Origin of the sequence: Cypionkella sp. (genome assembly GCF_034376685.1) — a bacterium.
Lineage (GTDB): Bacteria > Pseudomonadota > Alphaproteobacteria > Rhodobacterales > Rhodobacteraceae > Cypionkella.
On sequence record NZ_JAXMJJ010000097.1, the window covers coordinates 55011 to 109700 of the forward strand.

The following is a 54690-nucleotide window of genomic DNA, read 5'->3' on the forward strand; positions in this document are numbered from 1 at the left end:
CCCGCAACCTCGCAGGCGTCACCAACGCCGGTTCAGAAGAATTCGACGTTGAGGCTGGCGCGAAACGCTTCACCCCCGTCGTCTACCACCTGAAAGAGTGGATCCAAGGCAACCACGTCGTCGCCCGCAAAACCACCGACGACAAAGGCGGCACCATGCGCCTGGGCGCCTACACCGCCGCCCTCACCCCCGGCAGCCACGTCGCCCAAATCTACGGCACCACCACCATCGAAGAACGCCACCGCCACCGCTACGAGGTCGATGCCAAATACATCACCGAGCTAGAAAAATGCGGCCTGATCTTCTCCGGCATGAGCCCCGACGGCCGCCTGCCCGAGATCGTCGAGGTCAAAGACCACCCGTGGTTCATCGGCGTGCAATTCCACCCGGAATTGAAAAGCAAACCCTTCGCCCCGCATCCGTTGTTTGCCGATTTCGTGCGGGCGGCGAAAGAGGTGGAGCGGTTGGTGTGAGAATTAATCCAACCGCCCCGACAACTCATTACGGTGTATATAAAGATGGCCCACCTGCAGCGCCAAGAACGTAGCAGGAATCTTTTGAGATTTTCATTTTCTTGTTTCTATCTTGAGGCAGCTTTGCCGCTTCTGTGGCAGCATTTAATGAATCACCCGTGCAATATGGAATCGAAACCTTTTGATATCCACGATCACGCATGCAAATTTCTAGGTTTTGACCACGAAGACCTGAATTTGTGTCGACTGAATAAAGGCCAACGTAAGGTGCCCAGCTGACTTGGGTATTTGTTGGCACGGCTTGTGTTGCAACTGTCGCGCATCCAACAGAATCTCGTTCATAGCGATCAAAAGTGACACCCTGCTTAACGTAAAAATCGTTTGGCACACAGCCCGATAGCGCAAGAGGCAACGAAGCAAGCATCGTAAACATTAATCTGACATTCATCAACTGGTCCTCATTTCAAGTTTCACCTTTACGTGAGTAGCAGTCTTTCCCTTATAAACAATGTAAATTTATCATCTCACTATGGAGCCGATATATTTTAAATTCCCTCACCCTTCCCCCAACACCCGCTGCACAATCCCCGGCTCCTTGGCGATCAGCGCCAGCAGCACCCGCGCCGGGCCGTCCGGCTTGCGACGCCCCTGTTCCCAATTCAACAACGTCGCTTTCTTCACTCCAATCGAGCGGGCAAACTCCGCCTGTGACAACCCCGTCCGCGCCCGGATTGTCGCCACGGTTGGCGTCCCATCCGCCTCAAAGCTGTGAACTATGCAGCCAGCCGTATCGCCTTTTGCAAAAGCCAGCGCTTGATTCATCCCGATCACGATGCTGTCAAAAAACTCGCTCATCTACCCACCCCCTCACACCATCTCCACTCGTAACCTCTTCCCCACCGCCTTCGCATACTTCCGCAAGGTCTCCACCGAGGGCGACACCCGCCCGCCCTCCAGCCGCGCAATCGCCGACTGGGTGGTGCCCATCCGCTCCGCCAAAGCCTCTTGCGTCAGCCCCGCCTCGGCACGGGCCGAGATCATCGCCTCAATCACCGAATACTCTGCATCGGCTTCGGCATAGGCGGCGGCGAAGGCCGGGTCTTTCATGTTTTTCGCCAGCATCTCGGCCAGCGGAACAGTCTTGCTCATCGCGCCATCTCCTTCATCGCGAAATCTCCTTCATCCGCGCCCGCGCCAAGTTCAAAGCCCGCAGCGGAGTCTTTTCTGATTTCTTCTCAAACACATGCAGCAACACAACCCGCCGCCCTACCACCGCCACATAAAGCCCGCGCGCAACGCCCTCGGCGGCTTTGGCGCGCAATTCCCACAGCTTGCCGCCCAGATGCTTCACATGCGGTTCATGCATCTGCTCCAGCCCATAGCTTTCGATCATCGCCATCAGCCGATACATCCGCGCCCGCAGCCCCACGGGCAGCGCGTCAATCTCTACGTGAGCCGCCGCCAGCGCCTCCACCGACCATTGCATTTCCGCTATATACCCTTTCCGCTATATCCAATCAAGCCCTCCTCCGAACTCTCCCGCATCATCCTTAACCAACCGCTAACGCCGATCTTGCCCGAAGCCTGCGCCGCGCCTATCCTGCCGCAAACAACCCCGGTGCGCGCATGTTCCGCCTTGCCCTTGCCACTGTCATGATTGCAGCCCCGCCTATGGCCGATCCGCTCAGCGGCAAAAGCTATATCGTCGAGCTGTCGTCGACCCAGTCCAGCTCGGGCTATGGCGAGTATCTGTTGCCGCCGCTGCTGAAAGCGCTGCAAGGCTCTGGTCTGAAAGCCAAAAGTGGCCCCGGAGCTGATCTGGTGATCAATATAAAACCAGACTCAGACGTCGGCCGTTGGGTCGGTGCGGGCGAAAACCGGGTCTGGCTTTATACGATTTCCGCCACCGTCGGCATCTCGCCGGAAAGCTACATGATTCCGTTTGACGGAACCCCGGTGTTTGGCATCACCGCCAGCCTGCAAACCCCGAACCCCGACCGGCAGGATGAGATGGACTGTCTGATCACCCTCGCCGCCCGCACCGCGCTGAAGAACTACCGCCCCACCGGGGTGTTCAAGACCGATGGCAGCGCCTGTGCGCGGAAATAGCCTGAAACCTTAACAAACCCTTAAATCCACCACCCTATCCCCTTGAAATTCCACAGCTAAAAAAGGTCCCGAATTGGGACCCTGCGCAAATCCCCTTCCCCCGCCGAAATTCCCGCCCTATAAACCCGCATGCTCAGCTATCAACACCTGTTCCATGCCGGAAACCTCGCCGATGTCCAGAAGCACGCGCTGCTGGCCGTCATGCTCGATTACCTCATCCAAAAAGACAAACCGCTGACCTATATCGAGACCCACGCCGGTCGCGGTCTCTATGATCTGGGGTCGGATGCGGCGCTGAAAACCGGCGAGGCCGCCGCAGGCATCGCCATCGCCGAGGCATGGTTCCCCCCCCTGCACCCCTACCGCAACCGCCTGAACGAGGTCCGCGCCAGCTACGGCCCGATGGCCTACCCCGGCTCCCCCTTGATCGCCGCCCTATCTTTACGCGACCAAGACACCATCCATCTGGCCGAGCTTCACCCGCAAGAACACCAACACCTGCGCCACGCCCTGAACCCGTGGAGCGCGCATATCTATCAAAAAGATGGCTTCGATCTCGCCCTCGCCATCACCCCGCCGACGCCGCGCCGGGGACTGATGCTGATTGATCCCAGCTATGAGGTGAAGGCCGATTACGACGCCATCCCCAAGCATATCGCCAATATCAACCGCAAATGGAACGTCGGCATCATCGCTTTGTGGTATCCCTTGCTGGTGGGTGGCCCGCACGGCCCGATGCTGAAAGCGCTGGAGGCGCAGTTCCCCGAGGCGCTGCGCTCTGAGGTCCGCTTTCCCCCCGCGCGGGAGGGGCACCGGATGGAGGGGTCGGGCATGTTCATCATAAACCCACCCTATGGCCTCTCCGAAGAAGCCGCGCGGATTGAGGCGCATTTCAAGGCGCTATAGTTTCAAGGCCCGAACGGCTGGAGTGTTCAAATGCTGGAATTTCACACCCTCGACGTGTTCACCGAAACCGCCTTCGCAGGCAACCCGCTTGCCGTGATTTTGGGCGCCGACACCCTGACCACCGCCGAAATGCAAACCATCGCACGCGAGTTCAACTTGTCCGAGACGATCTTCGTGCAAGCGCCACAAGACCACGCCCACACCGCTCGCGTCCGCATCTTCTTTCCCACCGCCGAGATCCCCTTCGCGGGCCATCCGACCGTGGGCTGCGCCATTCACCTTGCCTGCGCCAGTCACACCGGCGATTTCGAAACCTTGATCACGCTGGAGGAGGAGGCAGGTCTTGTGCCCGTCACCGTCACCCGCCACGGCCCCCACATCGAGGCCGAATTCACCGCCCCCGTGCTGCCGTTCCCGGTGAAAACCGACCTGCCCGTTGATCTGATCGCCGCCAGCCTCGGTCTCCCCCTCCCGCAGATCGGCTTTACCGACCACCGCCCCGCCACCCACCAAGGTGGGCCGCGTTTTCTGTATGTCCCGGTCGACAGCCTTGGAACCCTCGGCCAAGCCAAACCACGCGAGCCGCATTGGTCCGCACTGATGGCTCTCGCGGAAGTCGATAGCGCCTACCTCTACACCCCCGGCGAAAGCTGCGATTTCCAAGCCCGGATGTTCTCGCCCACCGCAGGCATCGCCGAAGACCCCGCCACCGGATCAGCCAGCGCGATTCTCGCGTCGCAACTTTGGCGAACCGGCGTGATCGCCTCGGGCACCACCCGTTTGACCCTGCGCCAAGGCGTCGAGATGGGCCGCCCCAGCCAGATTGGGTTGAGCATCAACGCCACCGCCGAAGGCATCACCGCCGTCCGCATCAAAGGCAGCGCCGTGCCGATCAGTTCGGGGCATATTCGCCGCCCCTAACCATTTCGTGCAATTCAGCACCAGCAACGCCACTTGGCAAGGCCGTAGCGCCCGCCTATCCTGCTGCCATGTTCGCAGAAATCCTCCGCAGCCTTCTGGCTCCCGCCCCAACCCGTATGGCCGACCCTGACGCGCGGCTTGCCCTTGCCGCCCTGTTGGTGCGCGTAGCCAAAACCGATGGCCTGTATGCCGCCGAAGAGGTGGAACGAATTGAAAAAATCCTGATGGCCCGCAATGGCCTAGATCCGTTTGAGGCCGCCGCCCTGCGCGCCAAGGCCGAGGATTTCGAAGCCCAGGCCCCCGACACCGTGCGCTTTACCCGTGCGCTGAAAGCCGCCGTGCCGCTGGAAGACCGCGCCGGGTTGATCGAAGCCCTCTGGTCGGTGGCCCTGGCGGACGGTCAGCGCGACGCAAGCGAGAACCAGCAAATGCGTCTGCTCGCCAACCTTCTGGGGCTGAGCGATATGGAATCCGCCCAAGCCCGCCAGAAGGTCGACCGCGCATGATCGCTTCGCTCGGCATGTATGACCGCGCAGAGACCGCCGCCGCCAATGATCAGCTATGGGCCAACATCCGTGACGGGCTGCGCGCCGAGGGTATCGCAGCCCCCGAAGCCCTGACCCGCGGCGATCACGCCTATTGGGACGCTTGGCAATCGCCCGATCTGGTGTTTTCGCAAACCTGCGGCTTTCCGTTTCGTGCCAAACTGCATGATCAGGTCACCTTGATCGGCACACCGGATTATGACCTGCCCGGTTGCCCGCCCGGCCATTACACCTCGGTATTTGTCGCCCGCCACGACGATCCGCGCAGTAGCTTGGCCGAATTTTCCAATGCGCCCTTCGCCTATAACGAAGACCTCAGCCAATCCGGTTGGGCCGCCCCGCAAAATCATGCGCGCGTCCACGGGCTGCATTTCCCGCCCAGCCTGCAAACCGGCGGCCATCGCCTGTCTGCCCTTGCCGTTGCAAATGGTCGTGCCGATCTTGCCGCGATTGACGCGCTGACTTGGGAATTTCTTTCCCAATACGAGCCCTTCGCTGCCAATCTGCGCGAAATCGCCCGCACCGAACCACCCACACCGGTGCTGCCCTATATCACCGCCAAGGGGGCAGACGCGGCGCTGTATTTCCGTGTCACCAAGGCCGCGATTGCGGCGCTTTCGCCCGCCGACCGTGCCACGCTGCACCTCAAAGGGTTGATCGCGATTCCGGTGGCCGATTATCTTGCAGTGCCCACACCGCCCTCACCTGAGCAGATTGCGCATAACCTTTAGGCAAATCGCCCAACCACTCACCAAAATGCGCTGCAAAACCCGTTGCAATGCAGACCATTCTGCGCCCTATTCAAGCACCTGCCCCGTTTCGAAAGCCCCCCAGTGAGCGAATCTGCCGATACACCCGTCATTGCGATCCATGATCTGCACAAAAGCTACGGCTCGCTTGAGGTGTTGAAAGGTGTCGATCTGACAGCACCGCGCGGGCATGTGGTTTCCTTGATCGGCTCGTCGGGTTCCGGCAAATCGACGCTGCTGCGCTGCTGCAACCTGTTGGAAGACAGTCAGCAGGGCGAGATCCGCTTTGAAGGCGAGCCGGTGCGTTGGAAGGGCCAGGGCCTTGGCCGCCACCCCGCCGACCGCGCGCAAGTCACCCGGATGCGCACCAATCTTTCAATGGTGTTTCAACAGTTTAACCTGTGGTCGCATATGACCATCCTGCAAAACGTCATGGAAGCCCCGGTGACGGTGATGAAGCGCGACCCGAAAGAGGTCGAGGTGAAGGCCCGCGAATACCTTGCCAAAGTCGGCATCGCAGACAAAGCCGATGCCTGGCCCGCGATGCTGTCGGGTGGCCAACAGCAACGCGCCGCCATCGCCCGTGCGCTTTGCATGGAGCCGCGCGCTTTGCTGTTTGATGAACCCACCAGCGCGCTCGACCCCGAACTGGAGCAAGAGGTGATCAAGGTGATCAAGGCGCTGGCCGATGAAGGCCGCACCATGATCCTTGTGACCCATGATATGAAACTGGCAGCTGACGTGTCCGATCACGTCATCTTCCTGCACTTGGGCAAAGTCGAAGAACAAGGCCCCCCGGCCGAGTTGTTCGGCAGCCCCAAAACCAACCGCCTGCGCGGCTTTCTTTCCGCAGGCAGCCACTAAGACCAAAAACAGCAAACCAAAAAACCAACCTGGGAGATTCCAATGAAGAAACTGCTTCTTGCCACCACGCTTCTGGCACTGACCGCAGGCTTTGCCTCGGCGCAAGTCGTGCGTTTGGCCACCGAAGGCGCTTACCCTCCCTTCAACTTCATCGACGACAAGGGCGAAGTCGCAGGTTTTGAGCGCGAGTTCGGTGATGAGGTCTGCAAGCGGGCCGCTCTGGAATGCACCTGGAGCACCAATGAATGGGACAGCATCATCCCCAACCTGCAATCGGGCAACTACGACGTGATCATCGCCGGTATGTCGATCACCGATGAGCGTTCGAAAGTGATCACCTTCTCGGACAACTACTACCCGCCAGCCGCCTCGGCTTACCTTGCCGCCGCAGCCGATGCCGATATCAAAACCGGCGTGGTTTCGGCACAGGTGGGCACCATCCAAGCCGGATATGTGGCTGAATCGGGCGCAACCCTGCTCGAATTCCCCACCCCGGATGAAACCGTCGCCGCCGTGCGCAACGGTGAAGCCGCTGCGGTGTTCGCCGACAAGGATTACCTGCGTCCGTTTGCAGACGAATCCAACGGTGCTTTGATGTTCGTCGGTGAAGACATCGCCATCGGTGGCGGCGTTGGTCTGGGTCTGCGTCAGTCGGATACCGAGCTGAAAGCCAAGCTCGACACCGCCATTCAGGCGATGAAAGCCGATGGCTCGCTGAACACGCTGATTGAGAAGCATTTCGGCGCGGAAGGCCTGAAATTCTAAGACCCAAAGGCCCCTCGGTGCAGACCGGGGGGCCGCTTTATTTCGGGCAGATCTGATGTTCGCAGCTTGCGCCACCCCCAAAGCGATTGAGGGCCTGACTTGGGCCATGTGCTACCTGACCTCGGGCAAGCACCTTGATTTCTATTGGTCTTTTGCCACCGTACTGTTGTTGCTGGCTGTCACCGCCCCGGTGGCTATGGCTTTGGGCTTTGGCGGGGCGATGGCCGCACGCAGCCAGATCACCCCGCTGCGCTGGTTCGGCAAAGCCTATACCGCGATGGTGCGCGGCGTGCCCGATATCGTCTATTTCCTGTTCTTCGTTATCGCGCTGGATCAGGGCATCGAATATCTCAACCACCTGCGCGTCTGCGAAGACACCTCGCAACCGGTGTTTCAGGGCCTTGAATTCCGGGTCTGCCCGGAAGCGAAAGTGCCCCCCGCCACCGCCTCACCCTTCGCGTTTCAAGCCTACGGCTTCAGCCTTGCGGTGATCACCTTTGCCATCGTGTTCGGCGCGTTTGTCGCCAACGTGATCTACGGCGCGATGCAAGCCGTGCCCCGCGCCCAGTTGGAAACCGCCGAGGCTTACGGCATGTCGCACGGTCAGGTCTTCCGCCGCATTCTGGTGCCACAAATGTGGACCTATGCGCTGCCGGGTCTGACCAATCTGTGGATGATCCTGATCAAGGCCACGCCCTTGCTGTTCCTGCTGTCGGTCAAGGACATCGTCTACTACGCCCGCGAGCTGGGCGGCACCAAGACCCAAGCCTATGACTACCCGCACCCCGACTGGCGGCTGTATTACTTCCTTGGCCTGTTGGTGTTCTACCTGTTGATGACCAAGGTTTCCGAAATCGTGCTGACCCGCATCTCGAACCGGCTGTCCAAAGGCCAAGCCACCGCCGCAGGCGAAGCCATGCGAAAGGCCGCGATATGAGCTGCTGGGAAACCTTCACTGACTACGCGCTGCGCTCTATCGGCATTGGCGCGAAACTGCTGCCAAGGACCGATTTCACCATCTGCCAACAGTTCACCCTGATAGGCTCGGGCCTGATCTGGAACGTCTATTTCGGCGCACTCGCCCTGCTGCTGGGCTTTTTCCTTGCCAATGCGCTGGCCTTGGCGCGCATCGCGCATAACCCCGTGATCCGCAAACCCGCCGAGTGGTTCGTGTTTGTGTTTCGCGGCTCGCCTTTGTTCATCCAGTTCTTTCTTGCCTATGAAATACTGGTGCTGTTGCCACGCACCGGGATCAACCTGTTCGGGCTGACGGTTGCAACCTCGTGGCTGACTAAGGCTTGGGCGGGCGCGCTGATCGTGCTGTTTCTGAACACCGCCGCCTATTCCGCCGAGATTTTCTACGGCGCGCTCCGCTCGATCCCGAAAGGCGATCTGGAGGCCGCCGAGGCCTACGGCATCACCGGCTGGCAGAAATTCCGTCGCATCCAGTGGCCGACCATGCTGCGCCTTGCCTGGCCGTCCTACACCAATGAGGCGATTTTCCTGTTCCAATCCACCACTCTGGTGTTCTTCTCGGGCTTTCCGGCGTTCAGCCAACAGGGCGACGCGCTGTATTATGCCAACTACTTCGCTGACAAGACCTTCAATCCGTTCATCCCCTATCCGATCGTTGCCTTCTACTTCGTGCTGCTGACTTTGGCGGTGATCTGGGTGTTTGGCCGCATCAATATGCACCTCAACCGCCACCTGCCGCAAAACATCCGCAGCAGAATTCGCTTGCGTCCTCAGCTTGTCCGATAGTAACCTACATTTGATCAAATTGCGGGACTGCTATCGTGGCAGCCGCCGGGATCACAAAAAAGGATAGGATCAAGGGCATGATCCGATCTGTCCGCTGGCCACTTTGGCAAGTGTGGGCGGCTCCATGCCTTCCTGATGTGTAATGATGAAAGACTGGCTGAGAAAGCATCCCGACGTGCGCACGATTCGTGTGGCGGCGGCGGATTTGAACGGGCAAGCCCGTGGCAAGCGGGTGCCTGCGCGCTTTGCAGATAACGTGGTGAAAAACGGCACGCGGTTTCCGTTTTCCGTGCTGAACCTCGACATCTGGGGCGAAGATATTGACGACAGCCCTCTGGTGTTCGAACAGGGCGACCAAGACGGCATCCTGAAACCCACCGAGCGCGGCTTCATGCCAATGCCGTGGTTGGAAGCCCCCACCGCCCTGCTGCCGATCTGGATGTTCCGCGAAAACGGCACCCCCTATGAGGGCGACCCGCGCCACGCGCTTGCCACCGTCGTCAACCGCTTCAAGGCCCGTGGCCTGACCCCGGTTTGCGCGATGGAGCTGGAGTTTTTCCTGATCGACGACTCTGGCAAGACCCTGCAAGCCCCGGCCTCGCCCCGCTCGGGCAAGGTGCGCAAAGCTGCCGAAACCCTTTCTATCCGGGCACTTGACGCCTTCGATACCTTCTTCACCGACCTCTACGACGCCTGTGAAGCGATGGATATCCCTGCCGATACCACCACCTCGGAGACCGGCCTCGGGCAGTTCGAGGTGAACCTGATGCATTGCGACGATGCCCTGCGCGCCGCTGATGATGCCTGGCTGTTCAAGATGCTGGTCAAGGGTCTGGCGCGGCGTCACGGCTTTGCCGCTAGCTTCATGGCGAAACCCTACCCGGAATATTCCGGCTCGGGCCTGCACACCCATTTCAGCGTGATTGATGAGAAGGGCGACAACGTGTTCGACTCGGGCGGTCCGAAAGGCACCGCGATGATGAAGAACGCCGTCGCAGGCTGCCTGAACGCGATGCACGATTCCGCGCTGATTTTCGCGCCGCACCAGAACTCTTATGAGCGTCTGGTTCCCGGCAAACACGCCCCCACCGCCATCGCCTGGGGCTATGAAAACCGCACCGCCGCGGTGCGGATTCCGGCTGGCAACCCGTCGGCCCGCCGCATCGAGCACCGCGTCGCCGGCGGCGATGTGAACCCCTATCTGATGCTCGCAGCCATCCTTGGGGCGGCACTGGACGGCATCGAGAATCAGATGGAGCCGCCAAGCCCGATCGTCGGCAACGCCTATGCCGTCGAAGGCCTGCCGCAGATTCCCACAGGTTGGGAAGCCGCGATTGACGCGCTGGAGCAATCTGAAATCGTGTCGCGCTTCATCCATCCCGAACTGATCAAGAACCTCGTCTCGACCAAACGGCAAGAGCTGCACTACATCGGCGAATTGACCAATACCGAGCGTGTCGAACTTTACCTCGACACGGTCTAGGCCGAATTCGCGCGCATTCCGTGCACGATTTCCGCGCGGAAATCGCCGCGCGCCGCGCGTTTGATCAAATCCCCGCAGTATCCCCCCTTGACCGACAGGGGGGGTGCTGCGCTACCCTCGACCCACCAATAGCGGACAGCACATGCTCATCGGAATCCTGCAAACCGGCCTTGCCCCTGACACCCTTGTGGAAAGCTCGGGCGACTATCCAGATATGTTTGCGCGGCTGCTGGCGGGCAACGGTTTCAGCTTCCGTACCTACCGCGTGGTCGAAGGCGAATTTCCGGCGAGCGTTAAGGAGTGTGAAGGCTGGCTGATCACCGGCTCGCGCCATGGTGCTTACGAAGACCACGACTGGATTCCACCCCTTGAGGATTTCATCCGCAACGCCTACGCCGCCCATGTCCCGATGGTCGGCATCTGCTTTGGCCACCAGATCATTGCGCAAGCGATGGGCGGCAAGGTGGAACGCTACGCAGGCGGTTGGGCGGTTGGTGCTACCGATTACGATTTCAACGGCCAGCACATCACGCTGAACGCTTGGCACCGCGATCAAGTCACCGAAAAGCCCGCCAATGCCAAGGTATTGGCAACAAATGATTTCTGCACCAATGCCGCCCTGATCTACGATGATCGGATGCTGACGGTGCAAGCCCATCCAGAATTTCGCCCCGAATTCATTGATGGACTGATGCAGACTCGGGGCAAAGGTCTGGTCCCCGACGAGGTCATGGCGGCAGCCGCAGAACGGCTGTCAGACCCGATCCAGGACCAGACGATGGCGGCGCAGATCGCTGCTTTCTTCAAGGCCAAAAGACCGTAAGTCCCCGCCTGCAAGACGGGGTTAACCCGAACCAACAGTGTGAAAAAATGTCCAAATGGACCGACCAGCTGCCAGAGGCAGCGCGCGAATACATCGGTGACCGCCGGGTAGACGAAGTGGAATGTGTGATCGGCGATATCGCTGGGGTGGCGCGCGGCAAAGCCATGCCTGCCGGAAAATTCGCCTATCAGGGCAATTACTTCCTGCCCAACTCGATCTTCCTGCAAACCATCACTGGCGAGTGGGCCGACAACCCGTTCGACGCCTTCACCGAGCCGGATATGATTCTGGAACCGGATTTCACCACCGCCACCGCCGCCCCCTGGACCGCCGACGTGACGCTGCAAGTCATCCATGACGCCAAGGATCAGCAGGGCAACCTCGTGCCGTTCGCGCCGCGCAATGTGCTGCGCCGGATCATGGATCTCTACGCCGCCGAAGGCTGGACGCCCGTTGTCGCCCCCGAGATGGAATTTTTCCTGACCGCCCGCAACATCGACCCGAACCAGCCGGTGATCCCGCCGATGGGCCGCTCGGGCCGCCGCGCAGCGGGCAAGCAGGCCTATAGCCTGTCGGCGATTGACGAATACGGCAAGGTGATCGACGACATCTACGACTTTGCCGAGGCGCAAGGCCTTGAAATTGATGGCATCCTGCAAGAAGGCGGCGCGGGCCAGATCGAGTTGAACCTCGCTCACGGCGACCCTATTCGCTTGGCCGACGATGTGTTCTTCTTCAAACGTCTGATCCGCGAGGCCGCCCACCGCCACGATTGTTTCGCCACGTTCATGGCGAAACCCATCGCAGGCGAGCCGGGTTCCGCCATGCACATCCACACCTCGGTGGTCGATAGCAAAACCGGCAAGAACATCTTCTCAGACAAGAAGGGCGGCGAAACCGAAGCTTTCCTGCATTTCATCGCCGGGATGCAGAACCACCTGACCGGGGCCATCGCGCTGCTGGCACCCTATGTGAACAGCTACCGCCGCTATGTGCCGGATTTTGCTGCCCCGATTAACCTTGAATGGGGCCGCGACAACCGCACCACCGGCCTGCGCATCCCGATCAGCAGCCCTGCGGGCCGCCGCGTCGAAAACCGCCTGCCGGGGATGGATTGCAACCCCTATCTCGGCATCGCCGCCACCCTCGCCTGCGGCTATCTCGGCCTGATGGAAAAGAAAGATCCGCGCCCGGAATTCTCGGGCTCCGCCTATATCGACAGCGACGATATTCCGGTGAACCTCGGCGATGCGCTGGACCTGCTGGAAGAAGACAAAGCTTTGTGCGAGGTGATGGGGCCGGAGTTTGTCGCGGTTTACGATTCAGTAAAGCGCAATGAATACAAAGAGTTCCTGCAAGTCATCAGCCCGTGGGAACGCGAACACCTGCTGTTGAACGTGTAACATGAACCTGCTGCATGCCAACGATCAGACGGGGGCCTACCCCCCGTCTTACTACGCCGCCACCCGCACGCCTTTATCTCCATTCCCGCCCTTGCAAGGCGAGACCCGCGCTGACGTCTGCATCGTCGGCGGTGGTTATACCGGCCTGTCCGCCGCCCTGCATCTGGCCGAAAAGGGCTATGATGTCGTGCTGCTGGAAGCCCATAAACTCGGCTTCGGCGCGTCGGGTCGCAACGGTGGGCAAGTCGGCTCTGGCCAACGCCAGGATCAGGATTGGATCGAGAAAGCGGTGGGGGTTGAAGCCGCCCGTAAACTCTGGGATTTGGCCGAAGAATCAAAGGCTTTGGTGAAGAACCTCATCCAAAGCCACAACATCCCCGTCACCTTCTACCCCGGCATCGCGCATGCCTGCTGGACGGATGCACAGGTGCGCGACAGCCACGCTTACGGCGAAAAACTCCAGCGTGACTACGGCTACACCCATCTTGAATCTCTCGACCGTGCGGGCATCCAGAACCTGATCGGCTCAAGGGTCTACAAAGGCGGCGAGATTGACCGTGACGCGGGCCATCTGCACCCGCTGAACTATGCGCTTGGCCTCGCCACCGCCGCCGCCAAATCTGGCGCACGCCTGCACGAGCTTTCCGAAGTCACCCAGATCGACCACGGCCCCACGCCCACCGTCCACACCGCCCAAGGCCGCGTGCACGCCAAACAGCTGATCCTCGCGGGCAATGGCTATCTCGGCAATCTCGCCCCGAAAGTTGCGGCAAAAGTCATGCCGATCAACAACTTCATCGTGGCCACCGAACCGCTCGGGGACCGCGCCAAGGACATCCTGTCGCAACCCGTGGCCGTGGCCGACACCAAATTCGTCGTCAACTATTGGCGTCTATCCGAAGACAACCGCCTGCTGTTCGGCGGCGGCGAATCCTACGGCTACCGCTTCCCCGACCTGATCAAAACCGTGTCAAAACCGATGCTTGAGGTTTACCCGCAGCTGAAAGGTACCAAGATCGACTATGCGTGGGGCGGCACTTTGGCGATCACCATGAACCGGATGCCCTGCTTCACCCGGCCCTATCCGAACACGCTTTCGGCCTCGGGCTACTCGGGTCACGGCGTCGCTATGGCCACCCTTGCGGGTAAAATCCTCGCCGAAGCCACCGCCGCGCAATCCGAGCGTTTCGATCTGATGGCCAGCCTGCCGCAGCCGCGCTTTCCCGGCGGTGCCGCCCTGCGCTGGCCGATGCTGGTGCTGGCGATGACATGGTATAGCATGCGCGACCGGCTTGGGCTTTAGGCGATTTTCTCTCCAAACGCCGCCCCATACAGCGGGGCGGTGTTGCCAAGCCTCTGCTACGAAGCAAAATTTGCCTGCCAAATAGGCGGATTTCGCCGCAAAGCCGCGATTGTCACTAGCCTGACACAGACCTTGCGTTTAAAGCTTTCCTGAAGAAGAGTTTAAGGAAAGCTGTGATCATGGCTGCTGACGGACAAACCCGCGCCCCGCAAACCTACGACGCTGAACCGATCCCCGAGGCCGCGCGCGCCGAGATTGAACGGCTGCTCAGCTCGGGCGATCTGTTCCGCTACACCGCCGCCGAAGGCGCGCCGGTGGCCCTGCTGGAGCAGGAATTCGCTGACCTCTTGGGTTGCAAATACGCCCTCGCCGTCGCCTCGTGTTCCGCGGCCTTGTTCCTCGCCATCAAAGCGCTGGACCTTCCGCGGGGCGCAAGCATCCTGATCCCCGCCTTCACCTTCGCCGCCGTGCCCTCTGCCGTCGTGCACGCCGATTGCACCCCGGTTCTGGTTGAGGTGGGTGAGAATTACCGCGTCGACATGGCGGATTTCGCTGCCAAGCTTGATGGCGCAGCCGCCGTCCTGATCAGTCATATGCGCGGCCACACCAGCGACATGGATGCGATCATGACGCTGTGCGATGCCGCGAATATCCCGGTGATCGAAGACGCCGCCCACTCGTTGGGCACCACCTGGAACGGCAAGAATATCGGCACCATCGGCAAGGTTGGCTGTTTCAGCTTCCAATCCTACAAGCTGGTCAACGCGGGCGAAGGCGGCATCCTGATCACCGACGATCCCGAAATCGCCGCCCGCTGCGTGATCATGTCGGGTGCCTATGAGCAGAACTGGAAGAAACACCCCGGCATGCAGAACAGCTACATGCTGTGGCAAAACAAGCTGCCGCTCTACAACATGCGGATGCAGAACCTCTCTGCCGCGGTGATCCGCCCGCAACTGCCCGAGGTCGCCAGCCGCGTCGCCAAGGGTCGCGCGGGCCATGACCGGGTTGCCGATCAGTTGAACGTCAGCCCGTTCCTGACCGTGCCGCCCGCCCTGCCCCCCGAGCAGCGCGCGCCCGACTCGATCCAGTTCAACCTCACAGGCGAGTGGACCGATGCGCAGGCCTTCGCCTTCCAAGCCCATGCCAAACAGCGCGGCGTCTCGGTGCAGATCTTCGGTCTGACCGAAGGCAACGCCCGCGCCTTCTGGAACTGGGAATTCCTTGGCCCCGCCCCGGATCTGCCGCAGACCCGCGCCATGCTGATGCGCGCCTGCGATGTGCGCCTGCCGACCCGGCTGACCGCAGCCGAGCTGGATTACATCGCCGAGGCGCTGATCCATGCCGCCGCGACGGTGAAAGCCCCGGCCAAAACCGCCGCAATCGCCTCCGCATAACCGCCACAGATAAATCCGCGCGGCGACTGCATTTTTCCTCTTGCAGCCGCCCCGCCCCTCGCTTATCTCACCGCCATCCGACGGTTGCGGGCGTAGCTCAGGGGTAGAGCATAACCTTGCCAAGGTTAGGGTCGTGAGTTCGAATCTCATCGCCCGCTCCATCGGAAATCCAAAGACCTGCATGAAAAAAGCGCCCTTCCGGGCGCTTTTTGCTGTCTGGAGTTTCGGTGCATGGCCCGCCGCGATGGCAGGCCAACCTCACCGCATTCGCATCCCACTCGCATCAAACCGAAACGCCCGCGCGGCATCCTTGGTCAGATAGACCCCCTCATCCACCGCGAAATCCTGCTCGCCAAACTGCCGCACCGTCAGCAGGCCGTGCGGTTCCGCGCGCACATAGATCAGCGTCTCGCTGCCCAGCTTTTCGACATGGCTGATCCGCCCCGCAATCGCACCACTGTCGCGCGAGATCGCCAGATGCTCGGGCCGCACGCCCACCGTCTCACCCTGCTCCCCCAGCGCGGCGGCTTTCAGGAAGTTCATCTTCGGGCTGCCGATAAACCCCGCCACGAAAGCATTGTCGGGATCGTTATAAAGATCCATCGGCCGCCCGACTTGTTCAACCCGCCCCGCGTTCAGCACCACAATCTTGTCAGCCAAGGTCATCGCCTCAACCTGATCATGCGTGACGTAAACCATCGTCGCCTTCAATTCCCGGTGCAGCCGCGCAATCTCAATCCGCGTGTTCACCCGCAACGCCGCATCCAAGTTCGACAGCGGCTCGTCAAACAGGAACAATTTCGGCGTGCGCACAATCGCCCGGCCAATCGCCACCCGCTGGCGCTGCCCGCCCGACAATTCCGCAGGCCGCCGATCCAGCAGCGCATCCAGCGACAGCATCCCGCTGGCCCGCGCGACACTTTCGGCCACCTGCGCCGTGGAAGACCCCGCCTGTTTCAGCCCCAGCCCCATATTGTCGCGCACCGTCAGATGCGGGTAAAGCGCGTAGGATTGGAACACCATCGCAATCTCGCGCTTGCTGGGCGGGGTGTTGTTGACGGACACGCCGTCAATCTTGATCTCACCACCCGAGGCATCCTCCAGCCCGGCGATGATCCGCAACAGCGTCGATTTCCCACAACCTGAGGGGCCGACAAAAACGCAGAACTCGCCATCCTCCACCGTCAGGTCAACACCCTTGATCACCTCAACCGTGCCAAAATTCTTCGTAACATTGGATAAAGTCAGATTGCCCATTTCAGGCTCCTAGCTTGACAGGTTGGCCGGACCGCACGCTTTCGTCAGCGGCAAGGCAAATGGCCAAAGATTGCACCGCGTCATTCATATGCCGGGTCAGATCGAGATTTTCATTGATCGCGCGCGCCACATAAGCCGCCTCACGGTCACAGAGTTCCTGATGCCCCGGCTCATCCGCCATCGAAATGTCGGTATCCCCGGTCGCCACCTTATGCACCCGCAGCAGCGAGGTTTTGGTGTGGGTGTCGATATCATCCGACCGCGCCGACTCCGGCATCCGAATGGAAACCGCGCCATTCGGGCTCACCACGTCTTTGACGAAAAACGCGGTGTCCGACATCATCGGGCCCCAGCCGGCCTCATACCAGCCCAACGAGCCATCCGCGAAAATCACCTGAAAATGCCCGTAGTTATACATATCTGGCGCGATATCCTGCGCCAGCCGCAAGCCCATGCCGCGCACCTCCACCGGCTGCGCGTCGGTGATCTGGCACATCACATCGACATAATGCACGCCGCAATCGACGATCGGCGGCGTGGTCTGCATCAGCGCCTTATGCACCTCCCAGGTTGGCCCGCTTGACTGCTGGTTTAGGTTCAGCCGGAACACATAAGGCCCGCCCAAGGCCCGCGCCTCGGCAATCAAACGGATCCAGCTGGGGTGGTGCCGCAGGATATAGCCCACCACCACCTTGCGCCCGGTCTCAACCGCCATCGCCTGCACCCGCCGCGCATCCGCAACCGTCGTTGCGAGAGGTTTTTCGACAAACACATCCGCCCCCGCCGCCATCGCGGCACAGGCATAATCGGCATGGCTGTCAGAATAGGTCGCCACACAGACCAGATCGGGCTTCAACGCCGCCAGCGCGGCGGCATAATCCGTCAGCAACGGATAGCCCTGCAATTCGGCAGGTAGATCGACCTTGGAGCGGTTGACCAGCCCGACAATCTCAAACGCCGGGTCGTTGTGATAGGCCAAAGCATGGCTACGCCCCATATTGCCGAGGCCGGCCACGAGAACTTTTATGGTCATTTAACGGCTCCTGCGGTGATGCCGCGAATAAGTTGGCGCGAGAAGATCAGATACAGCACCAGCACCGGCAGGATCGCCAAACTCAATGCCGCGAGCACCGCGTTCCAATCCGTCACAAACTGGCCGATAAAGACCTGGCTGCCCAAGGTTATGGTCTTGGTGCTTTCCGCCGGGGCCAAGATCAGCGGGAACCACAGATCGTTCCAGATCGGGATCATGGTGAACACCGCCACCGTCGCCATCGCCGGACGCACCAGCGGCAGCACCAGCCGGAAGAAGATGCGGTACTCCGACAACCCGTCAATCCGCCCGGCGTTTTTCAGATCATCCGACACCTGCCGCATGAACTCCGACAGGATGAACACCGCCAAAGGCAGCCCTTGGGCGGTGTAAACCAGCACCAGCGCGGTCAGCGTATTGACCAGCCCGCTCGCCACCATCAGCTGCAAAATCGCCACCGTCCCCAGCCGGATCGGGATCATGATGCCCAGCGCGAGATACAGCCCCACCAGCGTATTGCCCTTGAAGCGATACTCCGACAGCGCAAACGCCGCCATCGCGCCAAACAGCAGCACGAAGAACAAGCTGCCCACCGTGACGGTCATCGAATTCAGGAAATACTGAAAGAAATCGCCCTGTTTCAGCACGGTCTGAAAGCCGACCCAATCCAAAGTCTCGGCATTGGGCAGCGCCAATGGTTCTGCAAAGATCGCCTTGCGCGATTTGAACGCGTTGATCACGATCACGAACACCGGGAACAACGCGATCAGCGTGTAGGTGATCAGCACGGCATGGGCGGCAATGCTGCGGGCGGGGGAATGGCGTGAGACGGACATAACCACCCTCTTAAAACTGATAGCGGCGCAGCCGCGTTTGGATCGCAAACAGATAGATGCACACACCGATCAGGATGATGAAGAACATCGCGGTGGCAATCGTCGCCCCCATATTCTGATCGCCCAGTTGCAACTGAAAACCGAAGAAGGTGCGATACAGGAACGTGCCCAGAATGTCGGTGGCAAAATTCGGTCCCGCCAGCGCGCCTTGCGCCGAATAGATCAGATCGAAAGCGTTGAAATTGCCGACAAATGTCAGGATAGAGATAATCCCGATGCTCGGCAAGATCAGCGGCAGCTTGATCTTCCAGAACTGCGAGGCTCCGGTGATGCCGTCCATCTCAGCCGCCTCGATCACCTCATCCGGGATGCTCAAAAGCGCTGCATAGATCAGCATCATCGGGATGCCGACAAACTGCCAGACCGAGATCAGTGCCAGCGTGGTCAGCGCGTATTCCTCTTTCCCCAACCACGGCGCGAACAGGAATTTCAGCCCCACCGCATCCAGCATCCCCGGAGCCACCCCCCAGATCGGCGACAGCATCAGCTTCCACACAAAGCCCACCACCACGAAGCTCAGGATCGTTGGGATGAAGATCGCGGTGCGGTAGAACGCCGCCCCCCTCAGCCGGGGGTTGGAAAGGATTGCCGCCAGCAAAATCCCAATCGGGTTCTGCACCAGCATGTGTACGATGAAAAACCAGGTGTTGTTGCCCAACGCATTCCAGAAACTCGCCGACCAGCGCGGATCCCCGAACAGGGTGCGGAAATTGCCCAAACCGTTGAACTGCGACACCCGGTCCACCTTGGTGAACAGCGACAGGTTCAGCGTGGCAAATAGCGGGATGATCATGATGGCGGTGTAAACCAGCACAGCGGGCGCCAGAAACACCAGAATATGCCAGCGGAAGGGTTTGCGGTCGGACATGCGTTCGGCCTTTGCGTTTGCAGGGAAAGCGCCAAGCAGGGTCCGGGGGGCGCGAAAGCCCCCCGGCGTTTTCAGTCTAGCGTCAGGCTTACTTGGCCTTCTGCGGCTCATACCAGCTGGCCAAGCCCTCTTGCAGACGGGCCGCAGCAGCTTCCGGCGTCTCGGTACCCTTGATCACATTGGCCGAGGCATTCCAGGTCTCGTTCTCAAGGTTCGGCGTGCCCCGCGACAAGATTTGATAGGTCGAGCGGATCGACGACTGGCACTTGTCACGCCATGACACGAACTCCTGCGCCAGCGGATCTTCCATCGCAACCGGGGTAGAATTCAGGCTGAAGAAGCCCGGCAGCGCGTTGGCATACATCGTGGCGAACTCAGGCGAGCCGACCCATTCGAGGAACTTCTTGGTCTCCTCCGGATGCGCCGATTTCGCGTTCATCCCCAGCGCAATATCGGTGTGATCCGAGATGTAGCAGGTGTCGCCCGCCGCTTGCACCGGTGGCGCAAATGCCCCCATCTTGAACGTCGCTTGCTTGTTAAAGCCCGCGATTTCCCACGACCCGGCCGGATAAATCGCCGCACGGCCCAACGTAAACAGGTTCTGGCTGTCGGGATAGGTCTGCGCTTCAAAGCCGTCGCCCAGATAATCCTTCCACTTTGCAAGCTCGGTGAACGGGGCCACCCAATCCGCGTCCGTCAGCTTTTGCGTGCCCGCGATCAGCGCCAGACGGCCTTCCTCGCCCTTCCAATAGTTCGGCCCGATGTTGTTGTAGCCCATCGTGGCGGCTTCCCACTGGTCGTTGGTGCCCATCGCCAGCGGAATATAGGTGCCATCGGCCTTGATCTTGTCCAGAGCCGCAATGAACTCGTCACGCGTGGTCGGCACCGCGATGCCCAAAGCATCAAACGCGTCTTTGTTGTAGATAAAGCCGTGGATCACCGAGGCCATCGGCACGCAGAACGTCGCAGCCCCATCATCGGTCTGCCAAGCCGATTTCGCCACCGGAGAGAAATTCGCCATTGAGGCCAGCCCAGTCAGATCGGCCAGATTGCCCTTCTTGAACAACTCAAGCGATGCATCGAACGGACGGCAGGTCACCAGATCGCCCGCAGACCCTGCATCGAGTTTCGAGTTCAGAACGGCGTTGTATTCCGCAGGCGCCGTCGGCGCGAACACCACCTTGATGCCGGGATTTGCGGCCTCAAACGCCGGGATGATGGTGTCTTGCCAGATCAGCACATCATCGTTGCGCCAGGATTCAATCGTCAGCGTCACGTCTTGGGCTTGGGCCGCACCCGCCAGCAGCGTGCTGGCGAGCAGTGCGCCGATCAGTTTGGTCTTGGTCATGGGAATCTCCCTTGGTTGGTTGCAATACATCGGCTTTAGCTGCCGTTTTTATCGCTGCGTGCGATCGCCGCGCGCAGGTTTCCTTTGGTCTCGCTCAACAGGGCCAACGCCGCATCCGGCGCTTTACCCAAGGCAATCAGCACCGCTGGTTTCACCGCACCCCGCCCCATCACCAGAGCCTGTGCTGCCAGCAGTTCATCCACCGCCGCAATCCGCGCCACCATCGTGGCCGCCCGCGCGCGCAGTTTGTCATTGTCCGCCACAAGCCCAACCATCATGCCATCATGCACCTGGCCCAGCTTGATGCCCATCAGCGTTGACATCATGTTCAACGCCGCTTTCTGCGCCGTGCCCGCGCCCATCCGGGTCGAGCCTGCAATCACTTCCGGCGGCGTTGGCAAACAGATCGCCACATCGGCATGGTCAAACAGCTTGGCCCCCACCGCATTGGCAATCCCGATCACCTGTGCGCCCCGCGCCTGCGCCGCTTCGGCCACCGCCAAAGCATAGGGCGTGCGCCCCGAGGCCGTCACCGCAATCACCACATCGCCCGCGCGCAAAATTTCTGCCGCCCGCGTGCCTTCATCCGCATCATCCTCGGTATCGCCCGGCATCCGCGCATCCACCGGCAGGCCACCCGCCATCAGCAGCAGCACCCGATCCGCCGGAATGCCAAAGGTGCCGCCCAGCTCCAACCCGTCCGCCACCGCCATCAAGGCAGACGAGCCCGCCCCGGCATAAACCAAGCGTCCATCCGCTTGCAAAGCTTGCGCCATCAGCGCCGCCGCCGCCTCAATCTGCGGCAAAGCCTGCGACACCGCCTGCAAAGCAGACGCTTGAGCAGCAAGCAAATGCCCCAAAACCGCCGGACCCGGTAGCGTATCCAGACCCGTTGCGGCAGGATGCAGATGTTCAGTTACTGGCAGCGTCATCCGAATCTCCCCTGATCTCGCTATGAGATACCTATTCAATACCTCTTGTCCAATAAAATCTTCACAAACCGATTATCTGACGATTTTTCTGCCGTTTCCGGCTATTTTCAGGAATAAAGCCGTTGCATTTTTTGAAAGGTATCATAATGGTATCTGTATGGCACATTCAGAACCCCACTTGATCGGCCCACTCTTGGTCGGTGTAGACGGCGGCGGCACCTCCTGCCGCGCCACGCTTTTGGCAGGCCCTGACAAGGCCCGTTATGACGTTGTGCTTGGCCCTGCCAATGTCTCCACTGATTTTGACGCAGCGCTTGGCACCATCAACGCCGCTTTGGCACAATTGGCCGAAGCGGCGGGCCTGACCATGGCCGAGCTTTCCACCGCCACCGCCCATCTCGGCCTTGCCGGCGTGATGAGCCCCGCCATCGCCGCCCGTGTCGCCGCCCATCTGCCCTTCGCCCAAGTCAGCGTCACCGATGATCGCCCCACCACCATCGCGGGCGCTTTGGGCGAGGCTGACGGCGTCGTCGCCGCCATCGGCACCGGATCGTTCATCGGGCGGCAAGTCGCAGGCAAGATCCACGGCGTCGGCGGCTGGGGTTTCTACATCGGCGATCAATCTTCCGGCGCGTGGCTGCTGCGCCGCTGCCTGGAAGAAGTCATGCTGTCGGTCGATGGCTTCGCCCCCCACACCGATCTCAGCCGCGCCATCCTGAAAGAGCATGGCGATGATCCGGGGCAAATCGTGATGTTCTCACTGAACTCACAGCCCTCTGATTACGCCCGCCTTGCCCGCGATGTCGTCGCCGCCGCCGAAGCTGGCGATGCCTTGGGCGCACGCCTGATGCAGGAAGGCGCCGCCTATATCCGCCGCGCGCTGGACGTGGTCGGCTGGAAACCCACCGAAGCATTCTGCCTGACTGGCGGCCTTGGCCCCGCCTATGCCCGCTGGCTGGACCTGCCCAGCGTGACAGCCAAAGGCACCGCCCTCGAAGGTGCGCTCGCCCTCGCCGCCCGCGCATCGGGGGCACACAAATGAACGTCGCCGAATTTCTCAGCCCCGACCTCTGGCTCAACCCCGCCGCAGGCCCCTTATATGTGCAACTGCGCAAGCGGCTGGAAAGCGGCATCGAAAGCGGCTTTCTGGCCCCCGACACGCTGTTGCCACCCGAGCGCGAAATCGCCGCCCTCACCGACACCTCGCGCGTCACCGTGCGCAAGGCCATTGCCGATCTGGTCGACAAGGGCATTGTCGTGCAAAAGCAAGGCTCTGGCTCCTACATCGCCCCCCGCCAATCCCGCGTGCAGCAATCGCTGTCGCGGCTGACCTCGTTCACCGAAGACATGGCACGGCGCGGCCTGACCACGGAATCGCGCTGGCTGGAGCGCGGACTGTTCCTGCCCACCCCCGAGGAAGTCATGGCCCTCGGCCTCGCCGCCCAAGACCGTGTCGCCCGGCTGGAGCGTGTGCGCACCATCGACGGCCAGCCGATGGCGATTGAACGCGCCTCGCTCTCCACCACCATTCTGCCCGACCCCACCTCGGTCGAACGCTCGCTTTACGCCACCCTCACCGCGCGCGGCCACCGCCCGGTGCGCGCCGTGCAACGCATCTCTGCCGCCAACTTGGGCAAACGCGACGCCGATCTGCTGCATGTGCCGGTGGGCGCAGCTGGCCTGCGCATCGAGCGGATTTCCTATCTCGCCTCTGGTGCCGTAGTGGAATTCACCCGCTCGATCTATCGCGGCGATGCCTATGATTTTGCAGCCGAACTTCAAATCGGCCCCGAAGACGAAGGACAAAACCCATGACCGAGCTTGAAACCCACATGGCCCGCGAAGTGGCGGAAATCCCCGAATCCACCCAGCGCTTCCTGACCCAATCCGCGCCGCAGATCGAAGCCGCCGCAGCCGCCATGCGTGCAGCCAACCCGCAACTGATCGTCACCGTCGCGCGCGGTTCTTCCGACCACGCCGCAACCTACCTGAAATACGCGGTGGAACTCTTGGCAGGCGTCCCGGTGGCCTCGGTCGGCCCATCCATCGCCTCGATCTACGGCCGCCCGCTGCATCTGGCCAACGCCGCCTGCATCGGCATTTCGCAATCCGGCAAAAGCCCCGACATCGTGGCGATGACCGAAGCCGCCCGCGCCGGTGGCGCGCTCACCATCGCCATCACCAACTTCGCCGACGCCCCAATGGCGCAGGCCGCCGCCCACTGCCTGCCCCTCGCGGCCGGTGAAGAAAAAAGCGTCGCCGCCACCAAAACCTTCGTCAGCTCGGTGGTCGCTGGCCTCGCCCTCTTGGCCGAATGGCAAGACGATGCCCAACTGCGCGCAGCCGTAGCCGACCTGCCCCGCGCCTTCGCCGAGGCGCTCACCCAAGACTGGTCCGCCCTCTCCAACCGCCTCTCTCGCGCGCAACAAGCCTTCGTTTTGGGCCGTGGCCCCGGCTTCGCCATCGCCTCCGAAGTCGCGCTCAAATTCAAGGAAACCTGCGGCCTCCATGCCGAAGGCTATTCCGCAGCCGAGGTGCTACACGGCCCCTCCGCCATCGTGCAAGAACGCTTCCCCGTCCTCGCCCTCGCCGTCGAAGACGCCGCCCTGCCGCAAATCACCGCCACAGCCGAACGCCTCGCCGCCCAAGGTGCCGATGTCTTCATCACCGGAGCCAGTGCCAAAGGCTGCACCACCCTGCCCGCGGTCTCTGGCCTGCACCCGCTGCTCGCCCCCCTCGTCACCGGCGTCAGCTTTTACCACTTCGTCGAACACCTCGCCCGTCGTCGCGGTTTTGATCCCGACACCCCGCCACACCTGCGCAAAGTGACGCAAACGCTATGACCCGGTTGATCCTCACCGCCCCGCAGGTGTTCGACGGCACCAAGATGCTGCGCGACCACGCCGTGGTGATCGAGGCGGGCGAGATCACCGCCCTCCTGCCCATCACCGAAGCCCCCAACGGCCCGCGCCAAGCCCTGACCGGCACCCTCGCCCCCGGCCTGATCGACCTGCAAGTCAACGGCGGCGCAGGCATCATGCTCGACGGCACCGCCACGCCCGAAAGCATCGCAACCATCTGCGCCGCCCATGCCCGCCTCGGCGCCACCGGCATCCTGCCCACCCTGATCACCGACACCCCCAGCGCCACCACCGCCGTGATCAAGGCCGGCATCGCCACCGCCAAAGCCAAAACCCCCGGCTTCCTCGGCCTGCATCTCGAAGGCCCGCACCTCGACCCCAAACGCCAAGGCGCGCATGATCCCGCGCTGATCCGCCCGATGACCGACGCCGATCTCGCCGAACTCTGCGCCGCCGCGTCCCAGCTTCCCGCCCTGATGCTGACCCTCGCCCCCGCATCTGTCACGCTTGCTCAAATCACCCAACTGACCCAAGCCGGAGCGATCGTCTCCCTCGGCCACACCGAAGCCAGCTACGACCAAGCCATCGCCGCCACCCAAGCCGGTGCGGCTTGCGTCACCCACCTGTTCAACGCGATGTCGCAACTCGGCAACCGCGAGCCTGGTCTCGTCGGTGCCGTCCTCTCCGGCAGCCTGCACGCCGGAATCATCGCCGACGGCTTGCACGTCCATCCCGCCACCCTGCGCACCGCCCTCGCCGCCCGCCCCGAAGGCCTGTTCCTCGTCTCCGACGCGATGGCCGTCGCAGGCACCGACCTTACCGAATTCACCTTGGGCACACGCCGCATCCTGCGCCAGAACGGCCGCCTTTTGCTGTCAGACGGCACCCTCGCCGGAGCCGACCTCAGCCTGCCGCAAGCCATAGCCTTCCTGATCACCCAACTTGGGCAAGCCCCCGCCCGCGCACTGGCGATGGCCACCCGCATCCCCGCCGCCCTGATCAGAGCAAACGCAGGCGCAATCCTCCCCGGCACCCCGGCCGATCTGGTGCATTTCGATGCCAACTGGCAGCTTGGCACCGTCTGGCAGAACGGCATCCGCCTCTAACGATCCGCCGCCAAACCCAGATCAAAATACATCTGAATTAGCCCTTGCACCGCCCCGCACACCTCGCTAAATACCCGCCTACGGAGTGCGGGCGTAGCTCAGGGGTAGAGCATAACCTTGCCAAGGTTAGGGTCGTGAGTTCGAATCTCATCGCCCGCTCCAGTATCAAAAAGGCCGCTCGCCCGAGCGGCCTTTTTGGTTTTCCGGGGCCGCGTCGCAGATCAATCCCGCCAATCCATCGCGGTAAACCCCTCGCGGAACGCAAAGCGTTCCAGATGCCGGTCAATCACCGATTTCGCATCCGCCCGTTTGTCATCGGCCACCTCGGCAAACCGCACCTGCAAAGCCTCCGCCGTGGCGCTCACCTCGGCCACGCCCAGCGTGAACGGAATCCGCCCAGAGGTTTCATCAAAACTGACCTCGATCTTATGGGCAAAATGCTTGCACAACTGCTGCAAGTATTTCGAGGCGTTCGGCGTGGTAAATGTTCCAACAAGCTGCATCACAGGGCCTTATCTGACTGTTTCACTCAGAATATACACCCGCAACCCCGCCAACCACAACCCGCAGCCGCCAAAACCCGATAAACCCCTTGCACCCCCCGCCCATATCCCCTATCTCACCCAAACCTTGAGGCGGGTGGGCAGGCAGGCTATGCGCTGGATTGCAAATCCATGTAGATCGGTTCGATTCCGATACCCGCCTCCAGGGATTTCCCCAAAAGCCTGACTTATCAATGCGGTGGCCGCTCGGGTCGCGGACGAAACACCGGCAGCGCCCAGTCAAATCGAATGGCCAAAACCCGGATCAGGCACGCCACTGTCAGACCCACCGCCATCGCCAGATCGCGCGAAAAACCCAGTGCCACCAGCCCGACAAACAGCACCGCCCCCGCCGCCGAGGCCGAAACATAGATTTCCCGCCGCAGCAGAATCGACGGCTCTTGCCCCAGCAAATCGCGGACAATGCCGCCGAACGCCGCCGTGATCACCCCCATCACCACAGCCACCAGCGGCCCTGCCCCGGCATCCAAGCCCTTGCTGGTGCCCGCAATCGTCACCAGCGCCATGCCGAACGCGTCCAGATACAACACCACCCGATAGCGCGAGCCCAGCAGATGCGCGCTGAAATGCACCAACGCCGCAACCGCCAGACAGACCGCAACCGGCGCCGGATCAATCACCCAGAACACCGGAACCACCAAAAGCAGGTCGCGCAACGTGCCGCCGCCCACCCCTGTCACCACCCCAAGCCACAGAAATCCCAATATATCCATCTGCTTGCGCGATGCGACCAGCGCCCCCGTCACCGCAAAAACCGCCGCCGCCACCAAATCCAACATGCGCTGAATCGACGCCTGCGATATCTGCGCCTGCGCCAAATGATCCTGAAACAACTGAGCAATATCTGTCACGTTCGGGCTTTCCTGATTGCGCTGTTGCGTTTGCTGCGGCCTAGGGCTCGCCCTTGTCATGGCAGGTGTCGCGAACGGCATAGGTCTTGGACTTTGGTTTAGGCCAGCTTGGCCCGCAAGGCCACAGTTCTGCTGCTGTCAAAGCGCCGCCCGCTATCCCTAAGTAAAAGAATCAGGTTTACATTTCCTACCGTTTCGCTAGGTTATCTCAGCAAGCCTTTTGACAGCCACGGTGCCTAAATGATCGTCTGCCACTGCCAAGCCATCTCGGATCATGACATTCGCGCCGCTGTCGACTGGATGCGCGCGTCCGACCCCGACACCATCATTACGCCGGGAAAGATTTACCATGCTTTGGGCAAGCGCGCCGATTGTGGCGGCTGTATGCCCTTGTTCCTTGACACGATGCGGCAATCTGCGAATTTCGGAGTTGTATCGGCAGCAGCGCCGGGCCAACAGATACCGAATTTGCGCAGCGTGAAAGGAATGTCCCATGAAGGGCGACCCAAAAGTCATCGAATATCTCAACGCGGCTCTGCGGTCTGAACTGACCGCCGTTAGCCAATATTGGCTGCATTACCGCCTGCAAGACGATTGGGGACTGGGCCATCTGGCGGCCAAAAGCCGCGCCGAAAGCATCGAAGAGATGCACCACGCCGACAAGCTGATCACCCGGATCATCTTCCTTGAAGGCCACCCAAATCTGCAAAAACTCGACTCTCTGCGCATCGGCCAGACCCCGCGCGAAACGCTGGAAGCCGACCTTGCCGCCGAACACGAGGCCCGTACCTTGTATATCGAGGCGCGGCGCTACTGCGATCAGGTTGGGGATTTCGTCACCCGCGCGCTGTTTGACGAGCTGACTGCAGACGAGGAAGGCCACATCGATTTCCTCGAAACCCAGCTTGGTTTGCTAGAGCGTTTGGGCGAAGAGAAATACGCCATGCTCAACGCCAAACCCGCCGATCAGGCTGAATAAACGCGTAAGGGGAGGCGTCTTCCGCCTCCCCTCCCCAGCGCAAAACCAGCACCAAGGTTAAGAAGGTCTGAACTAGACCCACTTAACCCTTTGATTTCCCATAAACACCAAGCCTGTCCACGCGTGGACAGCCTAACTCCAGTCCAGCACCACCTTGCCCGACTGCCCGGATCGCATCACCTCAAACCCGGTCTGAAACTCATCCACCCCAAACCGGTGGGTGATGACTTTTCGCACATCCAGCCCATTCTCCAGCATCGCGATCATCTTGTACCAGGTCTCGAAAATCTCGCGCCCGTAGACCCCCTTGATCGTGATCGCCTTGAACACAATCCGGCTCCAATCCACCGGAGATTTCCCCGGCGGAATCCCCAGCATCGCAATCTTGCCGCCCATCACCAGCGCCTCGATCATCTGATCCAAGCCCCGCTGATTGCCCGACATCTCCATCCCGACATCAAAGCCCTGCACGATCTTCAGCCGCGCCATCACATCCTTCAAATCCTCGGTGGCCACATTCACCGGCGTCACATCCGCCACCTCCGCCGCCAACTTCAACCGCGCCGGATTTATATCGGTGATCACCACATGCCGCGCGCCCACATGCCGCGCCACCGCCGCCGCCATGATCCCGATCGGCCCCGCCCCGGTGATCAGAACATCCTCACCCACCAGATCGAAACTGAGCGCGGTGTGGACGGCATTGCCCAGCGGATCCAAAATCGCCCCGATCTCATCATCAATGCTGTCCGGCAACGGCACCACATTGAATGCAGGCAGTCGCAGATATTCCGCAAACGCGCCGGGTTCATTCACCCCAATGCCGCGCGTCGCAGGATCCAGATGGAACTTTCCGGCCCGAGACTGGCGGGAAAGTTTGCCAATCAGATGCCCCTCGCCCGAACAGCGCTGCCCGATCTCCAGCCCCTCAACCAAGGCCCCCTTGGCGACGATCTCGCCAGCAAATTCATGCCCGGTGACCAGACCAACAGGCACCGTTCGCGCCGCCCATTCATCCCAATTCCAGATGTGAATGTCGGTGCCGCAGATCCCGGTCTTCTTCACCTTGATCAGCACATCCTCCGGCCCGATTTCGGGCACGGCGCGCTCTTGCATCCACAAGCCAACCTCAGGCTTTGCCTTGACCAAAGATTTCATCGGATCGCCCTCACTTCCTTGCCCGCCGCTTCAAACGCCGCCAGCGCAAAATCCAAGTCATCGGTTGAAAGCGCCGCATTCATCTGCGTCCTTATCCGCGCGCCACCATGCGGCACCACCGGATAAAAGAACGCCGAAACCATCACCCCGCGCGCATCCAGCGCCCGCGCAAAACTCTGCGCAAGCGGCGCATCGCCCAGCATCACCGGCACGATCGGATGTTCGCCCGGCAGCAAGCGAAAGCCAATCGCCTCCAACCCCGCCCGCCAATAGGCGGCGTTATGGAACAACTGCGCGCGCAGATCATCGGCAGCCTCAACAATGTCCAGCGCCGCCAGTGCCGCGCCGACCACCGCTGGCGGCAGCGCATTCGAGAACAAATACGGGCGCGCCCGTTGCCGCAAAAGATCAATCATCGGCTGTGGCCCGGCGATATAGCCACCCAACGCCCCGCCCAAAGCTTTGCCCAAAGTCCCGGTCAAAACGTCAACCTTCACCCCGGCATGAAACGATGTCCCTCGCCCCTGCGGCCCCATGAATCCGGTCGCATGGCAATCATCCACCATCGTCAGCGCACCATACTTCTCGGCCAGCGCCGCAATCGCGGGCAGGTTGGCGAGCGTGCCATCCATCGAGAACACGCCATCGGTGGCGATCATGATAAACCGCGCGCCATCCTTCACGGCGGTTGCAAGCTGCACCTCCAGATCGACCATGTCATTGTTAGCGAAGCGATAGCGCTTGGCCTTGCACAACCGCACGCCGTCGATGATCGAAGCATGGTTAAGACTGTCGGAAACAATCGCATCCGCCTCGCCCAGCAGCGGCTCGAACAGCCCGCCATTGGCGTCAAAACAGGCGGCGAACAGGATCGAATCCTCCATCCCGAGGTAATCCGCAATCCGCGCCTCCAACGCGCGATGCAAATCCTGCGTGCCGCAAATGAACCGCACCGAGGCCATGCCATAGCCGTGGCTGTCCATCGCATCCTTGGCAGCCCGAACCAGCCGAGGATCATCTGCCAAGCCCAGGTAATTATTGGCGCAAAGGTTAAGCATCTCGCGCCCCGCCACCCGCACCCGTGCACCTTGGCCAGCCTCAATCAACCGCTCCCGTTTCATCAGCCCATCGGCCTCAATCCCGGAAAGCGTATCGCGCAAATGGTTCAGAAAACGTGAATCTGTCATGGCAGAACTTCCTCCAACTTAACGGATATAACCGCAGACCAAAACGAAAGTCAATATAGCGGAAATTCGTCCGCCACACCGGATTTCATTTCACATTGGTCCAAATACTCTGGGGGTGCGGGGGCTAGCCCCCGCCCATTTCAGCTGTCCTGCACGATCAGCAAAGCCCGCGCCGCGCCCGCCTCTGCGGCAATCGCATGATCTCGGTCGGCCGGATAGCGCGCGGTATCGCCCGGCCCCAACACCTGCTCATCCTCGCCCGAGCGCACCCGGATCTGGCCCTCGATCACCGTCAGATGCTCGCGGCATCCCGCAGAATGCGGCTCGGATTCCAGCAAACCATTCGCCGCCAGGCGCAGATCGTACACCTCGTGCTCGCCCACCGCATCGGCAGGCGACAATATCCGGATCGAAACGCCATAGCCGCGCCCACCAATCACCGGCGCTGCCCCCGCGCGGATCACTTCGATCCCCACTTCGGGACGCCCTTCCAGCAACCCCGCGAAATCCACCTGCAAAGCCTGCGTCAGATTCCACAACGTCGCGACCGTGGGCGAGGATTCGCCGCGCTCGATCTGGCTGACCATCGACCGGCTGACGCCCGACAGCTTGGCCACCGCATCAAGGCTCAGCCCCCGCGTTTTGCGCGCCTCACGCAGCGAGGCCGCCAATCTGTCATGGATATCAGACCTTGGATTCATCCGCACACCCTGCCGATGCCAAAGCCATCCGTCAACGCCCGCGCCCTGCGCCGCGCCGATTTCCGCGCGGAAATCGTGCACGGAATTTCTCAAATTCCGCCCGGCTCAGGTGCCGCAGTAGGTCACATACGCGCCAAAGCCCTTTGGAGCGGGCAAAGTGAAGCCCTCTCGCCCGGCTTCCGCACCGAACGGATCGCGAATCTGTGCCAGAAGCACGTGAAACGGCGCAAGATCGCCTGCTGTTGCCGCCTCTAGCGCCGCCTCAACCAGATGATTGCGCGGAACAACCGCCGGGTTCGCCGCCAACAGCGCGGCACTTGGATCCGGCCGCAGCCTTGCACGCCAACGCGGCAACCAGGCTTTCAGTGCCGTGGTATCCTCGAACAGCGGCAGCAAGCCAGCCTCATCCGTGACAGCCCCCGCCAAACGCCGAAATGCCAGCGTCCAGTCAACGCCTTGGATCGCCTGCAGAAAATCATCCGCCAGCGCACCGTCCCCGGCATTTTCCCCCAGCAGCCCCAGCTTGGCGCGCATCACGCCCAGCCATTCCGCCCGATAAATCGCGGCAATCCCTTCGAGCCGCGCATTCGCCAGATCCACCGCCCGATCTGCATCCGCATCGAAAAACGGCAGCAAGCATTCCGCCAACCGTGCCAGATTCCAACCCAGAATCAGCGGCTGATTGGCATAGGCATAGCGCCCCTGCCGATCAATCGAGCTGAACACCGTCCCCGGCGCGTAGGCTTCCATGAAGGCGCACGGCCCGTAATCAATCGTCTCGCCCGACAGCGCCATATTATCGGTGTTCATCACGCCGTGGATAAAGCCCACCCCCATCCACTGCGCGATCAACCGCGCCTGAGCGGCGATCACCGCATCAAACAGCCCCAGTGCGCCCTCTACCCCCGGATAATGCCGCGCAATGGTATAATCGAGCAGCGCCCGCAGCTTATCCACCTCGCCGCGGGCATGGAAAAACTGAAACGTGCCAACCCGGATATGGCTGGCAGCCACCCGTGCCACCACCGCCCCCGGCAAAGGCCCTGCCTCACGCAAAACCTGCTCGCCCGTCGTCACCACCGCCAAACTGCGAGTCGTGGGGATGCCCAAAGCCGCCATCGCCTCGGAAATCAGGTACTCCCGCAGCATCGGCCCCAAGGCTGCCTTGCCATCACCGCCGCGCGAAAATGGCGTGCGGCCAGAGCCTTTCAGCTGCAAATCCCAGCGCCGCCCGTCCGGGCCCAGAAACTCGCCCAGCAGATGCGCGCGGCCGTCGCCCAAACTGGGAGAGAATCCGCCAAACTGATGCCCGGCATAGGCCAACGCCGCAGGCTCGGCCCCCTCGGGCACCACGGCCCCCGAAAACCAGCCCACCGGATCGTCGATCTCCACCCCCAGTTCCGCCGCAAGCGCCGCATTCAGCACCACCAGCGCGGGCGCGGGCGCCAGATCCGGCGCTTGCCGCAAATATGTGCCGGGCAGATCGCGCAGGTAAGAGTTATCAAACTGGATCATGGCGTGCTCCTTTGCCAAAGATATGGCGCGGCTGCCGCGCCCGGACAAGCCAACACGGCACATGCAATGCGCTGCGCATCGCCGATGCAGAACCGGAAGATTGGGAAACTGGAAGCTTTTGGGAAATTGGTCGGGGCGAGAGGATTTGAACCCCCGGCCCTCTGGTCCCAAACCAGATGCGCTACCAGACTGCGCTACGCCCCGACTGACTGCCTCTTAGCTGGCTTTAATGGGATTGAAAAGCCTTACTCGTCATCACAAGCCCATGCAGCAACAGATTGATCCAAAGCCGCACTGCGCAGCACCGAGCCCGGTGCAATCCCCATCCGCTTGGCCAGACCGCCGTTGATTTCCAGCACCACGGCCACACCCGCGCCGCCGTCAATCGGCGTTTCATCCAGCGGCACCGCATTGCTGTGCACCGCCGTCACCAGTCCAGAGGCATCGGCGAACACCATATCCAACGGCAATGGCGTGTTTTTCATCCAGAAATAGGCATGCTTCGGTTGATCATAGATGAACAACATCCCCGCCGAAGCGGGCATGTGTTCGCGAAACATCAGACCCATGCTGCGCTCGGCTTCGGTGTCAGCGATTTCCACCGAAAACCGCTGCACGCCCGAAGGGCCACGCAACTCAACCGTATCAGGGGCGCATGCCGCATGGGACGCACTCCCGATCAGCGCAAAAGCCAAAAAGATCAGCTGTGAACCGAAGCTTCCCATGACAACACCTGCACCGCCATCCGACCACGTTTGCCTTCAACGATGCGCAGGCACACCGCCTCGCCCGCCGAAAGATCGGCAAAACCGGAATGGCGCAGCACTTCGACATGCACGAAGACATCTTCATTGCGGCCAAACACATTGGCGAAACCAAAGCCCTTGCCCTTGTCGAACCACTTCACCCGTGCCGGTTCCATCGGCAGAATAGCGATTTCTTCCGGCGTTGTATGCTCGGTATCTTCGCCCAAGGGGAAAACCGAACCGGCCGGAGGCTCGATTTTCACGACCTCCACAGCCTGCACGCCCCGTTGGGTCTGCTGCACTTTTACCGTGATCCCGGCGCCATCAGCGACCGAGCTTTGCCCATAATTCCTCAGCACATTGGCGTGTAGCAATATATCCCCAGAGTGTCCCTCTGCGACTATAAAGCCAAAACCCTTGGCTGGATCGAACCACTTCACGAGGCCGTGCAGAATTTGCACGTCCATTTCTTCTTCATTCATAGAAGGACCGTTTCCCCAGATTGAGCCCCTAGGGTCTAGTCATGCAGGCATATTCCCCGCCGTTGCAAGTGCTATCTTTTCTGCAATTTTGCACAGATCATTTCACGCTTCGTGAAATTTACGGGTTAAGTCGCAAAATTTCCCACGGCATATCAATAGCTTGCCGAGACCACCGAAAGCGGTCATGCAACCTGAAGTTGCCATCCGCCCAGAACTCCATCTCTAAAGGAACAATACGAAAGCCGCCCCAGAACGGTGGGCGTGTGGGGTTTGGGCCTTTCGCTGCCGTAATCTTCGCCACCTCCGCCATCAGCGCCAAACGCGACGAAAGCGGCTGCGATTGGTCCGAAGCCCAAGCCCCCAACCGTGATTTCAAGCTGCGGCTGGCATAGTACTCATCCGCCGGAGCCCCCTCTTCGCGGCTGACTAGACCGCGCACCCGGATCTGGCGGCGCAAGCTTTTCCAGTGCAGCACAAAGGCCGCCTTGCCCGAGGCATCCAGCTCACGCCCCTTGGCCGAACCATAGTTGGTGTAGAAGACGAACGCTTCAGGCTCGATGTCTTTCAACAACACCATCCGCACATTCGGCATCCCCTCCGGGTCAACCGTCGCCAGCGCAATCGCGTTGGGATCGTTCGGCTCGGTGGCCTCTGCCGCCGTCAGCCAGCTTTTCGCCAGCGCAAACGGGTCATCGCCCGCAAAAATCCCGCTTCTGTCCATGATCTTTCCTTCCGAGGCCGTAAACTGCGGCCCATACCATCGGCTTCAGGCGCACTCTTGATGCAGAGCGGCCTTTCGCCTACACAGCTTTTTCAGGAAATAAGGTGGACGGGGAAGACCGAATGTCAACTGGACTCGTGACGGGCACGCTGATGGCGGGCAAACGTGGGCTGATCATGGGGCTGGCCAATGACAAATCCATCGCTTGGGGCATAGCGCAAGCCATTGCCGCACAAGGCGCCGAGATTGCCTTTTCGTATCAAGGCGAAGCGCTGAAAAAACGTGTCGAGCCGCTGGCCGCCTCGATCGGCATGAACACCTTCATCGAATGTGACGTGGCAAACGAAGAGTCGATCGACGCCTTGTTCGCGCATCTGGCCGAACTGTGGGGCAAGATTGATTTCGTCGTCCACGCCATTGGCTTTTCCGACAAAGCCGAGCTGCGCGGCCGCTATGTTGACACCAGCCGCGCCAACTTCCTGATGACGATGGATATTTCCGTCTATTCCTTCACCGCCGTCTGCCAGCGTGCAGCTGCGATGATGAACGAAGGCGGCTCGCTGCTGACCCTGACCTATTACGGCGCCGAAAAAGTCATGCCGCATTACAATGTGATGGGCATCGCCAAAGCCGGCCTTGAGGCGAGCGTCAAATACCTCGCTGAAGACCTTGGCAAAGATGGCATCCGCGTCAACGCGATCTCGGCAGGCCCGATCAAAACCCTCGCCGCCTCTGGTATCGGCGATTTCCGCTATATCATGAAGTGGAACGAGCTGAACTCGCCGCTGCGCCGCAATGTCACACAGGAAGAAGTCGGCAAGGCGGCTTTGTATCTGCTGTCTGATCTCGGGTCCGGCACCACCGGCGAGAATCTGCATGTCGATGCGGGCTACCATGTCGTCGGCATGAAAGCCGTCGATGCCCCCGATATTGATGTCGTCACCGGCCGTAAGGACTAATCCCATGACCCTCGCCGCTTTCCTCGCTGTCGCCTTTCTGCATCTGATGGCCGCGGTCAGCCCCGGCCCTGCCGTGCTGATGTCGGCGCGCACCGGCGTTACCGAGGGTCTGCGCACCGGCTTCTTTCTCGCCACCGGCATCGGTGCAGGCGGGGTGATTTGGGCGATGGCGGCGCTGTTCGGGTTGAACTTGGTGTTCCAAGCCGCCCCCGCCCTGCTTTACACCCTGAAAATCGCCGGTGGCCTCTATCTGATCTACATGGCCTGGGGCATGTGGAAAGCCGCCGATCAGCCGCTGGACATGACCGAAACCGGACGCCCACCGCGCACCGCTTGGTCGGCGTTCCGGCTAGGTCTGATCACCCAACTCGCCAATCCCAAGCCCGCCGTGCTGTTCTCGGCGATCTTCGTCGGCACCGTGCCGCCGAACACCCCGGCTTGGGTCTACGCAGCACTTTTGCTGGTGGTGTTCCTGAATGAGACGATCTGGAACACCCTCGTCGCCCGCATCTTTTCGTTCCAGCGCTCCAAAGCCGCCTATATCAGCCTGAAATCCATCATCGACCGCAGCTTCGGCGGGCTTCTCGCCCTGCTCGGAGTGAAGATCGCCGCCACCTGAGGAGCCAACCGATGAACGACCGCTTGCCACATGAAAAAGGCTTTCACGTCAGCTGGGATCAGATGCACCGCGACAGCCGGGCGCTGGCGTGGCGGCTGGATGGCAAGGGGCCAGACAATGGCATGTGGAAAGCCGTGGTCGGCATCACCCGCGGCGGTCTGGTGCCCGCGATGATCGTCGCGCGCGAGCTGGACATCCGCCGCGTCGATACGATCTCGATCAAAAGCTACAATCACCAGACCCAAGGCGCAGTGCCGCAGGTGATCAAGGCCCCGCAGGCCGATCTGATGGGCGACGGCACCGGTATTCTGATCGTCGATGATCTGGTGGATTCGGGCAAAACCTTGGAAGTGGTGCGCAAACTCTACCCGCACGCGCATTTCGCCACCGTCTACGCCAAGCCCTCCGGTAAGCCGCAGGTTGACAGCTATATCACCGAGGTCAGCCAAGACACCTGGATCTTCTTCCCGTGGGACATGGCGCTGCAATATGTCCAGCCGTTCCGCGGCGCGGACTAAGCCCACAAGCCTTCCGATGACGGCTGCTTGAACCAGCTGTAACAGGGCTTGCCACCATGCGGTGTCTTGCCCATACCCGGCGTGCCCGCTCTCTGGGCCCCTGAAAGGCCGCCCGATGCCCTGCCCCCGCTGCCCCGTGATGGCCACCGTTCCGCACGGCTGGCAGGCTCTGGATCACTAACCGATGAAACGCCCCAGCCGCGCCCATATGCTGCACTGGCTGTTTGAAACCAGCCTTGTGATCAAGGCCAGCCTGACCTTTGCCGAGTTCCTCGCGGGCCTTGGTCTATTGCTGACGCCAAACCCCTTGATCGCGCGGCTGCTCTACTGGCTGACGCATTTCGAGATTGCCGAACACCCGACCGATACGCTCGCCGCCTGGACCCAGCGCGCGATGGAGGGCTTTCCGGTTGCCACCCAAGACTACTACGGCTGGTTTTTGCTGCTGCATGGCGGGCTGAAACTGGCCATCGTGGCGATGCTCTGGGCGCGCATCCTGTGGGCCTATCCGGCGGGGATGGCGGTGTTGTCGGGCTTCGTGATCTACCAGCTGTTTGAATGCCTGCACACCGGCTCGCCCTTCCTGTTGATGCTGGCGATGTTTGATCTCGCGATGATCTCGCTGATCTGGCAGGAATACAAAGCCCTGAAAGCCAAGCTGCCCGCCCATTGATCCGCTGCACGCTTTTAGGCGCTTCCCGCTTGATCTCGCAGCCTTATCCCATCAACACTGCGCGCCAGCAGCGATGTCTCCCAGCAGGGCGGCACAGCACCGGCAAGGAGGCCCCTGAATGATCACCCCGCTGAACCCCGCGATGGCCGCCACCGATCCGCCCCCGGTGATGGAGGCGCGGCGCTGGTTGGCCGGTGTCAATTTCCCGCCCGAGCGTCCCTTGATCAACATCAGTCAGGCCGCCCCCGTCGAAAGCCCGCCCTTGGGTCTGCGGCAGGCGCTGGCCGATGCTGCGCTGAACAACCCCGACGCCCATTTATACGGCCCGGTTCTGGGCCTGCCCGCCCTGCGCGCCGAGGTGGCTAAACAATGGTCGCAGGCTTACGGCGGCACGGTATTGGAAAGCCAGACCGCGATCACCCAAGGCTGCAACCAAGCCTTCTGCGCCGTGATGTCCACTTTGGCAGGCGCAGGCGACGAGGTGATCTTGCCGACCCCGTGGTATTTCAACCATAAAATGTGGCTGGATATGCAAGGGGTTAAGACCGTGCCCCTCTCCGCTGGCCCCGGCCTGATCCCCGAGGCCGGGGCCGCCGCGCGGCTTATCACCGACCGCACCCGCGCCATCGTGCTGGTCAGCCCGAATAACCCCGGCGGCGTCGAATACCCCGCCGAGACGCTGACCGCCTTCCGCGACCTCTGCCGCGCGCACGGCCTTGCGCTGATCGTCGATGAAACCTACCGCGACTTTGACAGCCGCTCGGGCCGCGCCCACGATCTGTTCCTTGATCCCGACTGGCATGACACCCTGATCCAGCTGTACTCGTTCTCCAAAGCCTACCGCCTCACCGGCCACCGCGTCGGTGCGGTCACCGCCTCTGCCGAACGCCTGTTCCAGGTCGAGAAGTTCCTCGACACCGTAGCCATCTGCCCCAGCCAACTCGGCCAGATCGGCGCGCTTTGGGGCATGCAGAACCTCGCGCAATGGGTCGCAGGTGAACGCGCCGAAATCCTAGCCCGCCGTAGCGCAATGGTCAGCGGATTCTCCGCCCTGCCCGACTGGAAACTGCTCGGCTGCGGCGCCTATTTCGCCTATGTCGAACACCCCTACCCGCTGGCATCAGACGCCCTCTGCAAACGCCTCGTCTCCGAAGCCAGCCTCTTGATGCTGCCCGGCACCATGTTCCAACCCGAAGGCTCCGCTGACGGCAAACGCCAGATCCGCATCGCCTTCGCCAATGTCGACCAAGCCGGCATCGCCGAAACCTTCCGACGTCTGGCGGCGTTCAAGGGCTGAACATGCGCAATAAAACTCTCGTTGCGGGTGCTGGTGCCGTCCTGCTGGCGCTGATGGTTTGGTGGTTCACTTCTGGCCCGCAACTGATCATCGCTTTGAAGACAACTGACGGCAAAAGCAGCCTGATCTACCATTGCACCATCACGACAAATGCCGCCGAAGCCGAAGCACGCGCGAAAGCGGCCCATGTCGCACTTCAGTCTCGCTTATCAGCCTATGCCAAGGACGCAGCCACAAAAGCACAAGCTGCACTGGAAGCCTACAATACCAATGGTGGCGATATTCCCAACCTTGACATGCTCAGACGCGACACTCCGGGGCTGCGTGCGCTTATAGCTGGCATAAAATCGGAATATGACTGCAACGTCGATCTATAACCAACGGGAGGTTGTGGGGCGGTGGATGAACCCGTCTCCCCCACTCTTGCCCCCATCCCCGCAACCGCTTAGACAAGCGGCCAAACCTTTGTAAGACAGGCAGACCCATGGCCAAGGCACCACACAGCGACGACGATACCCCGAAGAAAAAGCGCCGGGGCGCTTCGGTCATGGTGTGGGTGCTGATGGCCATGCTGATCGGCGGTTTGGGCGGCTTTGGCGTCACCAATTTCGGCGGCGGCGTGACCTCGATCGGCACCGTGGGCGACCGCAAGATCGACGTGGGCGACTATGCCCGCTCGCTGCGTCAGGCGATGGACGGCTTCTCGCAGCAGATCGGCCAGCCCGTCACCCTGCAACAAGCTCAGGCCATCGGCCTTGACCGTCAGGTGCTGCAACAGGTGATGGACCGCGCCGCTTTGGACAATGAAGCCGATCGCATCGGTCTGTCCGTCGGCGACGCCACCGTCGCCAGCAAAGTCTCGGCGATCCCCAGCTTTCAGGGCATCAACGGGTTTGACCGCACTGCCTACCGCGACGTGCTGCGCCAGAACAACATGACCGAATCTTCCTTTGAATCCGGTCTGCGCGCCGACACCGCCCGCCAATTGCTGGAAACCGCAATCACCAGTGGCCTGACCACACCGCAAACCCTGACCGACACCATCGCGGCTTGGGCGGGCGAGCAGCGCGGCTTCTCGCTGCTGCGTCTGTCCGAGAAATCGCTGACCGCGCCGCTGCCCCCGCGCAGCGACGCCGATCTGCAAGCCTATTATCAAGCCCATATCGACGCCTACACCCGCCCCGAGGCCAAGCGGATCTCTTATGTCGCCCTGCTGCCCGACAGCATCGCCAAAGACATGGCCATCGACGAGGCCGCCCTGAAAGCCACCTACGACTCCCGCCTGTCCAGCTATGTCGTGCCGGAAAAGCGGCTTGTCGAACGCCTCGCTTTCGCGACCGAGGCCGATGCCACCGCCGCAAAAGCCCGCATCGACGCAGGCACGCCGTTTGAAACCCTTGTGGCCGAGCGGAACCTGACGCTGAACGATGTCGACATGGGCGATGTCTCGCAAAAGGAACTCGCCGCAGCCGGTGACGCCGTGTTCGCCCTGCAAGAGCCCGGCGTGGTTGGCCCCTTCGCCTCTGCCATCGGTCCGGCGCTGTTTCGCATGAACGCCATCCTTTCTGCGCAAGAAACCAGCTTTGAGCAGGCCAAGCACGAACTGGCGCTGGAACAGCAGTTGGAAACCGCCCGCAAGACCATCAGCGACAAGGTTGAAGCGGTGGATGACGCCCTTGCAGGCGGGGCCACCCTTGCCGAAATCGCCAAGGAACAGGGCCTGACGCTGGCCACCACCGATTATGCCCCCGGTGCTGACGACAATGACACCATCACCGATTACAAAGGCTTCCGCGACACCGCCGCGAAGCTGGCCGAGGGTGACTTCCCCGAAGCAATCGTGCTGGATGACGGCGGCCTTGTGGCGATGGAGCTTGACAGCACCGTGCCGCCCACCCCGCTGGCCTTCGACAAGGTCAAAGACAAAGTCACCGCCGCAGCACATGACGCTGCCCTCGCCAAGGCGCTTTCGGAAGAGGCCATCCGCATCAAAGCCGCCGTTGAAGCCGGTGCCAGCCTTGGCGCCTTCGGCATCGTGTCGCGCACCGCCCAGATCGACCGTCAGGGCGTGGTGGCTGACGCGCCGCCCGCCCTACTGGAAGCGGTGTTTCAGATGGCGCCGAACGATCTGCGCATCATTGAAACCCCCGGGTTTGCCGCTGTGGTGCAGTTGAACACCATCAGCGCAGCCGCCACCACCGGCGAAGATGCCACGGCACTGCGCGAGGCCATCGAGATCAACGCAGGCCGCGCGATCTCGCAAGACGTGCTGCAACTTTACACGGCAGCGCTGACCTCTGCTGCCGGGATCACCTTGGATCAGGCCGCGATCAACGCGGTCCATGCCCAGATCAACAACTAGAGCCCATCTCGAACTTAAGGCATCCGATGAAACTTCTGCCGTCTTTTGAAGAGTTTGAGCAAGCCTGGGCGCAGGGCAAGAACCAACTGGTCTATGTCCGGCTGGCCGCTGATCTGGATACGCCGGTCTCGCTGATGCTGAAACTGGCCGAGGCCCGCACCGACACCTTCATGCTGGAATCGGTGACCGGCGGCGAAGTGCGCGGCCGCTATTCGGTGGTTGGCATGAAGCCCGATCTGATCTGGAAATGCCACGGCGAGGCGGCATCCATCAACCGTGACGCCCGCTTTGATCCGCAAGCCTTCACCGCTTTGCCGGGACACCCGCTGACCTCGATGCGCGCCCTGATCGCGGAATCCCGGGTTGATCTGCCCGAAGGCCTGCCCGCGATTGCCTCGGGTCTGTTTGGCTATCTGGGCTATGACATGATCCGACTGGTCGAACACCTGCCCAACGTCAACCCCGATCCGTTGGGCCTGCCCGACGCCGTGCTGATGCGCCCCTCGGTCGTCGCTGTGCTGGACGGTGTGAAGGGCGAAGTAACCCTCGTCGCCCCGGCTTGGGCCGCCTCTGGCCTTTCCGCCCGCGCGGCCTATGCCCAAGCCGCCGAGCGGGTGATGGACGCGCTGCGCGATCTTGACCGCGCGCCTGCAGCCCAACGCGATCTGGGGGAAGCCGCCCCGGTGGGTGAGATGAAGTCCAACTTCACGCATGACGGCTACAAGGCCGCCGTCGAAAAGGCGAAAGACTACATCCGCGCCGGTGACATCTTCCAAGTGGTGCCAAGCCAACGCTGGGCGCAAAGCTTCACCCTGCCGCCCTTCGCTTTGTATCGCAGCTTGCGCCGCACCAACCCCTCGCCGTTCATGTTCTTCTTCAACTTCGGCGGCTTTCAGGTGATCGGGGCCTCCCCTGAAATCCTCGTCCGACTGCGCGACGGCGAAGTCACCGTGCGCCCGATCGCAGGCACCCGGATGCGCGGGGCAACCCCGGAAGAAGACAAGGCGCTGGAACTCGATCTGCTGGCAGACAAGAAAGAACTCGCAGAACACCTGATGCTCTTGGATCTGGGCCGCAATGACGTCGGCCGTGTAGCAAAGGTAGGCACCGTCCGCCCGACCGAGCAATTCATCATCGAGCGCTACAGCCACGTCATGCACATCGTCTCCAACGTCGTCGGCCAAATCGCTGATGGCGAAGACGCTTTGTCCGCCCTGCTCGCGGGCCTGCCCGCAGGCACGGTGTCGGGTGCGCCCAAGGTGCGCGCGATGGAAATCATTGACGAGCTGGAACCCGAAAAACGCGGTGTCTATGGCGGTGGCGTCGGCTACTTCGCAGGCAATGGCGAGATGGATTTCTGCATCGCCCTGCGCACCGCCGTATTGAAAGACGAAACCCTGTATATTCAGGCCGGCGGTGGCGTGGTCTACGACAGCGACCCCGAATCCGAATATCAAGAAACCGTCAACAAATCCCGCGCCCTGCGCCGCGCCGCCGAAGACGCAGGCCTGTTTGTGCGCAAAGGCAATCTGTAGCGCCTGACGCGAACAGTAGTGCCGCCTCGGGGGCCATCGAGGCCCCTCTCGGCGGCGCTGCCGGGGAAGTTTTCGGCAACGGCAGCAGCGTCGATGTGTTGGGGACGCCTCCGGCGGGAGTATTTCAAAAAGAGCAAATCCAACAGCGATTTTGCGATTGCATAATAGTCTAAAACGTCCAACCGAAAGCATCCGCCGCGGAGGCAGCGGGGGTGGCAAAGGTTAAGAAAGGCTGAACACTACAGCCCTAAGCCTTTGATTTTTGGGAAATGAAGCCCCTGTCCACGCGTGGACAGCGCGCTATTTCACCGCCAAAGCCGCCGAGATCGGTGCCAGAGCCACCGAGGCCCCGCGCCCCTCAATCGACCATTCCATCAGCGCCGTAATCGTCTCGGGACGCGTGGTGCCCACCACCACAACCCGGCCCTCCTGCGCCGCCTTGAACGCCGCCCGGTCCAGATAGCGCCGGATCAGCGGGGTATCCTCGCCCGCCGCGTCAAGATCGCGGAAGATCACCGCCGCAGGCACATCCTCGCGCCGCGCCACCTGATCCGCCGCGTTCAGACCGGCATCGAAGGTCACGAGGCCGCGCCCCTGATCCTTGATGATCGGCACCACCATCGTCGCCAGCGGCCGGTTGTCCTGAAAGCCCGCAGCACCAATATCCATCACCGCCACCGCCTGCGGCAACACGCCTGCATTGGCCTGAAAGGTCTGCTCCAGATCGCTCGCCGTGGCGCCTTCCGGGATGCCCGCCGCCAGCATCACCACCTCTTTGCCCGCCGCGCGGTAGATCGCCTCTGCCGCCGTAGCCCCCGGATCCAGCGGATCAATCACAAAGCTGACCGGAAACGGCAGCGCCGCCAGCGCGGCCCGATCCAGATCGGCCGCGCCAGTATCGACCAGCAACACCGCAAACACCGGCTTGCCCAGATCATTGCTGAAGCTGGCCGCAAACTGCGCGAGCGGGCGGCTATCGACAGGCGCAAGCGCCGCCTCTGCTTCCGCCGCGGGCTCCTCCGCCGATATGCGCGGCAACCGCCCCACGGTGACCCCGTCCACCGAATTCGTCAGCCCCTCACTGGGCAACAGACCCTCGGGCTGATCGGTGTCCAGCAGTTTGGGCAGCGCCGCCGCTTCGGGGTCTGGTTCGGCCATCGGCGCGGGTTCTGGTGCCGGATCCAGCACCAGCATCCCCGGTGTCACCGGCGCGGGTGCGGGGGTGGGTTCCATCAGTGTCTCCGCCGCCTCTGCAGGTGCTGGCGGGGGCAGATCGGCCTTGCTTGGGGACGCATCGGTGCCAGCCCCCGTTGGCAACAGGGCGGGTGCGGCGGCGATCGGCGCAGCATCCGGCTGCGCCTGCACCTGCGGCGCGGTTGCATCCGAGCCGGGATTGTTCAGCTCTGCCGGAGCCTCGGCACTGGTCTCAGGCGGCGGGGGAGCAGGTTTCACAGCTTCCGGCGCAACCGCTGCAGGCTCTGCGGACACGGGTTCGTCCGTCGCGGGCTTGGCAGGGGCGTCTGGCAAGGCGGTGGCCGGTGCCTCGGATGGCACGGCCGCAAGCTCGGGTGCAGCAGCCTCGGGCACAACCGCAGTTTCAGGCGCAGGCGCAACCGCAGTTTCAGGCTCAACCGCAGGCGCAGCCTCGGGCTGCACCGGCTTTGGCAGGTCTGCCACTGCCCCAGACCCCACCGCAACCTCGGCCCCGCCGGTGGGCAATGGCGAAAGCTGTGACACCACCGCCAGCCCAGCCCCTGCAACCACACCACCCACGACGATCCCAGTCACGAAATTCCGGATCATACCTGCCTCCACCCGTTATGAGCGCCACTTGCCCTTGACGCCGCTTTGCCGCTAGGCCCATCTATAGCCGATCGCTAAATCGGGGCCCGCCAACCTTGCCCTCTCTATAAACCGAACCGCCGCCGCCTTCATCCCCTTTTCCGTCCGGACCTTGCAAGATGCTTCTGCTCATCGACAACTATGACAGCTTTACCTACAACCTTGTTCATTACTTGGGCGAGTTGGGCGCGGATGTGCGCGTCGTGCGCAATGATGCGATGTCGGTGCAGGATGCGCTGGCACTGCGGCCCGAACTGATCGTGCTGTCACCCGGCCCCTGCGATCCGGCCTCGGCTGGTATCTGCATTCCGCTGACCAAAGCCGCCGCGATGGCCGATGTGCCGCTTTTGGGCGTCTGCCTCGGCCATCAGACCATTGGCGAGGCGTTTGGCGGCAAAGTTATCCGCTGCCACGAAATCGTGCATGGCAAGATGGGTGCGATGCACCATGCGGGGGGCGGCATGTTCCGCGACCTGCCCTCGCCCTTCGCCGCGACCCGCTACCATTCCTTGGTGGTCGAAAAGGAAACCCTGCCCGATTGCCTTGAAGTCACCGCCTGGCTGGAAGACGGCACCATCATGGGCCTGCGTCACAAAGAGAAACTCATCGAAGGCGTGCAGTTTCACCCCGAATCCATCGCCTCGGAGCACGGCCACCAGCTGCTGAAGAACTTCCTGGATGCCGCCCGCGCCCGCGTGCCCGCATGAGCGATGTTCTCAAACCGCTGATCGGCGTGGCAGCCACCCGCGCGCTGACCCGTGCCGAGGCTGAAGCCGCGTTCGGTGCCTTGTTCGATGGGGCCGCCACCCCCGCGCAAGTCGGCGGTTTCCTGATGGCGCTGCGGGTGCGTGGTGAGACGGTCGATGAGTATGCCGCCGCCGCTTCCGTGATGCGCAGCAAATGTAACGCCGTGCGCGCGCCTGCGGGGGCGATCGACATCGTTGGCACCGGCGGCGATGGCAAGGGCACGCTGAATATCTCGACCGCAACCGCCTTTGTGGTGGCAGGTGCAGGCGTGGTCGTCGCCAAACACGGCAACCGCAACCTGTCGTCGAAATCGGGTGCGGCCGATGCGCTGACCGAGATGGGCCTTAACGTCATGGTCGGCCCCGATGTCGTCGAACGCTGCCTGAACGAGGCGGGCATTGGCTTCATGATGGCCCCGATGCACCACCCCGCCACCCGTCACGTCATGCCGGTGCGGGCTGAATTGGGCACCCGCACCATTTTCAACATCCTCGGCCCGCTGACCAATCCGGCGGGCGTCAAACGCCAGCTCACCGGGGCATTTTCCGCAGCCCTGATCCGCCCGATGGCCGAAACCCTGCTGGCTTTGGGTTCAGAGAAAGCATGGCTTGTGCATGGCGGCGATGGCTCGGATGAGATTTCCATCGCCGCCCCCACCGCCGTCGCCGCGTTGGAAAACGGTGCTGTGCGCGAGTTTACCCTGCATCCCGAAGACGCCGGGCTTCCGGTCTATCCGTTTGAGGCTATTCAAGGCGGCACGCCCGCTGAAAACGCCGTGGCCTTCCGCGCCCTGCTGGATGGCGCAAAAGGCGGCTTCCGCGATGCCGTGCTGCTGAATGCCGCCGCAGCCCTTGTGGTGGCGGACAAGGCCGCTACGTTGAAAGAAGGCGTTGAAATGGCGCAAGTTTCCATCGACTCCGGTGCCGCACGCGGCAAAATCGAGGCGCTGAAGCGTCTGACCAATCAATAGGGCGCATATGACCACGATCCTGGACCGCATCAAAGCCTACAAGCTGGACGAAATCGCCGACCGCAAAGCGCAAGTCGCGCTGGCAGATCTGGAGCAAGCCGCCCGTGCGGCCCCACCGCCCCGCGGCTTTGCCAAGGCGCTGTCGACGGCCGCTCTTTCGGGCTATGGCCTGATTGCCGAGATAAAGAAAGCCAGCCCGTCCAAAGGCTTGATCCGCGCTGATTTTCATCCGGCTGAACTTGCACAGGCGTACGAGGCGGGCGGTGCCACCTGTCTTTCCGTGCTAACAGATGCGCCGTCGTTTCAGGGTGCCGATGCGTTCCTGACCGCAGCCTCCGATGCAACCGCGCTGCCCTGCCTGCGCAAGGATTTCCTTTATGACCCCTATCAGGTCGTCGAATCCCGCGCCCTGCATGCCGATTGCATCCTGATCATCCTCGCCTCGCTGTCAGACGCCCAAGCCGCCGAGCTGGAGGCAGCCGCCATCGAGCAAGGCATGGATGTGCTGCTGGAAGTCCATGACCGCGCCGAACTGGATCGCGCCTGCCTGTTGAAATCGCCGCTGATGGGCATCAACAACCGCAATCTGCACACCTTTGAGGTGACGCTGGACACCACGCGCAAACTCGCCCGCTATGTGCCGGAAGATCGTCTGATCGTCTCGGAATCCGGTCTGTTCACCCCGTCTGATCTGGCGGATGTCGCGGCCTATGGCGCGCGCTGTTTCCTGATCGGTGAGGCGTTGATGCGGCAAGACGATGTGACCGCCGCCACCCGCGCCATCCTCGCCAAACCGCTGTCGTCCGAGGCCGGGGCATGAGCCAACCCGAAACTCGCCTGACACATTTCGACGATCAAGGCCGCGCGCATATGGTCGATGTCTCTGACAAGCCCGTCACCGCCCGGATCGCCGTGGCGCGGGGTGCTGTGAAAATGTCCGCCGAGACCTTGGCCTTGATCACCGAGGGCCGCGCGAAAAAGGGCGATGTGCTGGGGGTTGCGCGTCTGGCGGGCATCATGGCCGCGAAGAAAACCGCCGATCTGATCCCGTTGTGCCATCCGCTGCCGATCACCAAAGTCGCGCTCGATCTCACCGCCGATCCCGGCCTTCCCGGCATCGTGGTTGAGGCCACCGTCAAGACCGGGGGTCAGACCGGGGTTGAGATGGAGGCGCTGACAGCGGTGTCTGTCGCCTGCCTGACCATCTACGATATGGTCAAGGCGGTCGAGAAATCCATGTCGATTGAAGGTATCCACCTAATCCTGAAAGATGGCGGAAAATCAGGACGATACGAGACAAAGCTATGATATCGGTTGAAGACGCCCTCGCCCGCTGCCTCGCCCTCACGGCCCTCACCGATACCGAAATCCTGCCGCTGCGGCGCGCTGGCAACCGTGTCATGGCGGTCCCTGCCATCGCACAGTTGACGCAACCGCCATTCGACGCCTCGGCGATGGACGGCTATGCTGTGGGCCGCGCCGCCGTCGCGGGCGATAGCTTCACCGTGATCGGTGAATCCGGCGCAGGACACGCTTTTCAAGGCACGGTCCAACCCGATCAAGCCATCCGCATCTTCACCGGCGCGCCCTTGCCGCAAGGTGCCGTCAGCGTGGTGATTCAGGAAGAGATCGCGGCAACGGCCGATCAGATCACCCTGAAAATTGCCGCCAAAACCGGCGACAACATCCGCCCGCGCGGACAGGATTTCACGCTCGGTCAGGCGCTGTCTCCTCGCTTGCTGCGCCCCAACGACCTCGCCCTGCTGGCCGCGATGAACGTGCCCGAAGTCACCGTACGCCGCCGCCCCATCGTCGCCCTGATGGCATCGGGCGACGAATTGGTGATGCCCGGAGAAATTCCCGGCCCCGACCAGATCATCGCCTCCAACACCTTCGCCCTCGCCGCGATGGTCGAGGCTGCGGGTGGCGAGGCCCGTGTCCTGCCCATCGCCCGTGATACCGAAGCCTCTCTGCGCACGGTTTTCGCGCTGACCGAAGGCGCCGATCTGATCGTCACCAACGGCGGCGCGTCGGTGGGCGACCACGATCTGGTTGGCAAGGTTGCGGCCGACCTTGGGCTGGACCGCGCCTTCTGGCAAATCGCCATGCGCCCCGGCAAGCCGCTGATGGCCGGGAAAGTCTTGGGAATCCCGATGCTTGGCCTGCCCGGCAATCCGGTGTCCGCCATCGTCTGCGGCCATCTTTTCATGCTGCCGATGCTGAAAGCCATGCTGGGCCTGCCGCCCGAACCTCAGGTTCTCAGCGCCCGGCTTGGCAGCGATCAGCCCGCCAATGGCCCGCGCGATCACTATATGCGCGCCCGCCTGACGGTGGAAAATGGTCAGCCGACCGTGACCGCGTTTCAGCGTCAGGATTCCGCCCTGCTTACCATTCTGACCGAGGCCAACGCTCTGCTGATCCGGCCCAAAGGCGACGGCGTGCGCGGTACGGGTGAGATGGTAAGCTATATCCCGATCTGAAACCTTGCGGCAAAACGCTTGACACAAAGCAAGAACACGGGCAGAACATAGCAACAACACCTGTATAAAGGCTGTGGCATGCTGACGCGTAAGCAACTGGAACTTCTGGATTTCATCAAGACCCGCATGGATAAAGACGGTGTTCCGCCGTCTTTTGATGAAATGAAAGATGCGTTGGATCTGCGCTCGAAATCCGGCATTCACCGCCTGATTACCGCGCTGGAAGAACGCGGTTTCATTCGTCGTCTGGCCCACCGCGCCCGTGCGCTGGAAATTCTGAAGCTGCCCGAAGCGATGGAGAAACCCGGTTTCTCGCCCAAGCTGATCAAGGGTGACAAGGTCGATCCGCCGCGCGAAGCCATGCCGATTGCGGCGGTCTATGCGATGGAGCTGCCAGTGATGGGCCGCATCGCCGCCGGTGTTCCGATTGAAGCAATTTCGCATATTTCCCATCATGTCGCCGTGCCGGGCTCGATGCTTTCGGGCAACGGCCAGCACTATGCGCTTGAAGTCAAAGGCGATTCGATGATCGAAGCCGGGATCAACGATGGCGATATCGTGGTGATCCGCGAGCAAAACACCGCCGAGAATGGCGATATCGTCGTGGCCTTGGTCGAAGACGCCGAAGCCACGCTGAAGCGCTTTCGACGCCGCGGCAGCATGATTGCGCTGGAGGCTGCGAACCCGGTCTATGAAACCCGCGTTTTCCCCGATCATATGGTGAAGGTACAGGGCCGTTTGGTCGGGTTGATCCGCAGTTACTGATGCGCCAGCCGCGCGCGCGGTTTGGCATAACTGCGGTCCTGCCAGATCGGTTTGTCGGCCATCCAGATGCGCTGCACATCGCGCGCCGGATGAAGCTGCAGACGGCCGTCGCGCACGGAAAGCGCCAAAGCCCCGGTCTGATCCAGCATGTTGCGGTCAATCACCAGGCAACCCTGTGGCCCCGGCACAACCGGAGCAGCAGCCGCAGGTATGATCACCACATCAGCCTGCGCACAGGCGGTGATCACCGCCTCTCCGGCAGCTTTGCCGCTGAGGGCGATGCTGCGCCAACCGTCCAACACGAAGGCGCGCGCGCCTTTCGGGCCGGAAAATCCCGGTCGCGCATAGGCCTCCGGTTGCACCGCCAGATCGCCGTCGCTTTGCAACCAGTTCTGTGCCGCAAACCGCGCGCCACGCTCGACCGACAGCGCCCGCCCGCCCGCGCCCATCAACCCAACCAGCGCGCCATCGCCAGAGATCAGCAGCGTCGGTCGCGTGGCGGCACTCCATAACACCAGGCTCACCGCCAGCGGCACTGCCGCCGCCCAACGCAGGTTTCCGCGCCACAGAATCGCCCAAACCCCGGCAAAGGTCAGCAGCGGGATCACCATTGGCCCCGGCCGTATGATCGCGGTCACAGCCCCGTCCAGCCCCGCAACCCAATGCGCGATAAACAAAATCCAGCGCCCCGCCTGCTCCATCAGCCACAGCGCGGGCGCTGCCAAACCGACAGGCGCCAACAAGGCCGCCAGCACACCCGCCGCCATCAGCAGCGACATCATCGGTACGGTCAGCAGATTGGCAAGCAGGCCATAATCGGTAAATCGGTTGAAGGTGGCAGCGGCAAAGGGCGCGGTCGCAGCCCCCGCCAGCACCGAAGTCAGCACCAGCGTAAACACCGGCATCAGCCAGCGCGGCAATCTCTCGCGCAGAATCTGACGGTTCAAGGCCTGAAATCCCGCGATCAGCACCACGGTTGCGGCGAAAGACAGTTGAAACCCCGGTTCAAGCAAACTTTCCGGTCGCAGCAACAGCAACACCACTGCCGCCAGTGCCACCGAGCGCATCGTCAACGCGCGACGGTCCAGCAGCACCGCGCCCAGCATCACGCAGACCATCAGGAAGGCCCGCACCGTCGCCACATTTGCGCCCGACAGCAGCAAATAGAACAGCGCCACCGCAAAAGCCGCGACCGCCGCGACCTTTTTCGAATTTACCCGCAGCGCCACAGCTGGGATCGTAGCCAACCCATAGCGCAGCAAGGCGAACACAAAGCCGGTGATGAACGCCATGTTCATCCCCGAAATCGCCAGCAAATGCGCAAGGTTCGAATCGCGCAGCGCCTGCACGGTATCCAATGAAATTGCCGAGCGATCCCCCGTCATCGCCCCGGTGGCAAACGCACCCGCCTCAGACGGCACCGCCGCGATCATTGCACGGCTCAGATCCGTGCGCAGCCGATTGATGGCTTGTGTGCCGGGGGCGGCCTCAGCCCATAGCAAGACCGGACTTCGGGTATAGCCGACCGCACCCAATTGCTGAAAATAGGCCATTCGGCGGAAGTCAAAGCCACCCGGCTCGGCAGGCCCTTCCGGGGCGGCCAGAGAAGCCGTCAACAGAACAACCTGCCTCGGATCAACGCTGATCTCTTGGCCATGCAAGGAAATCCGCACATTCAGCGGTGTCTTGTCGCGTGGCATGTCTTGCAGCACCACGTGATCCAGCGTGATCCGCAACGCATCCGACTGCGAGCGGTCAACATGGATCACCCGCCCCTGCACAGCGCCGTAATAACGATGCTCCAGCATCGGGGCCGCCACCAGATGCGCGCGCAATCCCGCCGCCAGCACGCCCGCCAGCAGACAAGCCAGGATCACCAAAGGCGGATGCAACAGTTCCAGTCCCAGGCGATAGATGACGATCAGCGCCAGAAACGCCGCAAAGCCCGCCGCGTAGAACGTCAGATCCGGCTCAAACGGCAGGGCAAACCAGAGCGCAATGCCGCAGCCCAGAAACACCGGCACCCAGGGAAACAGCAGTCCCCGCGCCTCGGCCAGCACCTGCAGCGGCCAGCGCAGGATGCGCATAACGTGAACACGGCGACCCGCCACCTTGTTTTGCCCCCCGCATTTGCCTAAAGCTGCCGCGATCCTACCTCCGCTAAGGTTTCTGAAAGGTTAACCCGAGATGTCCCGCCCCGTAGTGACCCGCTTTGCCCCCTCGCCCACTGGCTATCTGCACATCGGCGGCGGACGCACGGCTTTGTTCAACTGGCTCTATGCGCGCGGCCGGGGTGGCAAATTCCTGTTGCGTATCGAGGATACCGACCGCGAACGGTCCACCCCCGAAGCCACCGCCGCTATTCTGCGCGGCCTGACCTGGCTGGGCTTGGATTGGGACGGCGAGGTGGTCAGCCAGTTTGAACGCAAAGACCGTCACGCCGAGGTCGCCTATGCGATGCTGGCCCGCGGCACTGCCTATAAGTGCTTCAGCACGCAGGAAGAAATCGCCGCCTTTCGCGCCGAGGCCGAAGCGCGCGGCAGCTATGCCCTGTTCCAAAGCCCGTGGCGCGACGCCGATCCCGCCACCTTCCCCGACGCGCCCTATGTGATCCGCATGAGGGCCCCGCGCACCGGCGAAACCGTGATCGAAGACACCGTGCAGGGCCGCGTGGTGATCCAGAATTCTTCGCTCGATGATATGATTTGTTTACGATCGGATGCTACGCCGACCTATATGCTCGCCGTGGTGGTCGATGATCACGATATGGGCGTCACCCATGTTATCCGAGGGGATGATCACCTGAACAATGCCGCCCGCCAGCAGATGATCTATGATGCGATGGGCTGGGAAATTCCGGTCTGGGCGCATATTCCGCTGATTCATGGCCCGGATGGCAAGAAACTGTCGAAACGCCACGGCGCCACCGGGGTCGAAGAATATCAGGCAATGGGCTACCCGGCGGCGGGGATGCGCAACTATCTGACGCGGCTTGGCTGGGCGCATGGCGATGCCGAGATTTTCACCACCGATGAAGCTATCGCGATGTTTGATCTTGCGGGGATTGGCCGCGCCCCGGCCCGGCTCGATTTCAAAAAGCTGGAAAACACCTGCGGCCATCACATTGCGATGAGCGATAATGCTGCACTGCTGCATGAATTGACCGCCTATCTGGCGGCGGCGGGCAAACCTGCCCTGACAAATGCGCAGAATGCTCTGCTCAAATCCGCACTCTACTGCGTGAAAGATCGCGCGAAGACCTTCCCTGATCTGCTTGAAAAGGCTCATTTTTCATTGATTTCGCGCCCTGTCCTAGCCGATGAGGCTTCGGCAAAGGCGCTTGATACGGTATCCCGTGGTATACTGAAATCATTGACGCCGCAGCTGCGAAATGCTAGCTGGACAAAGGACGCGTTGGAGCCGATCCTGAACCATGCTGCCGCAGAAAATGGGATCGGCTTTGGCAAACTTGCCGCCCCGTTGCGCGCCGCACTGGCCGGGCGCAGCGCCACGCCCAGTGTGTATGACATGATGCTTGTCATCGGTCAGGAAGAGACGATTGCGCGGCTTGAGGATGCGGCGGCCTGATCCGCCCTCCCCCTGCCGGACCGGAACGCTGGCCAACCCTCTGCCGTAGGGATGGCCTTTATTGGGGGATGAAAGATGGCCGAACAGACCAAGACTGCCACGCTAAGCCTTGACGGAAAATCCTACGACCTGCCGGTGTTCTCGCCGACCTTGGGCCCGGATGTCGTTGATATCCGCAAGCTTTATGACCAAGCTGATGTCTTTACCTTTGACCCCGGCTTCACCTCGACCGCCGCTTGCGAAAGTGCGATCACCTATATCGACGGTGACAAGGGCGAGTTGTTGCACCGCGGCTACCCGATCGAACAGCTGGCCAACAAATCGAGCTATCTCGAAATGTGTTTCCTGCTGCTCTACGGAGAGCTGCCGAATGCCGCACAACTGTCTGATTTTGAAGGCCGCGTCACCCGTCACACCATGGTGCACGAACAGATGCACAACTTCTTCCGCGGCTTCCGGCGGGACGCGCATCCGATGGCCACGATGGTCGGCGTGGTGGGTGCGATGTCGGCGTTCTATCACGACAGTTTGGACATCAACGATGAATGGCAGCGCGAGGTTGCCGCCATCCGCATGATCGCCAAACTGCCGACGATTGCCGCGATGGCCTATAAATACTCGGTCGGACAACCCTTTGTTTATCCGAAGAATTCCCTGTCCTACTCGGGCAACTTCCTGAACATGTGTTTTGCTGTTCCGGCGGAAGATTATCATGTGAACCCGATTCTCGCCAAAGCGATGGACCGGATCATGATGCTGCACGCCGATCACGAGCAGAACGCATCGACCTCGACCGTGCGTCTGGCGGGCTCGTCAGGGGCCAATCCGTTTGCCTGTATCGCGGCTGGCATCGCTTGCCTTTGGGGTCCGGCGCATGGTGGCGCGAACCAAGCCTGCCTCGAAATGCTGCGCGAAATCGGCACCGTGGATCGCATCCCGGAATACATCGCCAAGGCCAAGGACAAGAACTCGGGTTTCCGCCTGATGGGCTTTGGCCACCGGGTTTATAAGAACTTCGATCCCCGCGCGACGGTGATGAAGGAATCGGCGGATGAGGTGCTGGAGCTTCTGGGCATCCACAACAACCCGACCCTGCAAGTCGCCAAAGAACTGGAGCGGATCGCTTTGTCGGATGATTATTTCATCTCGAAAAAGCTGTATCCGAACGTCGATTTCTACTCGGGCATCATCCTCGATGCGATGGGCTTCCCGACCTCGATGTTCACGCCGATCTTCGCGATTTCGCGTACCGTTGGCTGGATTTCGCAGTGGAAAGAGATGATCGCCGAGAAGAACCAGAAGATCGGTCGCCCGCGTCAGCTGTATATCGGCGAAAAGCAGCGCGATTACGTTGATGTGAAACATCGCTGAATGACCCAAGGGCGGCGCGAGCCGCCCTTGCCACTTCCCCGGCAAACTGCGACGTATCCCCCTGACTTTTGAGGATGCCCATGCCGCAAACCAACCGCATTCCGTTGCTTGATCTCGCCCGCACGCTGGCCTTGATCGGCATGGCGGCCTTCCATTTCAGCTATGATCTGCTGATGTTCGGGCTGATCGACTACGCCTACGCCCAATCCGACACCTTCTATTTCCACGCCCGTATCGTCGCGGGCAGCTTCCTGCTGC

Annotated in this window: 59 protein-coding genes and 4 tRNA genes (2 of these 63 running past the window's edge); 41 read left to right on the top strand and 22 right to left on the bottom strand. The window is 61.6% G+C overall.

Annotation, left to right across the window (positions count from 1 at the left end):
* On the top strand, positions 1-473 hold the end of the coding sequence (locus tag U1A24_RS18830; RefSeq protein ID WP_322323522.1) for a CTP synthase. Its footprint begins 1171 nt before the window's first position; only the last 473 of its 1644 coding nucleotides appear in the window; its start codon lies off the left edge, out of view; its stop codon occupies positions 471-473.
* 28 nt (positions 474-501) lie between these two features.
* Here the strand turns inward: U1A24_RS18830 and U1A24_RS18835 are convergent, their stop codons facing one another.
* From U1A24_RS18835 to U1A24_RS18850, 4 genes are all read right to left on the bottom strand, one after another.
* Positions 502-921 (bottom strand): hypothetical protein, encoded by a 420-nt coding sequence (locus U1A24_RS18835; RefSeq protein WP_322323523.1) that lies wholly within the window; start codon positions 919-921, stop codon positions 502-504.
* Between the two features lie 107 nt (positions 922-1028).
* Entirely contained in the window at positions 1029-1328 is a 300-nt protein-coding gene (locus U1A24_RS18840; RefSeq protein WP_322323524.1) for a helix-turn-helix domain-containing protein, read from the bottom strand.
* Between the two features lie 12 nt (positions 1329-1340).
* A complete protein-coding gene (locus U1A24_RS18845; RefSeq protein ID WP_322323525.1) occupies positions 1341-1622 on the bottom strand; it encodes a helix-turn-helix transcriptional regulator in 282 nt (93 codons plus the stop codon).
* 13 nt (positions 1623-1635) lie between these two features.
* Positions 1636-1959: a type II toxin-antitoxin system RelE/ParE family toxin gene (locus U1A24_RS18850; protein ID WP_322323526.1), complete on the bottom strand. Its 324-nt coding sequence runs from the start codon at positions 1957-1959 to the stop codon at positions 1636-1638.
* A 140-nt stretch (positions 1960-2099) separates the two neighbouring features.
* Here U1A24_RS18850 and U1A24_RS18855 point away from each other — a divergent pair, with 140 nt between their 5' ends.
* From U1A24_RS18855 to U1A24_RS18925, 15 genes are all read left to right on the top strand, one after another.
* Positions 2100-2582 carry a hypothetical protein gene (locus tag U1A24_RS18855; RefSeq protein ID WP_322323527.1) on the top strand — a complete coding sequence of 161 codons (483 nt, stop codon included), beginning with the start codon at positions 2100-2102 and terminating at the stop codon, positions 2580-2582.
* 129 nt (positions 2583-2711) lie between these two features.
* On the top strand, positions 2712-3488 hold the full coding sequence (gene rlmJ, locus U1A24_RS18860; protein ID WP_322323528.1) for a 23S rRNA (adenine(2030)-N(6))-methyltransferase RlmJ: 777 nt from the start codon (positions 2712-2714) through the stop codon (positions 3486-3488).
* Between the two features lie 30 nt (positions 3489-3518).
* The gene (locus tag U1A24_RS18865; RefSeq protein WP_322323529.1) at positions 3519-4409 is read left to right on the top strand and encodes a PhzF family phenazine biosynthesis protein; all 891 of its coding nucleotides are present in this window, start codon (positions 3519-3521) and stop codon (positions 4407-4409) included.
* Between the two features lie 68 nt (positions 4410-4477).
* On the top strand, positions 4478-4915 hold the full coding sequence (locus U1A24_RS18870) for a TerB family tellurite resistance protein (protein WP_322323530.1): 438 nt from the start codon (positions 4478-4480) through the stop codon (positions 4913-4915).
* Positions 4912-5685, top strand: coding sequence for a phosphate/phosphite/phosphonate ABC transporter substrate-binding protein (locus tag U1A24_RS18875; protein WP_322323531.1), 774 nt, complete (start codon positions 4912-4914; stop codon positions 5683-5685). Before U1A24_RS18870 ends, U1A24_RS18875 begins: the two co-directional genes overlap by 4 nt.
* Before the next feature lie 102 nt (positions 5686-5787).
* Positions 5788-6567: an amino acid ABC transporter ATP-binding protein gene (locus U1A24_RS18880; protein WP_322323532.1), complete on the top strand. Its 780-nt coding sequence runs from the start codon at positions 5788-5790 to the stop codon at positions 6565-6567.
* A gap of 42 nt (positions 6568-6609) precedes the next feature.
* Positions 6610-7332: a transporter substrate-binding domain-containing protein gene (locus tag U1A24_RS18885; protein WP_322323533.1), complete on the top strand. Its 723-nt coding sequence runs from the start codon at positions 6610-6612 to the stop codon at positions 7330-7332.
* 55 nt (positions 7333-7387) lie between these two features.
* Positions 7388-8269 carry an ABC transporter permease gene (locus tag U1A24_RS18890; RefSeq protein WP_322323534.1) on the top strand — a complete coding sequence of 294 codons (882 nt, stop codon included), beginning with the start codon at positions 7388-7390 and terminating at the stop codon, positions 8267-8269.
* On the top strand, positions 8266-9093 hold the full coding sequence (locus U1A24_RS18895) for an ABC transporter permease (protein WP_322323535.1): 828 nt from the start codon (positions 8266-8268) through the stop codon (positions 9091-9093). Before U1A24_RS18890 ends, U1A24_RS18895 begins: the two co-directional genes overlap by 4 nt.
* A gap of 145 nt (positions 9094-9238) precedes the next feature.
* Complete coding sequence (locus U1A24_RS18900) at positions 9239-10576, top strand: glutamine synthetase family protein (protein WP_322323536.1); 1338 nt, start codon at positions 9239-9241, stop codon at positions 10574-10576.
* A 142-nt stretch (positions 10577-10718) separates the two neighbouring features.
* A complete protein-coding gene (locus U1A24_RS18905) occupies positions 10719-11399 on the top strand; it encodes a type 1 glutamine amidotransferase (protein ID WP_322323537.1) in 681 nt (226 codons plus the stop codon).
* Between the two features lie 47 nt (positions 11400-11446).
* The gene (locus U1A24_RS18910) at positions 11447-12802 is read left to right on the top strand and encodes a glutamine synthetase family protein (protein ID WP_322323538.1); all 1356 of its coding nucleotides are present in this window, start codon (positions 11447-11449) and stop codon (positions 12800-12802) included.
* Between the two features lies 1 nt (position 12803).
* Positions 12804-14105 (top strand): FAD-binding oxidoreductase, encoded by a 1302-nt coding sequence (locus tag U1A24_RS18915; RefSeq protein ID WP_322323539.1) that lies wholly within the window; start codon positions 12804-12806, stop codon positions 14103-14105.
* Positions 14106-14284: 179 nt separating this feature from the next.
* Positions 14285-15502: a DegT/DnrJ/EryC1/StrS family aminotransferase gene (locus U1A24_RS18920; protein WP_322323540.1), complete on the top strand. Its 1218-nt coding sequence runs from the start codon at positions 14285-14287 to the stop codon at positions 15500-15502.
* Between the two features lie 86 nt (positions 15503-15588).
* Positions 15589-15663: transfer RNA gene (locus U1A24_RS18925), tRNA-Gly, on the top strand.
* Between the two features lie 97 nt (positions 15664-15760).
* On the opposite strand, the gene U1A24_RS18930 is transcribed toward U1A24_RS18925, so the two are convergent.
* The 6 genes from U1A24_RS18930 to U1A24_RS18955 form a co-directional block, all read right to left on the bottom strand.
* Positions 15761-16759 carry an ABC transporter ATP-binding protein gene (locus U1A24_RS18930; protein ID WP_322323541.1) on the bottom strand — a complete coding sequence of 333 codons (999 nt, stop codon included), beginning with the start codon at positions 16757-16759 and terminating at the stop codon, positions 15761-15763.
* Position 16760: 1 nt separating this feature from the next.
* Positions 16761-17792, bottom strand: a complete 1032-nt coding sequence (locus U1A24_RS18935) for a Gfo/Idh/MocA family oxidoreductase (RefSeq protein ID WP_322323542.1) — start codon at positions 17790-17792, stop codon at positions 16761-16763.
* Complete coding sequence (locus tag U1A24_RS18940; RefSeq protein ID WP_322323543.1) at positions 17789-18628, bottom strand: carbohydrate ABC transporter permease; 840 nt, start codon at positions 18626-18628, stop codon at positions 17789-17791. The genes U1A24_RS18935 and U1A24_RS18940 overlap by 4 nt, the downstream gene beginning before the upstream one ends.
* 10 nt (positions 18629-18638) lie before the next feature.
* Entirely contained in the window at positions 18639-19556 is a 918-nt protein-coding gene (locus U1A24_RS18945; RefSeq protein WP_322323544.1) for a sugar ABC transporter permease, read from the bottom strand.
* Positions 19557-19644: 88 nt separating this feature from the next.
* Entirely contained in the window at positions 19645-20904 is a 1260-nt protein-coding gene (locus U1A24_RS18950) for an ABC transporter substrate-binding protein (RefSeq protein ID WP_322323545.1), read from the bottom strand.
* Positions 20905-20939: 35 nt separating this feature from the next.
* Positions 20940-21836 (bottom strand): N-acetylmuramic acid 6-phosphate etherase, encoded by an 897-nt coding sequence (locus U1A24_RS18955; RefSeq protein WP_322323546.1) that lies wholly within the window; start codon positions 21834-21836, stop codon positions 20940-20942.
* Between the two features lie 157 nt (positions 21837-21993).
* On the opposite strand from U1A24_RS18955, the gene U1A24_RS18960 reads away from it, so the two are divergent.
* The 5 genes from U1A24_RS18960 to U1A24_RS18980 all read left to right on the top strand — a co-directional run bounded on the left by U1A24_RS18960 (position 21994) and on the right by U1A24_RS18980 (position 25965).
* Positions 21994-22878 (top strand): BadF/BadG/BcrA/BcrD ATPase family protein, encoded by an 885-nt coding sequence (locus U1A24_RS18960; protein ID WP_322323547.1) that lies wholly within the window; start codon positions 21994-21996, stop codon positions 22876-22878.
* Complete coding sequence (locus U1A24_RS18965; RefSeq protein WP_322323548.1) at positions 22875-23651, top strand: GntR family transcriptional regulator; 777 nt, start codon at positions 22875-22877, stop codon at positions 23649-23651. Before U1A24_RS18960 ends, U1A24_RS18965 begins: the two co-directional genes overlap by 4 nt.
* Entirely contained in the window at positions 23648-24679 is a 1032-nt protein-coding gene (locus U1A24_RS18970) for an SIS domain-containing protein (protein ID WP_322323549.1), read from the top strand. Before U1A24_RS18965 ends, U1A24_RS18970 begins: the two co-directional genes overlap by 4 nt.
* Positions 24676-25803: an N-acetylglucosamine-6-phosphate deacetylase gene (gene nagA / locus U1A24_RS18975; RefSeq protein ID WP_322323550.1), complete on the top strand. Its 1128-nt coding sequence runs from the start codon at positions 24676-24678 to the stop codon at positions 25801-25803. Before U1A24_RS18970 ends, nagA begins: the two co-directional genes overlap by 4 nt.
* Before the next feature lie 87 nt (positions 25804-25890).
* A tRNA-Gly gene (locus U1A24_RS18980) sits at positions 25891-25965 on the top strand.
* Positions 25966-26024: 59 nt separating this feature from the next.
* Here U1A24_RS18980 and U1A24_RS18985 read toward each other — a convergent pair.
* Positions 26025-26306 (bottom strand): DUF2218 domain-containing protein, encoded by a 282-nt coding sequence (locus U1A24_RS18985; RefSeq protein WP_322323551.1) that lies wholly within the window; start codon positions 26304-26306, stop codon positions 26025-26027.
* Between the two features lie 131 nt (positions 26307-26437).
* Here U1A24_RS18985 and U1A24_RS18990 point away from each other — a divergent pair.
* A tRNA-Cys gene (locus tag U1A24_RS18990) sits at positions 26438-26511 on the top strand.
* 25 nt (positions 26512-26536) lie between these two features.
* On the opposite strand, the gene U1A24_RS18995 is transcribed toward U1A24_RS18990, so the two are convergent.
* Positions 26537-27217 carry a trimeric intracellular cation channel family protein gene (locus U1A24_RS18995; RefSeq protein WP_322323552.1) on the bottom strand — a complete coding sequence of 227 codons (681 nt, stop codon included), beginning with the start codon at positions 27215-27217 and terminating at the stop codon, positions 26537-26539.
* Positions 27218-27457: 240 nt separating this feature from the next.
* Here U1A24_RS18995 and U1A24_RS19000 point away from each other — a divergent pair, with 240 nt between their 5' ends.
* Together U1A24_RS19000 and bfr are read left to right on the top strand one after the other, a co-directional pair.
* Positions 27458-27763 (top strand): (2Fe-2S)-binding protein, encoded by a 306-nt coding sequence (locus tag U1A24_RS19000; RefSeq protein WP_322323553.1) that lies wholly within the window; start codon positions 27458-27460, stop codon positions 27761-27763.
* Positions 27711-28196, top strand: a complete 486-nt coding sequence (gene bfr, locus U1A24_RS19005) for a bacterioferritin (RefSeq protein WP_322323554.1) — start codon at positions 27711-27713, stop codon at positions 28194-28196. The genes U1A24_RS19000 and bfr overlap by 53 nt, the downstream gene beginning before the upstream one ends.
* Before the next feature lie 132 nt (positions 28197-28328).
* On the opposite strand, the gene tdh is transcribed toward bfr, so the two are convergent.
* From tdh to pdxH, 8 genes are all read right to left on the bottom strand, one after another.
* Positions 28329-29354: an L-threonine 3-dehydrogenase gene (gene tdh, locus U1A24_RS19010; protein WP_322323555.1), complete on the bottom strand. Its 1026-nt coding sequence runs from the start codon at positions 29352-29354 to the stop codon at positions 28329-28331.
* On the bottom strand, positions 29351-30541 hold the full coding sequence (locus U1A24_RS19015) for a glycine C-acetyltransferase (protein WP_322323556.1): 1191 nt from the start codon (positions 30539-30541) through the stop codon (positions 29351-29353). Before U1A24_RS19015 ends, tdh begins: the two co-directional genes overlap by 4 nt.
* 140 nt (positions 30542-30681) lie before the next feature.
* Positions 30682-31242 carry an XRE family transcriptional regulator gene (locus U1A24_RS19020; RefSeq protein ID WP_322323585.1) on the bottom strand — a complete coding sequence of 187 codons (561 nt, stop codon included), beginning with the start codon at positions 31240-31242 and terminating at the stop codon, positions 30682-30684.
* A gap of 105 nt (positions 31243-31347) precedes the next feature.
* On the bottom strand, positions 31348-32757 hold the full coding sequence (locus tag U1A24_RS19025; protein ID WP_322323557.1) for a protein adenylyltransferase SelO: 1410 nt from the start codon (positions 32755-32757) through the stop codon (positions 31348-31350).
* 127 nt (positions 32758-32884) lie between these two features.
* Positions 32885-32961: transfer RNA gene (locus tag U1A24_RS19030), tRNA-Pro, on the bottom strand.
* 41 nt (positions 32962-33002) lie between these two features.
* The gene (locus tag U1A24_RS19035; RefSeq protein WP_322323558.1) at positions 33003-33482 is read right to left on the bottom strand and encodes a DUF192 domain-containing protein; all 480 of its coding nucleotides are present in this window, start codon (positions 33480-33482) and stop codon (positions 33003-33005) included.
* Positions 33458-33985, bottom strand: a complete 528-nt coding sequence (locus tag U1A24_RS19040) for a cold shock domain-containing protein (RefSeq protein ID WP_322323559.1) — start codon at positions 33983-33985, stop codon at positions 33458-33460. The genes U1A24_RS19035 and U1A24_RS19040 overlap by 25 nt, the downstream gene beginning before the upstream one ends.
* A 118-nt stretch (positions 33986-34103) precedes the next feature.
* Positions 34104-34706: a pyridoxamine 5'-phosphate oxidase gene (gene pdxH / locus U1A24_RS19045; protein ID WP_322323560.1), complete on the bottom strand. Its 603-nt coding sequence runs from the start codon at positions 34704-34706 to the stop codon at positions 34104-34106.
* Between the two features lie 122 nt (positions 34707-34828).
* On the opposite strand from pdxH, the gene fabI reads away from it, so the two are divergent.
* The 8 genes from fabI (at position 34829) to trpE (ending at position 42669) form a co-directional block, all read left to right on the top strand.
* Positions 34829-35665: an enoyl-ACP reductase FabI gene (fabI, locus tag U1A24_RS19050; RefSeq protein WP_416136328.1), complete on the top strand. Its 837-nt coding sequence runs from the start codon at positions 34829-34831 to the stop codon at positions 35663-35665.
* Between the two features lie 4 nt (positions 35666-35669).
* Positions 35670-36284 carry a LysE family translocator gene (locus tag U1A24_RS19055; RefSeq protein WP_322323561.1) on the top strand — a complete coding sequence of 205 codons (615 nt, stop codon included), beginning with the start codon at positions 35670-35672 and terminating at the stop codon, positions 36282-36284.
* Between the two features lie 11 nt (positions 36285-36295).
* Complete coding sequence (gpt, locus tag U1A24_RS19060) at positions 36296-36802, top strand: xanthine phosphoribosyltransferase (protein ID WP_322323562.1); 507 nt, start codon at positions 36296-36298, stop codon at positions 36800-36802.
* A 184-nt stretch (positions 36803-36986) separates the two neighbouring features.
* Complete coding sequence (locus U1A24_RS19065) at positions 36987-37475, top strand: DUF2127 domain-containing protein (protein WP_322323563.1); 489 nt, start codon at positions 36987-36989, stop codon at positions 37473-37475.
* Positions 37476-37593: 118 nt separating this feature from the next.
* Positions 37594-38772, top strand: coding sequence for an aminotransferase (locus tag U1A24_RS19070; protein ID WP_322323564.1), 1179 nt, complete (start codon positions 37594-37596; stop codon positions 38770-38772).
* A 2-nt stretch (positions 38773-38774) separates the two neighbouring features.
* Entirely contained in the window at positions 38775-39149 is a 375-nt protein-coding gene (locus U1A24_RS19075; RefSeq protein WP_322323565.1) for a hypothetical protein, read from the top strand.
* A gap of 107 nt (positions 39150-39256) precedes the next feature.
* Positions 39257-41134, top strand: a complete 1878-nt coding sequence (locus U1A24_RS19080; protein WP_322323566.1) for a SurA N-terminal domain-containing protein — start codon at positions 39257-39259, stop codon at positions 41132-41134.
* A 26-nt stretch (positions 41135-41160) separates the two neighbouring features.
* On the top strand, positions 41161-42669 hold the full coding sequence (gene trpE, locus U1A24_RS19085; protein ID WP_322323567.1) for an anthranilate synthase component I: 1509 nt from the start codon (positions 41161-41163) through the stop codon (positions 42667-42669).
* A 300-nt stretch (positions 42670-42969) separates the two neighbouring features.
* Here trpE and U1A24_RS19090 read toward each other — a convergent pair whose 3' ends face one another.
* A complete protein-coding gene (locus tag U1A24_RS19090) occupies positions 42970-44472 on the bottom strand; it encodes a divergent polysaccharide deacetylase family protein (protein WP_322323568.1) in 1503 nt (500 codons plus the stop codon).
* A 158-nt stretch (positions 44473-44630) separates the two neighbouring features.
* Between U1A24_RS19090 and U1A24_RS19095 the strand changes: the two genes are divergently transcribed.
* The 6 genes from U1A24_RS19095 (at position 44631) to lexA (ending at position 49473) form a co-directional block, all read left to right on the top strand.
* On the top strand, positions 44631-45218 hold the full coding sequence (locus U1A24_RS19095; RefSeq protein ID WP_322323569.1) for an aminodeoxychorismate/anthranilate synthase component II: 588 nt from the start codon (positions 44631-44633) through the stop codon (positions 45216-45218).
* Positions 45215-46228 carry an anthranilate phosphoribosyltransferase gene (gene trpD, locus U1A24_RS19100; protein ID WP_322323570.1) on the top strand — a complete coding sequence of 338 codons (1014 nt, stop codon included), beginning with the start codon at positions 45215-45217 and terminating at the stop codon, positions 46226-46228. The genes U1A24_RS19095 and trpD overlap by 4 nt, the downstream gene beginning before the upstream one ends.
* A gap of 7 nt (positions 46229-46235) precedes the next feature.
* A complete protein-coding gene (gene trpC / locus U1A24_RS19105; protein WP_322323571.1) occupies positions 46236-47048 on the top strand; it encodes an indole-3-glycerol phosphate synthase TrpC in 813 nt (270 codons plus the stop codon).
* Positions 47045-47536, top strand: a complete 492-nt coding sequence (gene moaC, locus U1A24_RS19110) for a cyclic pyranopterin monophosphate synthase MoaC (RefSeq protein WP_322323572.1) — start codon at positions 47045-47047, stop codon at positions 47534-47536. The genes trpC and moaC overlap by 4 nt, the downstream gene beginning before the upstream one ends.
* Positions 47533-48708 carry a molybdopterin molybdotransferase MoeA gene (locus tag U1A24_RS19115; RefSeq protein WP_322323573.1) on the top strand — a complete coding sequence of 392 codons (1176 nt, stop codon included), beginning with the start codon at positions 47533-47535 and terminating at the stop codon, positions 48706-48708. The genes moaC and U1A24_RS19115 overlap by 4 nt, the downstream gene beginning before the upstream one ends.
* A gap of 78 nt (positions 48709-48786) precedes the next feature.
* Positions 48787-49473 (top strand): transcriptional repressor LexA, encoded by a 687-nt coding sequence (lexA, locus tag U1A24_RS19120; protein ID WP_322323574.1) that lies wholly within the window; start codon positions 48787-48789, stop codon positions 49471-49473.
* On the opposite strand, the gene U1A24_RS19125 is transcribed toward lexA, so the two are convergent.
* Positions 49467-51560 carry a ComEC/Rec2 family competence protein gene (locus tag U1A24_RS19125; RefSeq protein WP_322323575.1) on the bottom strand — a complete coding sequence of 698 codons (2094 nt, stop codon included), beginning with the start codon at positions 51558-51560 and terminating at the stop codon, positions 49467-49469. The two genes, lexA and U1A24_RS19125, sit on opposite strands and share 7 nt — an antisense overlap.
* A gap of 100 nt (positions 51561-51660) precedes the next feature.
* Between U1A24_RS19125 and gltX the strand changes: the two genes are divergently transcribed.
* The 3 genes from gltX to U1A24_RS19140 form a co-directional block, all read left to right on the top strand.
* Positions 51661-53061, top strand: a complete 1401-nt coding sequence (gltX, locus tag U1A24_RS19130; protein ID WP_322323576.1) for a glutamate--tRNA ligase — start codon at positions 51661-51663, stop codon at positions 53059-53061.
* Positions 53062-53136: 75 nt separating this feature from the next.
* Positions 53137-54432: a citrate synthase gene (gene gltA, locus U1A24_RS19135; RefSeq protein WP_322323577.1), complete on the top strand. Its 1296-nt coding sequence runs from the start codon at positions 53137-53139 to the stop codon at positions 54430-54432.
* An 80-nt stretch (positions 54433-54512) separates the two neighbouring features.
* A protein-coding gene (locus U1A24_RS19140) for a heparan-alpha-glucosaminide N-acetyltransferase (protein ID WP_322323578.1) crosses the window boundary here: on the top strand, positions 54513-54690 show its start. 545 nt of this gene lie beyond the right edge of the window; 178 of the gene's 723 nt are visible here — the first part of the coding sequence; its start codon is at positions 54513-54515; its stop codon lies beyond the right edge, outside the window.

What these genes read in the sequence shown, in the direction of transcription:
- U1A24_RS18835 (WP_322323523.1), bottom strand. Translation starts at nt 921, where the DNA reads ATGAATGTCAGATTAATGTTTACGATGCTTGCTTCGTTGCCTCTTGCG.
- U1A24_RS18840 (WP_322323524.1), bottom strand. Translation starts at nt 1,328, where the DNA reads ATGAGCGAGTTTTTTGACAGCATCGTGATCGGGATGAATCAAGCGCTG.
- U1A24_RS18845 (WP_322323525.1), bottom strand. Translation starts at nt 1,622, where the DNA reads ATGAGCAAGACTGTTCCGCTGGCCGAGATGCTGGCGAAAAACATGAAA.
- U1A24_RS18850 (WP_322323526.1), bottom strand. Translation starts at nt 1,959, where the DNA reads ATGCAATGGTCGGTGGAGGCGCTGGCGGCGGCTCACGTAGAGATTGAC.
- U1A24_RS18855 (WP_322323527.1), top strand. Translation starts at nt 2,100, where the DNA reads ATGTTCCGCCTTGCCCTTGCCACTGTCATGATTGCAGCCCCGCCTATG.
- rlmJ (WP_322323528.1), top strand. Translation starts at nt 2,712, where the DNA reads ATGCTCAGCTATCAACACCTGTTCCATGCCGGAAACCTCGCCGATGTC.
- U1A24_RS18865 (WP_322323529.1), top strand. Translation starts at nt 3,519, where the DNA reads ATGCTGGAATTTCACACCCTCGACGTGTTCACCGAAACCGCCTTCGCA.
- U1A24_RS18870 (WP_322323530.1), top strand. Translation starts at nt 4,478, where the DNA reads ATGTTCGCAGAAATCCTCCGCAGCCTTCTGGCTCCCGCCCCAACCCGT.
- U1A24_RS18875 (WP_322323531.1), top strand. Translation starts at nt 4,912, where the DNA reads ATGATCGCTTCGCTCGGCATGTATGACCGCGCAGAGACCGCCGCCGCC.
- U1A24_RS18885 (WP_322323533.1), top strand. Translation starts at nt 6,610, where the DNA reads ATGAAGAAACTGCTTCTTGCCACCACGCTTCTGGCACTGACCGCAGGC.
- U1A24_RS18890 (WP_322323534.1), top strand. Translation starts at nt 7,388, where the DNA reads ATGTTCGCAGCTTGCGCCACCCCCAAAGCGATTGAGGGCCTGACTTGG.
- U1A24_RS18895 (WP_322323535.1), top strand. Translation starts at nt 8,266, where the DNA reads ATGAGCTGCTGGGAAACCTTCACTGACTACGCGCTGCGCTCTATCGGC.
- U1A24_RS18900 (WP_322323536.1), top strand. Translation starts at nt 9,239, where the DNA reads ATGAAAGACTGGCTGAGAAAGCATCCCGACGTGCGCACGATTCGTGTG.
- U1A24_RS18905 (WP_322323537.1), top strand. Translation starts at nt 10,719, where the DNA reads ATGCTCATCGGAATCCTGCAAACCGGCCTTGCCCCTGACACCCTTGTG.
- U1A24_RS18910 (WP_322323538.1), top strand. Translation starts at nt 11,447, where the DNA reads ATGTCCAAATGGACCGACCAGCTGCCAGAGGCAGCGCGCGAATACATC.
- U1A24_RS18915 (WP_322323539.1), top strand. Translation starts at nt 12,804, where the DNA reads ATGAACCTGCTGCATGCCAACGATCAGACGGGGGCCTACCCCCCGTCT.
- U1A24_RS18920 (WP_322323540.1), top strand. Translation starts at nt 14,285, where the DNA reads ATGGCTGCTGACGGACAAACCCGCGCCCCGCAAACCTACGACGCTGAA.
- U1A24_RS18930 (WP_322323541.1), bottom strand. Translation starts at nt 16,759, where the DNA reads ATGGGCAATCTGACTTTATCCAATGTTACGAAGAATTTTGGCACGGTT.
- U1A24_RS18935 (WP_322323542.1), bottom strand. Translation starts at nt 17,792, where the DNA reads ATGACCATAAAAGTTCTCGTGGCCGGCCTCGGCAATATGGGGCGTAGC.
- U1A24_RS18940 (WP_322323543.1), bottom strand. Translation starts at nt 18,628, where the DNA reads ATGTCCGTCTCACGCCATTCCCCCGCCCGCAGCATTGCCGCCCATGCC.
- U1A24_RS18945 (WP_322323544.1), bottom strand. Translation starts at nt 19,556, where the DNA reads ATGTCCGACCGCAAACCCTTCCGCTGGCATATTCTGGTGTTTCTGGCG.
- U1A24_RS18950 (WP_322323545.1), bottom strand. Translation starts at nt 20,904, where the DNA reads ATGACCAAGACCAAACTGATCGGCGCACTGCTCGCCAGCACGCTGCTG.
- U1A24_RS18955 (WP_322323546.1), bottom strand. Translation starts at nt 21,836, where the DNA reads ATGACGCTGCCAGTAACTGAACATCTGCATCCTGCCGCAACGGGTCTG.
- U1A24_RS18960 (WP_322323547.1), top strand. Translation starts at nt 21,994, where the DNA reads ATGGCACATTCAGAACCCCACTTGATCGGCCCACTCTTGGTCGGTGTA.
- U1A24_RS18965 (WP_322323548.1), top strand. Translation starts at nt 22,875, where the DNA reads ATGAACGTCGCCGAATTTCTCAGCCCCGACCTCTGGCTCAACCCCGCC.
- U1A24_RS18970 (WP_322323549.1), top strand. Translation starts at nt 23,648, where the DNA reads ATGACCGAGCTTGAAACCCACATGGCCCGCGAAGTGGCGGAAATCCCC.
- nagA (WP_322323550.1), top strand. Translation starts at nt 24,676, where the DNA reads ATGACCCGGTTGATCCTCACCGCCCCGCAGGTGTTCGACGGCACCAAG.
- U1A24_RS18985 (WP_322323551.1), bottom strand. Translation starts at nt 26,306, where the DNA reads ATGCAGCTTGTTGGAACATTTACCACGCCGAACGCCTCGAAATACTTG.
- U1A24_RS19000 (WP_322323553.1), top strand. Translation starts at nt 27,458, where the DNA reads ATGATCGTCTGCCACTGCCAAGCCATCTCGGATCATGACATTCGCGCC.
- bfr (WP_322323554.1), top strand. Translation starts at nt 27,711, where the DNA reads ATGAAGGGCGACCCAAAAGTCATCGAATATCTCAACGCGGCTCTGCGG.
- tdh (WP_322323555.1), bottom strand. Translation starts at nt 29,354, where the DNA reads ATGAAATCTTTGGTCAAGGCAAAGCCTGAGGTTGGCTTGTGGATGCAA.
- U1A24_RS19015 (WP_322323556.1), bottom strand. Translation starts at nt 30,541, where the DNA reads ATGACAGATTCACGTTTTCTGAACCATTTGCGCGATACGCTTTCCGGG.
- U1A24_RS19020 (WP_322323585.1), bottom strand. Translation starts at nt 31,242, where the DNA reads ATGAATCCAAGGTCTGATATCCATGACAGATTGGCGGCCTCGCTGCGT.
- U1A24_RS19025 (WP_322323557.1), bottom strand. Translation starts at nt 32,757, where the DNA reads ATGATCCAGTTTGATAACTCTTACCTGCGCGATCTGCCCGGCACATAT.
- U1A24_RS19035 (WP_322323558.1), bottom strand. Translation starts at nt 33,482, where the DNA reads ATGGGAAGCTTCGGTTCACAGCTGATCTTTTTGGCTTTTGCGCTGATC.
- U1A24_RS19040 (WP_322323559.1), bottom strand. Translation starts at nt 33,985, where the DNA reads ATGAATGAAGAAGAAATGGACGTGCAAATTCTGCACGGCCTCGTGAAG.
- pdxH (WP_322323560.1), bottom strand. Translation starts at nt 34,706, where the DNA reads ATGGACAGAAGCGGGATTTTTGCGGGCGATGACCCGTTTGCGCTGGCG.
- fabI (WP_416136328.1), top strand. Translation starts at nt 34,829, where the DNA reads ATGTCAACTGGACTCGTGACGGGCACGCTGATGGCGGGCAAACGTGGG.
- U1A24_RS19055 (WP_322323561.1), top strand. Translation starts at nt 35,670, where the DNA reads ATGACCCTCGCCGCTTTCCTCGCTGTCGCCTTTCTGCATCTGATGGCC.
- gpt (WP_322323562.1), top strand. Translation starts at nt 36,296, where the DNA reads ATGAACGACCGCTTGCCACATGAAAAAGGCTTTCACGTCAGCTGGGAT.
- U1A24_RS19065 (WP_322323563.1), top strand. Translation starts at nt 36,987, where the DNA reads ATGAAACGCCCCAGCCGCGCCCATATGCTGCACTGGCTGTTTGAAACC.
- U1A24_RS19070 (WP_322323564.1), top strand. Translation starts at nt 37,594, where the DNA reads ATGATCACCCCGCTGAACCCCGCGATGGCCGCCACCGATCCGCCCCCG.
- U1A24_RS19075 (WP_322323565.1), top strand. Translation starts at nt 38,775, where the DNA reads ATGCGCAATAAAACTCTCGTTGCGGGTGCTGGTGCCGTCCTGCTGGCG.
- U1A24_RS19080 (WP_322323566.1), top strand. Translation starts at nt 39,257, where the DNA reads ATGGCCAAGGCACCACACAGCGACGACGATACCCCGAAGAAAAAGCGC.
- trpE (WP_322323567.1), top strand. Translation starts at nt 41,161, where the DNA reads ATGAAACTTCTGCCGTCTTTTGAAGAGTTTGAGCAAGCCTGGGCGCAG.
- U1A24_RS19090 (WP_322323568.1), bottom strand. Translation starts at nt 44,472, where the DNA reads ATGATCCGGAATTTCGTGACTGGGATCGTCGTGGGTGGTGTGGTTGCA.
- U1A24_RS19095 (WP_322323569.1), top strand. Translation starts at nt 44,631, where the DNA reads ATGCTTCTGCTCATCGACAACTATGACAGCTTTACCTACAACCTTGTT.
- trpD (WP_322323570.1), top strand. Translation starts at nt 45,215, where the DNA reads ATGAGCGATGTTCTCAAACCGCTGATCGGCGTGGCAGCCACCCGCGCG.
- trpC (WP_322323571.1), top strand. Translation starts at nt 46,236, where the DNA reads ATGACCACGATCCTGGACCGCATCAAAGCCTACAAGCTGGACGAAATC.
- moaC (WP_322323572.1), top strand. Translation starts at nt 47,045, where the DNA reads ATGAGCCAACCCGAAACTCGCCTGACACATTTCGACGATCAAGGCCGC.
- U1A24_RS19115 (WP_322323573.1), top strand. Translation starts at nt 47,533, where the DNA reads ATGATATCGGTTGAAGACGCCCTCGCCCGCTGCCTCGCCCTCACGGCC.
- lexA (WP_322323574.1), top strand. Translation starts at nt 48,787, where the DNA reads ATGCTGACGCGTAAGCAACTGGAACTTCTGGATTTCATCAAGACCCGC.
- U1A24_RS19125 (WP_322323575.1), bottom strand. Translation starts at nt 51,560, where the DNA reads ATGCGCATCCTGCGCTGGCCGCTGCAGGTGCTGGCCGAGGCGCGGGGA.
- gltX (WP_322323576.1), top strand. Translation starts at nt 51,661, where the DNA reads ATGTCCCGCCCCGTAGTGACCCGCTTTGCCCCCTCGCCCACTGGCTAT.
- gltA (WP_322323577.1), top strand. Translation starts at nt 53,137, where the DNA reads ATGGCCGAACAGACCAAGACTGCCACGCTAAGCCTTGACGGAAAATCC.